The organism is Staphylococcus sp. HMSC063F05, from assembly GCF_001837075.1.
In the GTDB taxonomy this organism is placed as follows: Bacteria; Bacillota; Bacilli; order Staphylococcales; family Staphylococcaceae; genus Staphylococcus; species Staphylococcus epidermidis.
The window spans coordinates 1-57,671 of record NZ_KV831362.1 but is presented as its reverse complement, the minus strand read 5'-3'; the positions used below and the strand labels follow the sequence as shown (position 1 = coordinate 57,671).

At 32.4% G+C, this 57,671-nt stretch carries 43 protein-coding genes and 3 pseudogenes (1 of these 46 running past the window's edge); 4 read left to right on the top strand and 42 right to left on the bottom strand.

The window, feature by feature from the left end; all coding sequences use genetic code 11:
- From lqo to betB, 9 genes are all read right to left on the bottom strand, one after another.
- Positions 1-716: the 5' portion of an L-lactate dehydrogenase (quinone) gene (gene lqo / locus HMPREF2576_RS10160; RefSeq protein ID WP_001830651.1), read on the bottom strand. The gene continues 784 nt to the left of window position 1, outside the view; the window shows 716 of its 1,500 coding nt (coding positions 1-716); the start codon lies at positions 714-716; its stop codon lies off the left edge, out of view.
- A 208-nt stretch (positions 717-924) separates the two neighbouring features.
- Complete coding sequence (locus HMPREF2576_RS10155; protein WP_001830630.1) at positions 925-1,743, bottom strand: pyruvate, water dikinase regulatory protein; 819 nt, start codon at positions 1,741-1,743, stop codon at positions 925-927.
- Between the two features lies 1 nt (position 1,744).
- Positions 1,745-4,372 (bottom strand): pyruvate, phosphate dikinase, encoded by a 2,628-nt coding sequence (gene ppdK / locus HMPREF2576_RS10150; RefSeq protein WP_070856446.1) that lies wholly within the window; start codon positions 4,370-4,372, stop codon positions 1,745-1,747.
- 347 nt (positions 4,373-4,719) lie between these two features.
- Complete coding sequence (mbcS, locus tag HMPREF2576_RS10145) at positions 4,720-6,315, bottom strand: acyl-CoA synthetase MbcS (protein ID WP_001830656.1); 1,596 nt, start codon at positions 6,313-6,315, stop codon at positions 4,720-4,722.
- Between the two features lie 336 nt (positions 6,316-6,651).
- Positions 6,652-7,098, bottom strand: a complete 447-nt coding sequence (locus HMPREF2576_RS10140; protein ID WP_001830617.1) for an antibiotic biosynthesis monooxygenase family protein — start codon at positions 7,096-7,098, stop codon at positions 6,652-6,654.
- A 27-nt stretch (positions 7,099-7,125) separates the two neighbouring features.
- Entirely contained in the window at positions 7,126-7,344 is a 219-nt protein-coding gene (locus HMPREF2576_RS10135) for a sterile alpha motif-like domain-containing protein (RefSeq protein ID WP_001830634.1), read from the bottom strand.
- 446 nt (positions 7,345-7,790) lie between these two features.
- On the bottom strand, positions 7,791-8,966 hold the full coding sequence (locus HMPREF2576_RS10130) for an amidohydrolase (protein WP_001830632.1): 1,176 nt from the start codon (positions 8,964-8,966) through the stop codon (positions 7,791-7,793).
- Between the two features lie 321 nt (positions 8,967-9,287).
- On the bottom strand, positions 9,288-11,006 hold the full coding sequence (gene betA / locus HMPREF2576_RS10125; RefSeq protein ID WP_001830593.1) for a choline dehydrogenase: 1,719 nt from the start codon (positions 11,004-11,006) through the stop codon (positions 9,288-9,290).
- A 159-nt stretch (positions 11,007-11,165) separates the two neighbouring features.
- On the bottom strand, positions 11,166-12,656 hold the full coding sequence (gene betB / locus HMPREF2576_RS10120; protein WP_001830602.1) for a betaine-aldehyde dehydrogenase: 1,491 nt from the start codon (positions 12,654-12,656) through the stop codon (positions 11,166-11,168).
- A gap of 472 nt (positions 12,657-13,128) precedes the next feature.
- Between betB and HMPREF2576_RS10115 the strand changes: the two genes are divergently transcribed.
- Positions 13,129-13,692 carry a choline uptake/conversion transcriptional regulator CudC gene (locus HMPREF2576_RS10115; RefSeq protein ID WP_001830608.1) on the top strand — a complete coding sequence of 188 codons (564 nt, stop codon included), beginning with the start codon at positions 13,129-13,131 and terminating at the stop codon, positions 13,690-13,692.
- Between the two features lie 46 nt (positions 13,693-13,738).
- Here HMPREF2576_RS10115 and HMPREF2576_RS10110 read toward each other — a convergent pair whose 3' ends face one another.
- From HMPREF2576_RS10110 to HMPREF2576_RS09980, 27 genes and pseudogenes are all read right to left on the bottom strand, one after another.
- Positions 13,739-15,361: a BCCT family transporter gene (locus tag HMPREF2576_RS10110; protein WP_001830660.1), complete on the bottom strand. Its 1,623-nt coding sequence runs from the start codon at positions 15,359-15,361 to the stop codon at positions 13,739-13,741.
- Between the two features lie 418 nt (positions 15,362-15,779).
- A complete protein-coding gene (locus tag HMPREF2576_RS10105) occupies positions 15,780-17,078 on the bottom strand; it encodes an anaerobic C4-dicarboxylate transporter (RefSeq protein ID WP_001830664.1) in 1,299 nt (432 codons plus the stop codon).
- 363 nt (positions 17,079-17,441) lie between these two features.
- Entirely contained in the window at positions 17,442-17,978 is a 537-nt protein-coding gene (nrdG, locus tag HMPREF2576_RS10100; protein ID WP_002438021.1) for an anaerobic ribonucleoside-triphosphate reductase activating protein, read from the bottom strand.
- On the bottom strand, positions 17,975-19,825 hold the full coding sequence (gene nrdD, locus HMPREF2576_RS10095; protein WP_070856448.1) for an anaerobic ribonucleoside-triphosphate reductase: 1,851 nt from the start codon (positions 19,823-19,825) through the stop codon (positions 17,975-17,977). Before nrdD ends, nrdG begins: the two co-directional genes overlap by 4 nt.
- 318 nt (positions 19,826-20,143) lie before the next feature.
- Positions 20,144-20,449, bottom strand: coding sequence for a hypothetical protein (locus tag HMPREF2576_RS10090; protein ID WP_002438015.1), 306 nt, complete (start codon positions 20,447-20,449; stop codon positions 20,144-20,146).
- A 323-nt stretch (positions 20,450-20,772) separates the two neighbouring features.
- Positions 20,773-21,372, bottom strand: a complete 600-nt coding sequence (cysC, locus tag HMPREF2576_RS10085; protein ID WP_070856449.1) for an adenylyl-sulfate kinase — start codon at positions 21,370-21,372, stop codon at positions 20,773-20,775.
- 15 nt (positions 21,373-21,387) lie between these two features.
- Entirely contained in the window at positions 21,388-22,566 is a 1,179-nt protein-coding gene (gene sat / locus HMPREF2576_RS10080) for a sulfate adenylyltransferase (RefSeq protein WP_002438012.1), read from the bottom strand.
- Between the two features lie 23 nt (positions 22,567-22,589).
- Positions 22,590-23,489, bottom strand: coding sequence for a sulfite exporter TauE/SafE family protein (locus HMPREF2576_RS10075; protein WP_002438011.1), 900 nt, complete (start codon positions 23,487-23,489; stop codon positions 22,590-22,592).
- A 20-nt stretch (positions 23,490-23,509) separates the two neighbouring features.
- Positions 23,510-24,121: an NAD(P)-binding protein gene (locus tag HMPREF2576_RS10070; RefSeq protein WP_002456704.1), complete on the bottom strand. Its 612-nt coding sequence runs from the start codon at positions 24,119-24,121 to the stop codon at positions 23,510-23,512.
- 74 nt (positions 24,122-24,195) lie between these two features.
- Complete coding sequence (gene cobA, locus HMPREF2576_RS10065) at positions 24,196-24,975, bottom strand: uroporphyrinogen-III C-methyltransferase (RefSeq protein ID WP_002438009.1); 780 nt, start codon at positions 24,973-24,975, stop codon at positions 24,196-24,198.
- Between the two features lie 21 nt (positions 24,976-24,996).
- A pseudogene (gene cysI, locus HMPREF2576_RS10060) lies at positions 24,997-26,715 on the bottom strand (assimilatory sulfite reductase (NADPH) hemoprotein subunit).
- Between the two features lie 19 nt (positions 26,716-26,734).
- Positions 26,735-28,579, bottom strand: coding sequence for an assimilatory sulfite reductase (NADPH) flavoprotein subunit (locus tag HMPREF2576_RS10055; protein ID WP_001830607.1), 1,845 nt, complete (start codon positions 28,577-28,579; stop codon positions 26,735-26,737).
- Between the two features lie 297 nt (positions 28,580-28,876).
- On the bottom strand, positions 28,877-29,608 hold the full coding sequence (locus HMPREF2576_RS10050; RefSeq protein ID WP_001830661.1) for a phosphoadenylyl-sulfate reductase: 732 nt from the start codon (positions 29,606-29,608) through the stop codon (positions 28,877-28,879).
- A gap of 313 nt (positions 29,609-29,921) precedes the next feature.
- Positions 29,922-30,398, bottom strand: a complete 477-nt coding sequence (locus HMPREF2576_RS10045; protein WP_001830637.1) for a glutathione peroxidase — start codon at positions 30,396-30,398, stop codon at positions 29,922-29,924.
- 12 nt (positions 30,399-30,410) lie between these two features.
- A complete protein-coding gene (locus tag HMPREF2576_RS10040; protein WP_002468767.1) occupies positions 30,411-31,754 on the bottom strand; it encodes a dihydrolipoyl dehydrogenase family protein in 1,344 nt (447 codons plus the stop codon).
- Positions 31,755-31,770: 16 nt separating this feature from the next.
- A complete protein-coding gene (locus tag HMPREF2576_RS10035; RefSeq protein WP_002467790.1) occupies positions 31,771-32,211 on the bottom strand; it encodes a MarR family winged helix-turn-helix transcriptional regulator in 441 nt (146 codons plus the stop codon).
- A gap of 219 nt (positions 32,212-32,430) precedes the next feature.
- Entirely contained in the window at positions 32,431-33,180 is a 750-nt protein-coding gene (locus HMPREF2576_RS10030) for a zinc-ribbon domain-containing protein (protein ID WP_038398823.1), read from the bottom strand.
- A 5-nt stretch (positions 33,181-33,185) separates the two neighbouring features.
- The gene (locus HMPREF2576_RS10025; protein WP_002467821.1) at positions 33,186-34,511 is read right to left on the bottom strand and encodes a PrsW family glutamic-type intramembrane protease; all 1,326 of its coding nucleotides are present in this window, start codon (positions 34,509-34,511) and stop codon (positions 33,186-33,188) included.
- Between the two features lie 144 nt (positions 34,512-34,655).
- A complete protein-coding gene (locus HMPREF2576_RS10020) occupies positions 34,656-35,765 on the bottom strand; it encodes a hypothetical protein (RefSeq protein ID WP_001830606.1) in 1,110 nt (369 codons plus the stop codon).
- Entirely contained in the window at positions 35,762-36,946 is a 1,185-nt protein-coding gene (locus tag HMPREF2576_RS10015; RefSeq protein WP_002485476.1) for a hypothetical protein, read from the bottom strand. Before HMPREF2576_RS10015 ends, HMPREF2576_RS10020 begins: the two co-directional genes overlap by 4 nt.
- Before the next feature lie 127 nt (positions 36,947-37,073).
- Positions 37,074-38,666: a solute:sodium symporter family transporter gene (locus HMPREF2576_RS10010; protein ID WP_049386860.1), complete on the bottom strand. Its 1,593-nt coding sequence runs from the start codon at positions 38,664-38,666 to the stop codon at positions 37,074-37,076.
- A 522-nt stretch (positions 38,667-39,188) separates the two neighbouring features.
- Positions 39,189-39,779: a DUF4064 domain-containing protein gene (locus HMPREF2576_RS10005; RefSeq protein ID WP_002485462.1), complete on the bottom strand. Its 591-nt coding sequence runs from the start codon at positions 39,777-39,779 to the stop codon at positions 39,189-39,191.
- A gap of 103 nt (positions 39,780-39,882) precedes the next feature.
- Positions 39,883-41,895, bottom strand: a complete 2,013-nt coding sequence (locus HMPREF2576_RS10000) for an ABC transporter permease (protein WP_002470142.1) — start codon at positions 41,893-41,895, stop codon at positions 39,883-39,885.
- A gap of 1 nt (position 41,896) precedes the next feature.
- The gene (locus HMPREF2576_RS09995) at positions 41,897-42,646 is read right to left on the bottom strand and encodes an ABC transporter ATP-binding protein (RefSeq protein ID WP_001830627.1); all 750 of its coding nucleotides are present in this window, start codon (positions 42,644-42,646) and stop codon (positions 41,897-41,899) included.
- Between the two features lie 110 nt (positions 42,647-42,756).
- Entirely contained in the window at positions 42,757-43,653 is an 897-nt protein-coding gene (locus HMPREF2576_RS09990) for a sensor histidine kinase (RefSeq protein ID WP_002456718.1), read from the bottom strand.
- Positions 43,654-43,658: 5 nt separating this feature from the next.
- Positions 43,659-44,324, bottom strand: a complete 666-nt coding sequence (locus HMPREF2576_RS09985) for a response regulator transcription factor (protein ID WP_001830679.1) — start codon at positions 44,322-44,324, stop codon at positions 43,659-43,661.
- Between the two features lie 30 nt (positions 44,325-44,354).
- Positions 44,355-44,534 carry a hypothetical protein gene (locus HMPREF2576_RS09980; protein WP_002456719.1) on the bottom strand — a complete coding sequence of 60 codons (180 nt, stop codon included), beginning with the start codon at positions 44,532-44,534 and terminating at the stop codon, positions 44,355-44,357.
- Positions 44,535-44,830: 296 nt separating this feature from the next.
- Between HMPREF2576_RS09980 and HMPREF2576_RS09975 the strand changes: the two genes are divergently transcribed.
- Positions 44,831-46,300, top strand: coding sequence for an alkaline phosphatase (locus tag HMPREF2576_RS09975; protein ID WP_002456720.1), 1,470 nt, complete (start codon positions 44,831-44,833; stop codon positions 46,298-46,300).
- Between the two features lie 122 nt (positions 46,301-46,422).
- Here the strand turns inward: HMPREF2576_RS09975 and HMPREF2576_RS09970 are convergent, their stop codons facing one another.
- The 4 genes from HMPREF2576_RS09970 to HMPREF2576_RS09955 form a co-directional block, all read right to left on the bottom strand.
- The gene (locus tag HMPREF2576_RS09970) at positions 46,423-47,967 is read right to left on the bottom strand and encodes an NAD(P)H-binding protein (protein WP_002485467.1); all 1,545 of its coding nucleotides are present in this window, start codon (positions 47,965-47,967) and stop codon (positions 46,423-46,425) included.
- A gap of 190 nt (positions 47,968-48,157) precedes the next feature.
- Positions 48,158-50,491, bottom strand: a complete 2,334-nt coding sequence (locus tag HMPREF2576_RS09965) for a CDP-glycerol glycerophosphotransferase family protein (RefSeq protein WP_002485461.1) — start codon at positions 50,489-50,491, stop codon at positions 48,158-48,160.
- Positions 50,492-50,688: 197 nt separating this feature from the next.
- Positions 50,689-50,790, bottom strand: coding sequence for an SE2200 family small protein (locus HMPREF2576_RS09960; protein WP_002437978.1), 102 nt, complete (start codon positions 50,788-50,790; stop codon positions 50,689-50,691).
- Positions 50,791-51,195: 405 nt separating this feature from the next.
- Complete coding sequence (locus HMPREF2576_RS09955) at positions 51,196-52,533, bottom strand: poly-gamma-glutamate hydrolase family protein (protein WP_002485463.1); 1,338 nt, start codon at positions 52,531-52,533, stop codon at positions 51,196-51,198.
- A gap of 949 nt (positions 52,534-53,482) precedes the next feature.
- Between HMPREF2576_RS09955 and HMPREF2576_RS12225 the strand changes: the two genes are divergently transcribed.
- The gene (locus tag HMPREF2576_RS12225; RefSeq protein WP_107362593.1) at positions 53,483-53,575 is read left to right on the top strand and encodes a type I toxin-antitoxin system Fst family toxin; all 93 of its coding nucleotides are present in this window, start codon (positions 53,483-53,485) and stop codon (positions 53,573-53,575) included.
- Positions 53,576-53,710: 135 nt separating this feature from the next.
- On the opposite strand, the gene HMPREF2576_RS09950 is transcribed toward HMPREF2576_RS12225, so the two are convergent.
- On the bottom strand, positions 53,711-56,332 hold the full coding sequence (locus HMPREF2576_RS09950) for a TrlF family AAA-like ATPase (protein ID WP_002484637.1): 2,622 nt from the start codon (positions 56,330-56,332) through the stop codon (positions 53,711-53,713).
- Between the two features lie 396 nt (positions 56,333-56,728).
- On the opposite strand from HMPREF2576_RS09950, the pseudogene HMPREF2576_RS12565 reads away from it, so the two are divergent.
- Positions 56,729-57,074 (top strand): annotated as a pseudogene (locus tag HMPREF2576_RS12565) (recombinase family protein); the annotation flags it as partial.
- A 28-nt stretch (positions 57,075-57,102) separates the two neighbouring features.
- Here the strand turns inward: HMPREF2576_RS12565 and HMPREF2576_RS09945 are convergent.
- Positions 57,103-57,626, bottom strand: a pseudogene (locus HMPREF2576_RS09945) (DNA/RNA non-specific endonuclease); the annotation flags it as partial.
- Between the last annotated feature and the right edge of the window lie 45 nt (positions 57,627-57,671).

Here is a 57,671-nt window from a genome sequence, read left to right as displayed (position 1 = left end):
ACATAATCAGTTTGATGTTCGAATACTTGTCCATTATTTAGATTTTTAATTTTAACTGACCATTTACCATTAGACAAACGTTCAAAATCAACAACTTCATGTTTGTATTGCACTTCAACGTTTGGTGAGTTTTTAAGATTTTGAGCCATTTTACGAGTTAATTCACCGTAGTTTACGTCAGTTCCTTCGTCTATTTTACTCGCTGCCATGTAGCCCTTATCTTCACGGCCTTTCATCATTAATGGAATCCATTTTCTCATTTCTTCAATATCTTCAGTATATTCGATATTATCGAACATAGGGAATTGCTTCATCGCTTCATAACGATCTTTTAAGAATTTAACGTTATTTTTACCACGAACAAAACTAATATGAGGTAATGGATTAATAAATTCTTTAGGATTTTGAATTTCTCCTGATTTAACTAAATGACCCCAGAATTGTTTAGAAATTTCAAATTGTTCATTAATTTCTTTAGCTTTTTCAATATCAATTGAACCATCAGGTTGTTGTACAGTATAGTTCAATTCACATAAAGCTGCATGTCCTGTTCCTGCATTGTTACGTTCATTTGAACTTTCAATACCAGGACGATCTAGACGTTCATATAAATGAATGTCCCAATCAGGTGCAATCGTTTTCAACATAGAACCAAATGTAGTACTTAGTACACCAGCACCGATTAACACGACGTCTTTTTTGTCAGACATAGCCATAATGTTCACCTCTTGTGTAGTAGTTATCATATTGCTTTCCAGCTAATTAGACGTCATCATTCTTGTTATATTACTTTATAACCTCAAAACCTTAGAAAAGAATCAAATCTAATAGCTTTTACATATCTATGTTAAAGCAAGCACTTTGAAAAGTAAATTGTTAATAGTAAATTTATGACAATTTTATGATATATATTTTTATGAACATTTAACGTTTAGCTAAAAACTTTTCAATATAAAATGCCGATTCCTCTATCGATTTATATTCTGTATTAATTACCGTTGCATTTAATTTTCTAAAAACTTCTTCAGCATAAGATAATTCTTTTTTGATACGCTCTAAACTATTGTAATTAGATTCTGAAGATAGCCCTAATGTTTCTGCACGATTACGTCGTATATTTGCGATATAATTGGGACTTGCTGTTAATCCAAATACCTTTAAATTCTTTTGTTGAAATACATTATCTGGAATAGCCACTTCAGGGACTAAAGGAATATTTGCAATCTTATATCCTTTATTAGCTAAGTACATACTTAATGGCGTTTTAGAGGTACGTGATACACCTACTATTAAAGCATCCGCTTCTCCAATATCTGTAAAATGCTTACCATCATCATATTTCACTGAATACTCAATTGCTTCTATACGCTTAAAATACTCATCATTAAGCTTACGCAACGCACCACTTTCCATTAATGGTTTAGCGTGTGTATGTTGTTTAATTATGCTAATTAACTCAGACATGTAATCTACATAGGGAATTTGATGTTCATTTGCAAACTGATGACCTAATGCATTAAATGACTCACTCACTAATGTTGTTGCAACAATTGCATTCTGTTCTTTAGCTAATTGTAAGACATTTAAAAATTCTTGTTCGTCCTTAATATATGGAAATTTCTTAATTTCTACTTGAGTTAAATCTGGAAACTGTGTCAGCGTCGCATGAATCATCCGTTGCGCTGTTTCTCCAATTGAATCTGAAACTATAAATAACTTTAATACTTCATTATTATCCTTCACCTTATCGCTCGCTTTCCTCCGCTTGACTCTGAGCTGTAGCTAAAATTGCACCCGGAACTCTAAATGGTGAACATGAAACATAATCAATTTCCCATTGGTTAAATTTACGAATTGATTTTGCATCGCCACCAAGCTCACCACATACACCAATTTTTATCTCTGGATTTGTATTTTTAGCTTGTTCAACAGCTAATTGAATTAGTCGTCCTACACCTTCTCTATCTAAAGTTTGGAATGGGTCAAGCTGTAAAATGTTATTTTCAGTATACACATTTATGAATTTTCCTGCATCATCTCTAGAGAAACCAAATGTCAATTGCGTTAAATCATTAGTACCAAAACTGAAGAAATCACAATGTTTCGCAAGGTCATTCGCAATCAAGCATGCTCTAGGCGTTTCAATCATAGTACCTATCATATATTGTATATCTTGTTGTGATTCTTTTTCTAAATGTGTAATTGTATTAACTAATCGTTCTTTTAAAGTTGTAAATTCTTCTACTGTTGACACGAGAGGAATCATAATTTCTGGTAGGCACGTTATGCCCTCTTTTTGAAGCTTAATAACACTTTCAATGATAGCTTCAACTTGCATCTCATATAACTCTGGATAAGTCACAGCCAAACGACAACCACGATGACCAAGCATTGGATTGACCTCATTTAAGTCAACGATTCGCTTGCGTAAGAACTCTGAAGATACATTCAGCTGTTGAGAAACATTGTTTATATCTTCTTCAGATGATGGTAAGAACTCATGTAACGGTGGATCAAGTAAACGAACAATCGTAGGTCTATCTTGAGATAATCTGAAAATTGTTTCAAAATCTTCTACTTGGTATGTTTTAATTTTTTCTAAAGCTTGTACACGTTCGTCATGATTTGAAGCTAAGATAAAACGGCGCATTTCTATTAAACGTTCAGGGCCAAAGAACATGTGCTCAGTACGAACTAAACCTATTCCTTTAGAACCAAAATTATATCCAGCTTTTATATCTTGTGGTGTTTCAGCATTCATTCTAACTTGCAGTCTTGCAATCTCTTCAGACCAAGTCATAAATTGATCGAACTCTTCACTATGTTCAGCATTGACTGTTTCAATTGCTCCTAAATATAAATCACCAGCTGAACCATCTACAGAAACGATATCCCCTTCATGTAATTCACCTTCAGGATAATATACTGTTTTGTTCACTGTATCTATCTCTACATTCGAACATCCTGTCACACAACATTTGCCCATTCCTCTTGCTACAACAGCAGCGTGTGATGTCATACCACCATGAGTTGTTACGATTGCTTCACTTGCTACCATCCCCTCAATATCTTCAGGTGATGTTTCCGGTCGCATTAACACTACTTTATTACCATTTTCAGCTTGAAGTTTTGCTTCTTCAGCAGAGAAGACTACTTTTCCTGTTGCTGCACCGGGACTAGCTGGTAAGCCCATTTTAGAAACCACTGTCGCTTGCTTTAATGATTCTTCATTAAAATTAGGATGTAATAATTGGTCTATTGATTTTACTTCTACTTTTGATACTGCTTCTTCACGTGTAATTAATTGCTCGTGAACTAAATCCACAGCAATTTTTATTGCAGCTTTAGCAGTACGTTTTCCGTTACGTGTTTGTAATAAATAAAGTTTACCATTTTCAATTGTAAATTCTATGTCTTGCATATCTTTGTAATGTTTTTCAAGTTGTTTGGTTACATCAACAAACTCTTGATGTACATCTGGCATTTGTTGTTTTAAAGTGTCAATATCCTTAGGGGTACGAATGCCTGCAACAACATCTTCACCTTGAGCATTAAGTAAGTACTCTCCGAATAAATGATTTTCTCCAGTAATTGGATTTCTTGTAAATGCTACACCCGTACCACTATTTTCACCACTATTACCAAATACCATTTCCTGAATATTTACGGCTGTACCAATATCATGTGGAATATCATTTAAATCTCTATATACACGTGCACGATCATTATCCCAAGATTTAAATACTGCTTCAATTGCTTCTTCTAATTGCTTTAACGGTTCTTGGGGAAAAGGTTTATATGCCTCTTCTACATAGATTTCTTTATATTTTTCACATATAGTTTGTAGTCCTTCTGCCGGAATTTCAGCATCATTTTGATAACGATGCTTTGTTTTAAAATCATTAAAATATGTATCGAAAGCTGTCATTGGAATACCATAAACAACCTCTCCAAACATTTGTAGTAAACGACGGTAACAATCATATGCAAATCGTGCATCATTTGTTTTGTCAACAAGCTTTTTTACATTATCATCATTAAGTCCTAAATTAAGAATTGTATCCATCATTCCTGGCATGGAAATTTTTGCACCACTACGTACTGATACTAATAACAAGTTATCATCAGAGGAAAAGGCTTTTCCTGTTCGTTTAGAAAAAGCTGCTAAATGATCAATTAATTGTGTCTTTACTTCTGTAGGTAGTTCTTCATTTTGTTTTAAATATGTAATACAAGCTTCAGTCGTAATTGTAAAACCATCTGGTACTGGTAGTCCGAGTCTCTTCATCTCTGAAAGATTGGCACCTTTACCACCAAGTAAGTCTTTCATAGCTATATTTCCTTCATTAAATGCATAAACGAATTGTGTCATTCTTGACCACCTCTTATTTTTTATTATGTCATACTATTTATTTACAAGTATGTCATAATAAAAAGAGAATTACAACATTTTTAAGAAAAGGCTTTCATTAAATTTGCTCTAAATATGTCAAAAGTATTAATTTAATGCTTTTTTATTCATGATTTTATTTTTCAATTCATCATTGATTAGGTTATACTCATGCAATCTAAAAAGCAGGGCAAAATTCATACTGAATTCCCTGTCCCATCACATTAACTAAATTAAACTAATGCATATTCTAATATTAGTCTCTGACAGTCAAAATAAAAAAACCTGAGACATTGTATAAGTGTCCCAGGAAATATTTTCATTCATGCTTAATGTGATGAATCTTGTTGTTTATATTTTTTTATTTCTGCGTCACGTAATTCAACACGACGTATCTTACCTGAATTTGTTTTTGGTAGATGTTCAACAAATTCAATTGCTCTTGGATATTTATACGGTGCTACTTCATTTTTACAAAATACTTGTAATTCTTGGATTAACTCATCACTTGCTTCATAATCATCTTGCAAGATGATAAATGCTTTAACAATATTTCCACGAATGTCATGAGGACTTGCAACAACTGCACATTCTTTAACAGCTGCGTGATTTGTTAGTGCATCTTCTACCTCGAAAGGTCCAATGGTATATCCTGAACTAATGATAATATCGTCACGGCGACCTTCGAACCAGAAATAACCATCATTATCAATATGAGCTTGGTCTCCAGTAACATAATAATCACCTGTTGAAGCTGCTTTTGTGCGTGCTTCATCTTTAAAGTAACCTTTAAATAAAGCCGGTAAGTCTAAAGGCACGGCGATATTACCTTTAACATTTGGACCAACCTCTTTACCATCATCGTCAATGACAGTAACAAAACTACCAGGTATACCTTTGCCCATAGAACCCATACGTGGTTCAGTATCTTTTAGAAATCCGATCAACAATGTACTTTCGGTTTGTCCATATCCATCTCGAACAGTAATATTAAAATGACGTTTAAATTGTTCAACAACTTCTCGATTTAAAGGTTCACCCGCAGACACCGCACTGTGTAAATACTCTAAATTGTACTGTTCTAAATGACTAAGTTTAGCCATCATACGATATTCTGTTGGTGTACAACATAGAACATTAATTTGATAATTTTGAAGTAACTCGAGATATGTTTCAGGGTGGAAACGACCGTTATAGACAAATGCTGTTGCTCCCATCCCTAATACAGATAAAAATGGACTCCACACCCACTTTTGCCACCCTGGTGCTGCAGTTGCCCATACAAGATCATTCTCTTGTATACATAACCAATGTTTTGGTGCCATTTGTAAATGGGCATACCCCCATCCATGTGAATGCGTTACTGCTTTTGGATTGCCTGTTGTACCTGATGTATAAGAAAGAATCGCCAAATCATCTCGTGTTGTATCTGCGCCTTTAAGGTCATCACTTACTTTTTCTTTTTCATCTTCTATTGAAACCCAATCTTCTTTGTGACCAGCTACTATAAATTTTTTTAATTGGTCATATTCTTTAACGTTTTCAAATTCTTTAGTTAGAGAATCAAATGAAATAACTGCATCAATCTCACCGTGAGTAATTCGATATTGTAAATCTTTTGTTCGTAACATTTCCGAACTTGGAACAATCGCTATCCCTAGTTTCAATGCTGCAATATATAATTCATATGTAACGATTGCACGTGGCATCATGATGAGAACTTTATCTCCCTTTTTTAGCCCATGATTGAGGAATACATTCCCTACTTTATTAGCATTACTGATAAGTTCTTTATAACTTACAGAAATATTTTCATGCTCGTTATCCTTGTAAATAATGGCTTTTTTATGATCTTCTGAGGCATATTTTTCTATTTCTGTAACAATATTATAATTCTCAGGTGCTAGTAAATTTGATTTATTCATAAGTGTACTTCCTTTCAATTCACTTTCATCTAAACATTACCAAAGGTTTATAATCTATCAAACCTCTTAAAAACATTCATATTATTCATCATCAACTAACAAATTTTCAAATAAGAAAAACCTGAAACATAAATTAATGTACAGGTTTATCATTAACTTTTTGATTGTTGACAATAACTTTTTGCTACATTCATTTATCTTATATTATTTGAACAAGTCAAATATACTTTTACGTGTGTACAATTCATTAAAAGCATCCACAAAATTTTATTCTTAATAAATTCAATGGCATATTATACTTTTTTATATTTTATCATTCATATATTCAACACAAATTTAGTTATTAAGACTTTCTAACTCTATTCTTATATTATAGGATAAATCTCTATTGACTATACGATGATCAACACCTTTTTGAGTTCCACGTTTTTTATGAGTTTGCGCATATGCTTGTGAATTTTGCCAATCATAGAAAGCTTGTCTACTGTTCCATAGCGTGATGATAATGTAATGTCTCCCTTTGACTACCGGTCTAAGAAATCTTAACGCTTTAAAACCAGGCACATCTTGCAAATGTTGATTTCGCTTTAAAAACCGTGACTCAAAAACCTCTTCATTACCTCCATTGACGAATAAGTGATTTAACACACAAAATGAATCATTAGATAAGCTGTTGATTGATTCTAATACTTCGTAGTGCTGCTGATCATTATTCTTTTCAATTGTGAATGAATTACTAGTTTCTTCTATTATATATGTTTTATTTGTATCGCTAATTAACATAAGACATCCCTTCATTTCAATTTAAGATTATAGGGCTACTTTACTTTGTTCATATAGTGATAGTGAGCGTTTTACAGCTTCAATACAATCGTCATCAAAATAATTTAACTGATTAAAATAGTTTAATATATTATGTGCTGTTGTTTCTTCCATAGGTAAATCTTCATCTTGGTTAATACATGTGGCTAGTTTACCTAGAGGTGTTTCATCACCAACGAAATTTTGTATAAAATGATAAAAACTCACCTTATCACCTCTTTAATATGATATAAATACATACTACCATGATTTAATATATAAAACATTAAATCCAAACCGACACTCTATGCACGTCACCTATACATATCAACACTATTTATATATTCTTACTGACATTTCGTGGTAAGAAAAGTCCGGATGATAAGGACTGCTGAAATTACCATTGATAGATTGAAACAAAAAACTTAAATTTTTATTTTGACGTTACCAAAAGTATCTTTTAAGCTTCCCTTAACAACTATAAATAACCCACAAGAAGTGTTGTTAGACTCACCACTATATTTATCGTATCTTTTCAATTTCCAAAAGAAGCTTGTATCGTAAAAACAAAATTTAATTATCAATTAGATAATTAACAAATCGTAATAACTATAAAATCGGTACCTAATTACAATGTATAGATACCTTTATATTCTTGATATTTCATACACCTTTTATTTCAAATAATCTAATACAATTGTACCCACTGCCTCTGCAACTACAAGCATAGATGTTTCATTGATATTAAACTTAGGATGATGGTGAGGGTACATAGGTCCATCTTCTGGTGCTGCACCCGAATAAATAAATGTTGAAGGTCTTTCTAACGCATAAAACGCGAAATCTTCTGAGGGTGGCTGCGGCTCACAAATATCTATTGCTTTTATGTCATCCAGCTTAGCATTTTTTAAAGTTGTTGCTACATAAGAAGTAAATTCAGGATCATTGTAAAGAGCTGGATAATCCTTTTTAAATTCAAAATCACAAATCACTCCGAACATCTCTTCTAATCCTCTGACTAGTCGTGTCATTTCATTCTGAATATTGTCTCTTGTATCATCAGTCAGTGCACGTACATCACCTTCGATTGTTATTGTATCTTTAATCACATTGAATTGTCCTTTCCCGTCGAAGGAACCTATTGTGACTACACCCGTTTCAAACGGATTTAAGCGTCTTGAAACAATGGTCTGTGCGGTCGTTACAAAATGCGCACCTGCTACAATAGCGTCATTCGATGTATGTGGGGATGAGCCGTGACCACCCTGACCTTTCACAACAAGTCTAAAATAAGCGCGTCCCGTTTGAACAAAACCTTCACGATAGTATATTTTACCTGTTTCCATCATACTCATCACATGTGCACCTAAAACATGGTCCACCCCTTCTAATACGCCGTCATCTATCATACCTTTCGCACCGCCCGGTGGCATTTCTTCTGCAGGTTGATGTATAATCACGACATTACCTCTCAATTGATCTTTCATTTCAATTAATGTTTCTCCAAGTATTAGCATGTACGCAGTATGTGCATCATGACCACAAGCATGCATGACTCCCTCATTTTTAGAAGCATAAGGTAATTCTGTTTCTTCTTTTATCGGTAGCGCATCAAAGTCAGCACGAATAGCGATAGTTTTTCCTGGATGTTTACCTGCGATGGTAACTTTAATTCCATTAGGACCCACATTCGTCTCAACTAAACAATCCTTATCTTTATAAAAGTTTGCAATATATTTAGATGTTTCATTTTCTTCGAATGATAATTCAGGATTTTCATGTAAGTAACGTCTTATTTCTTTCATTCTTTGCTCTTTTTCACGTAGATGTTGAACTAAAGTTTGATTCATCTTAATCCTCTCCTCAAGATTATTATAAACTTTAATTTATAAATATTGTTACACAACGTTTTAGAGATACATATCTTAATTTTTATATTTAAACAATCATCGTACAAATCTATCACAGTAATGTTACACACTAAAAAACCTGAGACAACAAGTTGTCTCAGGCTTCTATATGAGTAACCAATGAATAAGTTACAATTGTGTACACAACAATTTTTTAAAGTTAAGTCTTTATATACCGTAACAGATGATTGAATTCAATATGATTGCTATTATAATCTATTTCTGGTTAGAATTTAAGATTATATTTTGAATCAAACTATTTTAATATTGGTAGAATGGATCATCTTCCATTGCACCTGCTTTTTCATCATCAATACCATGTTTATAATAGTCAACATATTGAGGTTCAAGCGGTTTTCTACCACGAATAATGTCCGCTGCTTTCTCAGCTAACATCAATACAGGTGCATGAATATTACCATTTGTTGTTCTAGGCATTGCTGAAGCATCAACGACACGTAAATTTTCCATACCATGTACTTTCATAGTTAATGGATCGACTACTGCCATTGGGTCAGATGCAGGTCCCATTTTCGCGCTACAAGATGGATGTAATGCAGTTTCTCCATCTTTACGTACCCAATCTAGAATTTCTTCATCCGTTTGAACTTGTGGTCCTGGTGAAATTTCGCCACCATTAAATGGGTCCATAGCTTTTTGTTTTAGGATATTTCTTGCTACTCTAATTGCTTCAACCCATTCTCTTTCGTCTTCTTTCGTAGATAAGTAATTAAACACGATACTTGGTTTTTCAAATGGATCCTTAGATTTGATTTTCAAACTACCTCTTGAGTTGGAGTACATTGGTCCAACATGTACTTGGTAACCATGTGCTACTGGTGCTTTTTGACCATCATATCTTACAGCAATTGGTAAGAAATGGAACATGAGGTTTGGATAATCAACATCATCATTTGATCTTACAAAGCCACCACCTTCAAAGTGGTTAGACGCCGCTGCACCTTTACGTGCAAAAATCCATTGTAAACCGATGAACGGCATACGTTTGACATCAAGGCTAGGTTGTAGTGAAACCGGTTGTTTACATTTATGTTGAATATATACTTCTAAGTGATCTTCGAAGTTCTCACCAACACCTGGTAAATGCATACGTGGCTCTATACCTTTTGATTTTAAGAATTCTGAGTCACCAATACCTGATAATTGTAATAGTTGTGGTGTATTGAAAGCACCGCCAGATAAAATAACTTCGTTTGCATGAACAGTATGTTCTTTACCATTTTTCTTGAAAGTCACGCCTGTTACTTTTTTACTATTATTTTCATCAAAAATTAATTTTGTAACGAATGCACGTGTTTCAACATCTAAGTTTCTACGTCTTAATGCTGGGCGTAGATACGCTCTTGAAGCAGACATACGACGTCCATGATGTACTTGGCTATCAAATGGTCCAAAACCTTCTTGTCTGTATCCATTAACGTCTGCAGTTTTATGATAGCCCGCTTCAACACCTGCATTAAAGAATGATTTAAATAATGGATTAGTAGCTGGTCCACGTTTTAATTTGATTGGACCATCATGGCCTCTAACTTTATCGTATGGCGCTGCACCATATGTTGTTTCTAACTTTTTGAAGTATGGTAGACAATGTGCAAAGTCCCATGTGTCCATTCCTTCAGGTTCTGCCCATCCTTCATAGTCCATTGGGTTACCTCGTTGATAAATCATACCGTTAATAGAACTTGAGCCACCTAATACTTTACCTCTCGCATGATCTACTCTACGTCCCATATGTGGTTCTTCGTCAGTTTGATATTCCCAGTCATAAAAACGATTACCTGATGGGAACATCAATGCTGCTGGCATTTGAATAAATAAATCCCAGAAATAGTCACTACGTCCAGCTTCTAATACCAAAACATTTTTATCTTTATCCTCTGAAAGGCGTGCACCAAGAACTGAACCTGCACTACCGCCACCAATGATGACATAATCGTATGAATCGCGTTTTCTTCTCATCGTTAAAGACCTCCAAAAATTGATTTGTTTTCTTTGTTTGTTAACATCTCTTTCTTAAAAGGTTTCATTTATTGAAGTGAGCACTATACCTTAGTTAGTACTCACTTCATGTAGCATTTTGTATTTATAAGTCATTTACTGTATATAAGCAATGTATTATTATTTACTGAACCAATCCACTGGTTCTGGATTAGTATTTGTAAGAATGTGTTTACTTACTAAATATTCCTCTAATCCTTCTTTACCTAATTCTCTACCGATACCTGATTGTTTGTAACCGCCCCATGGCGCTTGTGCAAAGTATGGATGGAAATCGTTAATCCAAACCGTACCAAGTTTCAATTTATTTGCAACACGTTGTGCTTTACCAATATCTTTAGTAAATATAGCACCTGCTAAACCGTAAATTGAATCATTTGCTAAGCGAATAGCTTCTTCTTCGTCAGCAAATCCTTCTACAGTCACAACTGGTCCAAAGACTTCCTCTTGAACAATACGCATTGATGTATCACAATCTGTAATTACAGTAGGTTCAAAGAATAATCCGGCTTGTAAGTCTTCACGTTCAGGGCGTTTACCACCAATTGCAATTGTTGCTCCATCTTTTTTCGCAACTTCCATATAACCTTCAATTTTATCGCGGTGTGCTGTTGAGATAACTGGTCCCATTTCAGTATCTTGATCAAAACCGTTACCTAATTTGATTTTGCTTACACGATCGATAAGAGCTTTTTCGAATTTATCTTTAATATCATTGTGAACTAAGATTCTTGAACCAGCAGAGCACACTTGACCAGCGTGGAAATATCCACCATTAAGTGCTTGGTCTACAGCTAATTCAAAATCAGCGTCATCAAAAATAATATTAGGATTTTTGCCGCCTAATTCTAATGCAACGTCAGTCACGTGATTAGCTGCTTGTTTCATGATGTGTTTTCCTGTTTCAATACCACCTGTAAATGAAACTAAATCGACTTCTTCATGACCTGACATCACGTCGCCCACTTCTGATCCAGCACCAAGTACTAAATTAATTGTTCCTTTAGGGAAACCAACTTCCTCCATCAATTCAAATACACGAATTGTTGTTAACGGAGTAATTTCACTTGGTTTCATAACTAATGAGCAACCTGTTGCTAAAGCTGGCGCAATTTTCCAAGATGCTTGAAGTAATGGATAGTTCCAAGGTGTAATTTGAGTAACAACACCTACAGGTTCTTTAACTACTTTACTTTCAGCATTAGGAATAGGTGAATTGATAATTTCACCGCCATCTTTATCAGCTAAACCAGCAAAATACATAAACACATTATGAATATCATCCATATCAGCATAGGATTCTTCTAAAGTTTTACCAGTGTCTAATGTTTCTAATTTAGCTAACTCTTCTCTATTTTCTTTAATTTTATCAGCAACGGCTCTCACTTTTTTACCTCTGACTTCACTTGTTTCAAGTGACCATTCACCGTCTTCGAAAGATCTTCTAGCAGCTAAAATTGCTCTTTCAACATCTTCTTTAGTTCCTTCAGCTACAGTGAAGATTGTTTCTTGATTGTAAGGATTTATAATATCTCTTGTGTTTTTATTTGAACTTTCAACCCATTCTCCATCAATATATTGACGATTTGATAATTTATCTACAAGTTCCATCAAACGACCTCCGTTAAGTTTGTTAAATTTTTATTTAACGAATTTTACAGAGTTATGTTATCATAATTGATGAAAAAGTGTCAATTTCTTTAAAAATGTTTGTATTTTACAATCGAACTTATCTATGTTTAAGAAATAATTTTTGTTCAGAAAATTACTTTTCTTTTTTTTCATAAAAGGCTTTATAATGATTCTCGTGTGTATTTATTAGAAATGGGACATATAGCATAGGTTTTTATAGCCATTTATAGATTGCAGCATTGAATTTAGTCAAAAGTAGTATAGACATTAACAATTCAAATCGATAACTAACATTTGATTATGAAATTTCAATGTAATTATGCTTTATATTCATGAACGAGTTACAACTCAAAGTAATAGATGTATCCTTTACAGGCAAATCATCATAAAAATCATAGTATCTGGTGCGTCCCACCTAAGCTAAATAATGGATTAAAATGGAGGTGCAATGATGGATTATAATAACAATGACAGTCAATATATCGAAGAAGCTAAAGATTTAGTTATCAACTCAATCGGTGAAACCATGGATTTGTATGGTATCAACCGTAGTGTAGGTAACTTGTATGGCATTATGGTTTTTGAAGGAAGTATGACACTTGATGAAATGCGACAACAACTGCAAATGAGTAAACCTAGTATGAGTACAGGTGTAAAAAAACTACAAGAATACGATATCGTCAAACAACAATTCACGCGTGGTAGCCGAAAGCAACATTTTATTGCAGAAAAAGATTTCTTCACTTTCTTCCGCAACTTTTTTACTAAAAAATGGGAACGTGAAATTGACACTAATATGGAAGCAATTGAAGATGCAGAAAATATCATTCACCCACTTCTTGAAAAGAATGATATAGATGAGGAAGTTAAAAAACAAGCAATAAATGTAAAAGCGCAGTTAGACCACTCTAAAATATATTACAAGTGGCTCGCTCAATTAAGTGAAGCTCTAGAGTCAGGAGAAATTTTTAACTATTTCCCAATTCCAGATGAACAACATCATCATGATCAATAAGAAAAAGCCAAGCGATAATGATTTAACATTCGCTTGGCTTTTTTTGTTATAAGTTATCGTCTTCAGGTTTGTCTTTGACCTGAACTATTCTTAGAGAACGTCTTTCAATTTCTTTATGCTTATCTGCACGTCTTTCTAACTTGATACGATCTCGTCCGAGTATAATTAAGAACGAAATCATCATTAGCGTAAATATAACAATTAAAGGTACACTAGCAAGTAATGATGCTGTTTTCAATACTTCTAATGCACGTTCTCCTCCAACTAGCATTAAAGAGAACGGTAGTAAACATAACGCAAACGCCCAGAACAAACGATTAGCACGTAACGGTTCTCCTATCACTTTTTTCTGTGACGCTGCTGCTAAAATATATGAACCAGAATCGAATGTTGTTGCTAAGAATAAGAAAGCTGATATTAAGAATAAGATAATAGTAATTGTCGAGAATGGTAGTTGATGCATTATTTCTATGATTGTTGCCTCTGTACCATAATTGTTTAAATAGCTTATTACATTAAATTGCTCAGTAATTTGTAGATATACAGCATAGTTACCAAAAATACCGAAAAATAACACACAACCTAATGTTCCATAGCATATTGTTCCTAATACAACTTCTTTAAGTGTGCGTCCTTTTGAGATACGCGCGATAAACAATCCAATAAACGGTGCATAAACGAGCCACCATGACCAGTAGAATATTGTCCAATCTTGAGGGAAATTCGTTTCTTTACGACCTTTTATGCCACCAAATGGTTCCATCCATGTCGCCATATGGAAGAAATCTTTTATCATATTACCGAACCCTGTAACTGTAGTTTCCATAATAAACACAGTTGGACCTACGATGAATACAAATGCTAATAATAAAAATGATAACCAAACGTTAACATCACTTAATTTTTGAATACCTTTTTTCAAACCTGTGTAAGAACTGATTGCGAAAATAACTGTAATAGTTAGTAAGATGATTGAACGTAAAATCATATTAGATCCATCTAAACCAGTCAATCGTTCAATACCAGCTGAGATCATCGGCACGCCTAGAGCGAGTGATGTTGCAGCACCACCGAGCAAACCGAAAATAAATAAAATATCTACGATTTTTCCTAATAATTTATCCGTATGTCCTTTTAAAATTGGTCGACAAGCTTGACTAATTTTATAGACGGGTTTCTTCTTAACGAAAACTAAATAACCGATTGGCAAAGCTGGTAGCACATATATTGCCCAGGCTATAGGTCCCCAGTGAAACATACCATATTGAGTTGCATATTGAAGTGCTTGATCGGACATTGATTTTGCACCGTTAGGAGGTACTTGATAATAAAATGCCCACTCAATAACACCCCAATATAAAATATCTGAACCAATACCGGCACAGAATAACATGGCTGCCCATGTGAAATTATTAAATTCAGGTTTGTCAGTCGCTTTTCCTAACGTGACATTCCCATACTTACCAAATGCTATGTATAAAACAAAACAAAATATAGCCAGTCCCATAAAGAGATATACCGATCCAATTGAATTAGAAATGGCACTATTGATATCGGTAATGATTATTTCACTTGCTTTCGGAAAAACCATCATAGGTATAACAGCAAAAAGTAACACAATGACTACGCCTATGAAGGTCGTCCAGTCCATAACTTTTTCCTTTTTCAAATGTGATCCCCCTAATATTAATTTATGAATCTTTACTTTAAATTACGTTCAATGGATAGTGATTCACAAAAAAGACAATAACGAACTTTTAATAATAATGCAAATTACATACATGTATCATCAAAATCTAATTTGAATAATTATATAATTTAAGCCTCTCAAATATTCATCTTAAATTGCTATGACAACAGTGTTAAGTTAAAATTTAACAAAATGAACGAACTTTACAATATTTCATATCGTATTTTTATACACTTTTAACGTATATATATTTATTTTATTTTTTTCTCCACTGATACTCACTCTTAATCTATAAATAAAAAATCGCCAATATTTAGTCATTCAAATACCTTACTCGATGAGATGAAGTATTTAAAACACTATATATGGCGATTAAATTCCAACTTATAAAAATTGATTAATATCCTAAAATGGTTTTAATAACAAATCCTGTAATGACGGATACTGTTATAACAAAAAATCCTGGTATCATAAAGCTCGTAGGTCTTGTTCTACCTGTTTCATCTAGTTCTACAGCAAATAATAGTGTCGGTTGAGCTGGAATAACGAAATTCACATTTAATGTTTGTACCATCGCAACAAAATAGATGGGAGGTATACCTAAACTCATAACTATCGGCACCATAATTGATGCTGTAGCTGTTTGAGAAATGACAATCATTGCAACTACAGAAACAAGTATGATAACAAGCCAAGGTACTTCACTAATAATTGACCCAATATCATTTTTCAATATTTTTAAGTTATGTGGAGCATTAAATATTGTTGCACCTAACCAACCTGGGCCAAGAACTGCAAAAAGTGCTCCCATTGCAGATTGTGTAATATTCGATGACAGAATATCAGAAGTATTGATTTTTATTAATAATAAATTGATTGTAGCGCTGAGATACATAAAGAACTGAACAATTTCAGTCATCTCAACTTTAACTACATCTCCATTCACATTGAATTGCGGCATGAGATTAGGAAATATGCCAAACGTTAAAATACCCATGACACATAATAGGAATGAGATAACACCTATTTTTACTTTTAATGAAAAGTCATTTTTGATTTCGACTTCTGGCATCTGAACTAAACGTTCTGACTCATCACGCACGTGTTCTTTTCGTCCTACAAATGTACAAAATGTACTAAGCATTAACATACTAATTAAAGCTGTAGGTAAAACAATACTTAAATACTTGCCCATCGATATTTCATACCCTGCTAATACAGAAATAATATAAGCTGTAGCAGAAGCTGCCGGGCTACAAAGTAAGGCTAAATTGGCTGTAAGTACCGAAGCAGTTAATGCGCGTTTAGGCTGAATTCGTGCTTTTTGTGCAGTTTTCGCTATGATAGGTTCAAGTGAAAGAGCTATATTTGCAGTACCAATTCCAAAAACAAAGACAAAGACAATCATTGGCGCTATAAATATAATTGATTTTGGAAAGCGTTCAATCACACGTGATGCAATGTATACTAAATAGTCAATACCACCAGTGGCTTGTAACGTACCACCTGCTATACCAATAGATAATATGATTAACACTGCCGTCACTGGTGCTGAACCTGGAGGTAACTGGAATCCAAATATCATGATAAGCTGCGCTACTATAGCAAAGATGCCACATCCCAGTGCACCAGCAGTTCTTAATCCTAATAATATCGCTAGAATCATGATTATGATTTCTATGATAAACAATAACATGGAAGAATCTCCTAACTTATGCCGAACAATTTTCACTTCAATATTTTATCACTTTAATATGTAATTAGTATATATATAAGTATAAGATTATTTCTTTTACTTTTTAGATGTTTAATGTTTGTCACTTTTCAGTCTATAAATTGCAACAAATCACATCTACCTACTAAAAAGTGATATAAATTTACTTTAAAAATAAAATTAACTATACTCTTTAAAACTGTCGTTATACATGTGGATAACTTTCATGTTCATCCCATTGAAAACTTATAACAAAGATTGCCCAAAACAAATGAACCATAACATTTATTTTGGGCTATTTTTCCAAGAGATATCTTAAAAATTAATTCCAATTATCATCATAAACTATTTAGTTAGATATTCAATGACCTGTTCTTTTTGTAAGGAAGATTGAACATCAATCACACGTTGATTAAGTGATCCTTTATATGGAAGATTCGGACGATATAAATGTTGAATAAACATACCATCAACTAATACATCAATATGTTCGAGTAATGACTTGCGCGCATCGTCTTGCTGTTTCAAATATTCAAATAAAAAGCCAGTCCATACCCAAATTGTTTTTGTATGACCGAATCGTTGTCTAAAAGCTTCAACAAGTTGGAGTGTGATAAACAAATTACAAAATGGTTCTCCACCAAGTATGCTTAAGCCTTCGATATAAGAAGGCGCACAATAATCTAAAATCTCTTCAAGCATTTCAAGTTCGAAAGGTTCTCCGTATTTAAAATTTTGGGCTTTAACGTTATAACAACCTTTACATTGAAAAGGACATCCGGAAACATATACACTGCATCGAACACCTTCACCATCTACAAAGCTATGACTTTCTATTTTAGCTATATAGTGTTGACCTTCTTTAATGTTTAAAATATTCATGAACGAGGTTCCTTCATGTGTTTCACTCTTGCACATATCTCTTTTTGTCGACCTTCAATAACAGGTCTTTGAACTGGATTTCCTAAATAACCACATGTTCTTTTTACAACGTCAACCGTTTTAGGATCAGTGTTACCACAATGTGGGCATCTATATCCGTTAGCAGTAGTTTCAAAATCTCCATCATAGCCACAACGATAACAGTGATCAATAGGAATATTCGTACCTAAATAACCTACCTTATCATAAGCATAATCCCATACTGTTTCTAAAGCTTTCAGATTATGATTTAACTTTGGATATTCACAATAATGAATGAATCCACCACTTGCATAGTAAGGATAGTCTTTTTCAAAATCTAATTTTTCAAACGGCGTTACATCTTTACGCACATCATAGTGGAATGAATTTTGGTAATATCCTTTATCAGTAACATCTGGAATAAATCCAAATTTTTCTTTGTCCAATCGGCAAAATCTATCTGTTAGTGATTCACTAGGTGTACTGTATATACTGAACCAAATATCATATTGTTTCGTCCACTCTACTTGATAACGTTTCATTTCTCTTAATATGTCTAGTGTGAATGTTTTAGCTTCAGGATTGTGTTCCCAATTCGGTCCATAAAATAATGTTGCCGCTTCGTATAAACCGATATACCCCATTGAAATCGTTGCGCGTTGTTTTGTAAATAATGAATCGACAGTATCTTCTGAAGTGAGTTTATTTTTAAATGCACCACTTTTATATAAAATAGGCGCGTTATCTGGAATAGCATCTTGTAGTCTTTGAATTCGATACACAAGTGCATCATGTAATAATTGCATGCGTTTTTCAAAGATATCCCAAAACTGCTGCATGTCACCATCTGCTTCGATTGCAATTCTCGGTACGTTCAACGTCACTACACCTAAGTTACATCGTCCATTATTTTCCAATTGACCTTCATCATTCTTCCAACTTGGTAAAAATGAACGACATCCCATCGGTGCTTTAAAATCACCAAGCAGTTCCACAAGTTTATCGTAATTTAAAATATCGGGATACATGCGCTTTGTTGAACATTCCAATGCAAGTTGTTTAATATCATAGTTAGGATCTTCTGGACTAAAGTTAACCCCCTTTTTTATCGAAAATACAAGTTTAGGGAAAATTGCAGTAACCCTATCTTTACCGAGACCTTTAATACGGGTATGTAAAATTGCTTGTTGAATTTTTCGACTTAATTGATCTGTTCCTAAACCAAATCCCAAAGTAACGAATGGCGTTTGTCCATTGGAAGTATAGAGTGTGTTAATCTCATACTCTAAACTTTCAATTGCATCACCAATATCCTTAGTTACTTGTGTATCCACATAATTCTCAATTTTGTCAGGTTGAACGAAATCATTCGCTACTTCCCTGTGATGTTGTGCATTCATTTGTGCATATTTACTTAGTAATTCGTCAACACGATCGACAGTACAACCTCCATATTGACTGCTTGAAACGTTTGCAATGATTTGTACAAGTTGTGCTGAAGCGGTTTGTATTGATTGAGGTGTTGTAACATTAGCATTGCCTATCTCAAAGCCATTCTCTAACATATCTTTTGCATCTATGAGACAACAATTGGTTAATGGTTGAAATGGATGGTAATCTAAGTCGTGAAAATGAATATCTCCCGATTGATGTGCATGAGCAACATGCTTTGGAAGTAAATGATCGAGTGCATAAGACTTTGATACCGTTCCAGCTGTTAAATCTCGCATTGTTGAGAATGTATTACTATCTTTATTTGCATTTTCATTTAATATAGTTGGATCTTTTGTGATTAATCGAGTTAATGATGTTTCTAGAGTAGTCATTTCGTCACCCTTCGCTATATATAGTGTATATCAATAAAATAAAATACTATATATAGTATTACAATCGATTACTAAGTCGTTAACTAAAATGTCATAAAGATTATTAACGTTTAGTGAACTCTATGTGAGATAAAGATAGTTTTGTAATCAATATAAAAACCTGAGACGTCAATGTTCTCAGGCTTCTATAACATATAGTTAGTTTTTAATTCAGTTAAAATTTATAATATCTTCATTTTTGGTAATTCTAGTAATTATCTTCGTATAAATTGGGAATAAATAACCGAAATAAGCATTTACCTTTTCCCTTTCACCTATCTAATTATTTCTATTATCTTGTGTTGATTGATTTATATTTTGATGTGTTTGTTGATGATCTTGAACGACATGTTGAGAATGCTCTTGTGTTACTTGTTCTTCCCCATTGCTCGACTCTTGCGATACATCTGTATGTCCCTTTGACATCTCAAGATTTTTTTCTAAATTTTTGCGCTTTTCATCTTCTGATCGACGGTCATATGAGCGCTCTTCTAACACTGAGCCAACTGTTAAAATGAGAATTACAGCTATTGTCCCCACAATAAATAATACAAGTAAAATCCACATCCAAATATTAAATGACATGTTATATCACCATCCTCTTATTTTTTTGATAAATCACACAATATCTCTTTAAAAATATTTTCCCTTTTTATTTCACTTTAATCACACATCAATAATTAGCTTTTTAGAAATTTAAATTATAGTTGTCACAAACTAAGCATAAATCATGACTCATAAGTATACTATTGATGACATTTAAAAATTAACATCTTCTTACTTAATTAAAAGTAAGTATATCTGACCAAATGCTTTTCTTTAAAAACTTTCCATTATACTTTTAAAATTAAAAAGAGTAGGATTAAGAATCTTTAATTCTCTCCTACTCTATATAATGAAATATCAATTTAAATATATTCGTGTTCTTTAAGATAACGTATAATTTGTACCACTGATTGTTCAATAGTGTCGTGTTCAGTATCTATAGTAATTTCAGGGTTTTCAGGTGCTTGATAAGGTGCACTTATACCTGTAAATTCAGGTATTTCCCCAGATCGTGCTTTTTTATACAATCCTTTAGGATCTCTCTTTTCACATTCCTCAACACTACATTTTGTATATACTTCTATAAACTCATTATCCTCTAGTAATGCTCTAACACCTTCTCTGTCTTCTTTATATGGGGAGATAAAAGCAGTAACTGTTAAGGCTCCAGCGTCTACCATTAATTTTGCTACTTCTCCAATGCGTCGAATATTTTCTGAACGATCTTCAGGACTAAACCCTAAATTTTTATTAAGACCATGACGCACATTATCACCATCTAAACGGTATGCTTGTTTTCCTTCATTAAATAATTCTTTTTCTAAGGCAACAGAGACCGTTGATTTCCCTGACCCAGATAGCCCTGTAAACCATATAACAGCACTTTTGTGTCCATTTTTATGCTGTCTTTGTTTCTTCGTAACTTCTGAGTCATGCCATGTAATATGATTTGATTCACTCATTTTAACACTCCTGATTTATTTTTCTCGCAAACCTTTAATTAGAACTTCGGCAACTTCTGGTCTTGAAAATTTAGTTGGCAATGATTCGCCATTACGCAGTTTTTCTCTTACTTTAGTACCACTTAAATGTAAATGTTGAGAAGCGTCATGCGGACATGTTTTAGCAGTTGCCATATTACCACAAGCTTCGCAATAAAAGGCATGTTCAAATTTTAAAATTTGAATACCTAACTCATCTTCAAATTGAGTAATCAGCTCTTGTGCTTCATAAGTACCATAATAATCGCCTACCCCAGCGTGATCTCTTCCCACAATAAAATGTGTACAACCATAATTTTTACGGACAGTTGCATGAAGTATCGCTTCACGTGGTCCGGCATAGCGCATTGCAGCAGGATAAATGACTAGACGTGCTCTATCTTCAGGATAATAGTTTTTTAATATCACTTCATAACTTTCCATACGTACATCCGCTGGAATATCGTCTGACTTTGTTTCACCAACTAGTGGATTTAAAAGTAGACCATCAACAATTTCTAGTGCTGATTTTTGAATATATTCATGTGCTCGATGCACTGGATTTCTCGTTTGAAAACCTACGACAGTTTTCCAACCTAAATCATGAAATAATTGTCTCGTCTCTGAAGGATCCAGATGATAATTTGAAAACGCGTCATGTTTTGGACGATTTAATAGTTTAATAGGACCACCTAAATATATATTACCTTTTTCATAAACCTTTTTAACTCCAGGATGAGCTTCTTCAGTAGTTCCGTACACCAAACGCGCTTCTTTTTCTTTATCATATGTGTACTTTTCTTCTAATTTAAGCGTTCCATATAACTGACCATCTTCACCATATAAAGCAATATCATCACCTATTTCAAGTTTATCTGCTTCGGATTCTGTTACAGGTAAAGTGATAGGAATACTCCAAACTAAGCCATTGCTTAAATGTGTTTCCTCTATAACCTTAGTGTAGTCTTCCTTGTTCATAAATCCTGTAAGGGGACTAAATCCGCCAATACCTATGAGCTCTAGATCCGATATTCCCCAAGGATTTAAAGTAATCGGTTTAAATTTTAATGCTTCCTCAATCAAACGTTCACGTTCGTTTCCTTCAACAACACGATTGATGAGTTCTCCTCCATGAGGTTTAATTGTATAATTGGTTATTGTTTCATTGTTAGACATTATAATCAAATCTCCTTTTCCAATTAATTATATTTGTTTACTCGGCTTTTCTTATAAGAAAAAGACAATTTCTTGTTTCGAACGACTTGAAAAACAAGCAAAATAATAATTGCAAGAATAATAATGAATCGAACTGTATTTGAAATAGTGTTATCTTTTACAAAATAGCTTAATAATGCATTACTATTTGTAAAAATAATTAAACCACCGACACAAATTGCAAGAATGTTAATGGGTAACACTTTAACTAAATACGCTGAAATAGGTGCTGCTACCATTCCACCGAGACTTAAAGCAATTACAGCAAACCAATTAATTTGAGTGACTCCTAAAAAGATAATGAAACTTAAAGCGGCAGATGACGTAACAAAAAATTCACTTGCTGAGACTGTTCCAATCGCATATCGTGGTTGAATTTTTTTACTTGAAAGCAGGAGCGGCGTATTAACCGGTCCCCAACCACCACCACCGATTGCGTCTAAAAATCCTGCCACAAAACCTTGTGGAATTACTTTAAAACTACTCAAATTTCCCACATGATGATGATGTTCATGTGCACGTTTAAATAGAAATTGATACAAAATATAAAATCCCATACTTAACAAGAATAAAGCAATGAATGGTTTAATATAATCACCATGAATAAATGTCAAAACACCTGCACCGATAAAGGCGCTTATTGACCCAGGTATAGCTAACTTCAACATTGTTGGTTTATGAACATTATCAAATCTCCAATGTGATGTCCCAGATGCAGCTGTTGTTGCAATTTCAGAAAAATGAACGGTTGCTGACACTACTGCCGGTGCTATACCGTAAGTTAATAATATTGATGACGATGAAGCGCCAAATCCCATGCCTAATGACCCATCAACAAGTTGTGCTAAAAATCCCGCAATTGCGAAAATTAATACTTTGCGCATATATCATATGCCCCCATTCTTCATTTGACTTGTGATTTTAGCCATCGGATGAAATCTTGTTGCTTCTTCTCATCTAAATATTTGTCTGACAAAATTTGCTCGAGTAACGCTTGTTTATCAGATGGCTCAATTTTAAGTGATTTAATATATTGTCTACTTTCATATAAAAACTGAATATACATTGAATAGTCTTCATTGTATGTATCTTTTAAATCTTTAATAATTCGTTGACCTAATTTAGGACTTGCACCATCAGTTGATACACTTATTGTTAATTTATCTCTTTTTAAGAAATTAGGGAACGTTACATTACCTAGGTCTGCTTGTCCTGCATGATTAAATAATACGTTCTTAGACAAAGCTGCCCCCACATCGTTGTTAACATCAGATTGATTAGTAGCCGCGATGACCACATCAGCATTCTCAACATCTTGTGGTTCGAAGTGTTTCTTTTCATAAGTGATTTGCTTCGTTTCTAGATATTTTTGTAATGTATCGGTAATTGTTGGACTTACAACATGAATATGTTTTGTATAAGCTAATAAAGTTTTAGCACGACGTGTTGCCACTTTACCTCCACCTACAATGACGACTTTCTTGTTACTTAAATCAATCATTAAGGGCATATTCATGATGATTTCCTCCTATACACTTTAATTAATACTCATTATAAACGTGATTTTTACTGTTTTTTTAAATGTATGCGCTAAGTTGATGACATTTCCGTTAACGTTTCATTTTGAACAGTTGCCTGTTCTACAAACCAATTAATTTTTTCTCTCATCTTAACCACTTCGCCTACAATAATCATTGCTGGATTCTGAATATGATGTGCTCGTTCTTGAATTGTATCGAGTGTCCCAGTCACTGTCATTTGCTGTTTTGACGTTCCCATATGCACGAGAGCTACTGGTGTTTCTGACGAACGACCATATTGTATTAACAACTCACAAATTTCACTGAGTCTCTTAACCCCCATATAAATACATAAAGTTTCAGGACCATTGGCCAAATGTTGCCAGTATTTGCCTTTATCCATACCAGGTTTATTCACTGCAGTTACAAATGCTACAGAAGAACTATAATCACGATGTGTTACTGGAATTCCAGCATATGCTGGTGCTGCAATTCCCGATGTAATTCCAGGTATAATTTCAAAGTGGATATTATGACATGCTAATTCCTCTGCTTCTTCTCCGCCACGTCCAAAAACAAATGGATCGCCACCCTTTAAACGTGTAACTATGTGCCCTTTTTTGGCTAAGGTTACCATCATTTTATTTGTTTCTTCCTGCGGTAAGGAGTGCCTGTGAGGATCCTTACCGCAATAGAAGAACTTAGTAGAAGGAGAAGCATAATTAAGTATTTCTTTATTTACAAGTCGGTCATAAAGGATGACATCGGCTTCTTTAATGGCTTTTAAACCTTTTAACGTTATTAATTCTGGATCACCAGGTCCAGCTCCAACTAAATATACTTTCCCCATATGAACCACTCCCCCTCTCGTTTAACTATGAAAATCGCGACCATCATGAACTTTGGCTATCACACCGTCACGAATTACAAAGTCCCCAAAGTGTTCTCCGTCAAGACGCTCTTTACTATAACGCAACAACAATGGACGTAGACTTTCTAATATCTCATTTTCGTCGATATTCTCTTTATATATTTTATTTAGACGTTCGCCTTTAAAACTACCACCTAAGTACATATTATATTTACCAGGTGCTTTACCGATAAAGGCTATTTCTGCTAGCGCTGGTCTCGCACATCCATTGGGACAACCTGTCATACGAATCGTTATTTCTTCCTCTTTTAAACCAGACTCATCTAATAAATCTTCAATTTTTGTAATTAGTGAAGGAAGATATCTTTCAGATTCTGCCATAGCTAAACCACACGTTGGGAAAGCAACACAAGCCATAGAATTTCTTCTAAGTCCTGTATAATTTTTGCCATCTGTTAATTTATATTTATCAATAATAGCTTGTATTTCTTCCTTTTTCTCAGGAGAAACATTTGCAATAACTAAGTTCTGATTAGGTGATAATCTGAAATCTCCAGTATGGATTTCTGCGATTTCTCTTAAGGCTGTTTTTAACAAATAGTCTTCAGTATCTTTCACACGCCCATTTTGTATAAATAAAGTGAAATTCCAATTATTAATACCTTCAATCCAACCTAATCAATCACCATTATGTTCAAATTCGAAATCACGTGGCGCTTTAATTTCCCAACCTAATCGTCGGTTTAATTCTTCAGTCACCCAAGTTTCTCCTAGACGGTCCACTGTATATTTAAAACGTGCATTTTTTCGATTTTCACGATTACCATAATCACGTTGTATTGTAAGTATTTTCTCACATACATCTACAACCTTTTCCTTAGGTATAAAACCTATGAGACGTCCAAGTTGAGGATATGTTTCAGTAATACCATGAGTCATACCCATACCGCCACCGATAGTCACATTAAACCCAATTAACTCATCTTGTTCAACGATAGCGATTAAACCAATATCTTGAGAATAGACGTCAATATCATTAGATGGAGGTACTGCAATACCTATTTTGAATTTACGTGGTAAATACGTATTCCCATAAATAGGTTCCTTTTCCTCACTCGAATCTAAAACCTTTTCACCATCAAGCCAAATTTCATGATATGCATTTGTTCTTGGAAGTAAGTGATTACTTATACGCGTTGCATAATCATTAATCTCCTTATGTACTTGAGATTGATAAGGATTAGGATTGCACATCGTATTACGATTAACATCTCCACATGCAGCAATAGAATCAAGTACTGCATGATTAATATTGTTCATTGATTGTTTCAAATTACGTTTAAGAATTCCATGAAATTGAAATGCTTGGCGTGTTGTTAATTTAATCGTATGATTTGCATATTGATTAGAAATATCATCCATAGCAATCCACTGTTCAGGAGTCGCTTTCCCCCCAGGTACACGAACTCGAATCATAAAACTATATGCAGGCTCAAGTTTTTGTTTACGACGCTCATCTCTTAAATCCCTGTCATCTTGCATATAACTTCCGTGAAACTTTAGCAGTTTTGCATCATCTTGTGTAATGGATCCAGTGATTGGATTAGCTAAACTTTGTTCAATAGTTCCACGCAAAAAGTCACTATTTGCTTTTAAAAATTCCATTTCATCAAGATTTTTATCTAATTCTTCCGAAATATGATTATTTGTATTAACCATGTATCCCCCGTCCCTTCTATTAATACACGTCTCTTTGATATCTTTTATCTCTTTTCATTTGTTTTAAGTATTCTTCTGCATCTGTTTCAGATAGGTTTTGCTCTTTGATTAACACATTTTTAATCGCTTGATGAACATCCTTTGCCATTTTACTTTCATCACCACATACATAAATAGTAGCGCCATTTTCAATCCATCGATTAAATTGTTCACTATTTTCTGCAATTTTATGTTGCACATACACTTTTTTATCAGTATCTCTAGAAAAAGCAACATCTAATTTTGATAAAGTTCCATCTTCAAGCCATTCTTGCCATTCCGTTTGATACAGAAAATCTGTAGTGAAGTGTTGATCTCCAAAGAATAACCATGTATTTCCTTCAAAACCTAGCTCCTCTCGTTCTTGCATATAGGATCTAAACGGTGCAACACCTGTCCCAGGACCTATCATAATCACAGGTGTTGATTCATCTTGCGGAAACTTAAAATTCGGATTTCGTTTTAAATAGATAGGAATTGTATCGCCCTCTTGTATTCTCTCTGCAAATTGTACTGAACAAACACCTGAACGTTCCCGACCGTGTGCTTGATATCTAACTGCTCCAACAGTAATGTGAACTTCATCTGGTGTTGCTTTATAACTACTAGATATTGAGTACTCTCTAGGTGGTAACTTTCTTAATAATTGATGTAAATTTTCAGGTTGTAGTTCTGTCGTTGCGAAGTCATTTAATAAGTCAATCAAATCCCTTCCCTCAACGTAGTTTTGAATCCATTCTTTATCTTGAATTTTTTCAGAAAGCTCTTCATTATCAAAAAATATCGCAGCATTTTCTATTAACGGTTTTGTTAATTTAGTAATTTCAAAATGCGATGTTAATGCCTCTTCAAGATTTAAAGTATCTCCATCCTCGTTAATTAAAACTTGTGTTTCTGGACTCCAACCTAATGTGCTAATAAGTAAGTCTACGATAGCTGGATCATTTTGAGGCAAGACAACTACGCAATCTCCCGGTTCATATTCCTCACCAAAATTATCAAGTAATAACTCAATATGTCTCGTCTCTTTGTCTGAACCTCTACCATTCAAATTAATATTGGTCAATACTTCAGCATCGTAAGGATTAGACTTACTATATTTCTTTTCTTTTGCTGATTTTATAGATTCGCTAACAACTTGTTCACTTTCAGTACCAGCTGGTGTTGAATCAATCGTATTAATAACATTGGCCATCCACTTTTCAGCGTCTTCTTCATAATCAACATCGCAATCAGTACGATGATAAAGTCTTTCTGCCCCTAATTCAGCCAAACGGTTATCAAAATCTTTACCAGTTTGACAGAAGAATTCATAGGTTTGATCTCCTAATGCTAATACTGAAAATCTCACCCCATCCAATTTTGGCGCTTTACGTCCGTGGATGTATTCATGTAATTCAACAGCGTTATCTGGTGGATCTCCTTCGCCATGTGTAGATGTGATAATAAATAAATCTTCTACTTTCTTCAAATTCTTAGGTTTAAAGTCATCCATTGATTTGAGCGTAACGTCATTTCCAATATCAGATAAACGTTGTTCAAATATTTCTGCAAGTCCCTGCGCATTACCAGACTCAGATCCATATAAAATCGTTATCGATCTAGCTTCCGGCTCAACTGAAGGTTCCTTTTCATGTAGCATCGCTTCTGTATTGTCATCTAAGTTATGTTGTTCTACAGAATCTGTAGATGTATTTGATTGTTGATTTGCCATCAGATAGCCACTTAACCATACTTGTTGGTTAGGTGATAAAGTGTGAAGCAATTCATTGATTTGTTTAGCTTGCCCTTCCGTAAAAGGACTATTGGTAACACTTAAGTTCAATCTTATCCACCTCTTATACTTTGTTATTCCGATATTTGTCATTGTTTATATATGTCTATTTTTGAAAGTTATTAATTATATCTTCAATTCTAGTATGTACCATTTGTTATTTTCAGTAAATGTAATACTCAATTGATAACTAAAATCGAAAAGACAATTCATAATATCAAAGTGCAATACAAACATTGATTACTCAAAATAATCGCTACTAAATAAAGCTATATTAACTTTTAACAAACAACCCCTTATTTCTTATCGGAATACTATGTTTTGAAATTAAAATTTTTTGACTATCTCTTATGGTTTATCAGCTACATGTAACCCGCATTCAGTCTTACTAGAATTTGACCAACGACCAGCACGTGAATCATTAGAATCAAATACGGGTGATGTACATGGAATGCAACCAATACTTGGATAATTTTGATCATGTAATTCATTATAAGGTAAGTCCTTATCACGTATATAAGACCATACTTCTTCTTCTGTCCAATAGATTAAGGGACACACTTTAATTGACTTAAATCTTTCATCTTTGTTAATGAAATTTGTATGTGCTCGTGTTGGTGATTGTGCTCGTCTAAGACCTGATATCCAAGCTACAGCACCAGATAATACGTCTTCTAGTGGTTTAATCTTGCGTATGTAGCAACATTGGTTAGGATCATTCTTCCATAAAGCAGGATTATATTTCTCACCTTGTTCCTCTAACGTAAGTTCCGGTTTTTTCATTTTAATGCGTAATTGCGGATATTTATCTTTCACCCTATCTATTAAGTCATATGTTTCTTGAAAATGTAAATCAGTGTCTAAAAATACAATTTGTGCGTCGGGTTTAATTTGAGAAATCAAGTCAATCAAAACCATACTCTCAGCACCAAAACTGCAAGAATAAACAATATCATTTTCATAAGTTTGATATGCCCATTTTAAAATCTCATAAGCGCCTTTTGTCTCATCATTAATATCTAATTCATTTATAAATGGATCGTTTTGAAAATTGTCATAAGTAATTCTTTCTATAGACATTAGCGGAGCCCCCTCTCACCTTATCAATCCATCCAAATCAACAAAACATATCAGAATTGTCAGAATAATTATGTTTAATACTTTAACTACTTTTATAACGAAAGTCAAGGTAACTCGAGAAATTATCGAAATAAAGATAAGATTAATTTAAATTTTTTGTCCTATATGCTCATAAAAAATTTAAAGAGCCTACACATATGATATGGCAGACTCTTTAATAATTTCTTTTACATTCGTTTATAGTGACTTCATTCAAAATATTACAAATGAAACAAGATTATTTTATTCTTTAATCCAAGAAGAATATAGGCATTTATTTTAATAATTGTCTTATTAATTTTTCCATTTGGTTAGGATTATCACAAGGTAAAAATCGTTTAACAATATTTCCCTGTTGATCTACTACAAATTTAGTAAAATTCCATTTAATTTGCGAACCAAATAATCCTGGTTGTTTACATTTTAATAATGTGTACAAAGGGTGTTCATGCTCTCCATTAACATTAATCTTAGCATGGATGGGGAAAGTAATACCAAACTTATATTTATATACTCGATAAATATCTTTGATTAATTCTGGCTCCTGATTATTAAAATCATTGCAAGGGAAGCTCAAAATTTCAAGACCATACTTATGATATTTTTTATAAAGCATTTCTAATTTATTAAATTGATCATTCAGAGTACAATTCGTTGCAGTATTTACGATAATGAGCACTTTCCCTTTATATCTTTTTAGTAAATAGGTAGAGCCATCATAATTCTCTACCGCAATATCATAAATACTCATTTAGATACACCTCTACATCATCGCCAATTTCAATAAATCTATAACGCCACTAGAAGCTCCAGGAAATGCAAAAATATTTTTATTTAAGTCTTGTGCAGTAAGTTTTTGATTAATGATAAAGACTAGGAGATTAACCAAATCACCAGCGTCATTACCATAAATCTCTGCTCCTACTAAACGTTTGTGACTATCTAATACAATTGACATTTCAGCCTCTGTTTCGTTTTGATACTCAAATACCATTTGTCTTCCGAATGGTATATCTTTAATCATATACGTATCATCTTTCTTAGCCTCGCTAACTGTGACACCTATTTGAGATAAACGAGGCAATGAATAAAGCACTGAAGGTATTGGTGGATACTGAATGGCATCTGTATTCAATCCAAGGATATGGGCAGCGATATAATTAGACTCAAATGTAGCTGTAGGAGTAAGTTTAGGAATCATTTTATTGATAACGTCCCCACTTGCGTATATATTTTTCACATTTGTTCTTAAATAATCGTCAACCTCAATACCTCTATCACTAAATAGTATACCCACTTTTTCCAAACCTATTTGCTGAACATTAGGCTTTCTACCGGTTGCATCCAGTACATAATCTGTTTCAATCATCTTTCCAGACTCAGTTTCTACTATAAAACGTTGTGCATTCGGTTTAACTGACTTGGTATTCTCACTAAAGTAAAATTTAACACCTTCATCTTTTAACTTTTGAATTAATTTATTGACGTGTGATTCGTTAAACCCTTCAAGTGCCTGATTTGTATGATGAACCACATTAACCTCTACACCAGATTTGATCATGATAGAAGCGAATTCAATACTGATAATACCTGCTCCAATAAAAGTGATACTATCCGGTAAAGATTGCATTGATAAAAATTCCCGACTATCATGCGTATATTCTTTACCCTCAATATCTAATTGATGACTATGTTGTCCAGTTGCTATAACAATATAATCTGATTGTAAAGTTGTATTATTTACCTCTATTGTATGAGCATCTACAAGTTTACCTTTCCCCATGATTACATCAATTCCCTGTTGTTCAAACATCGATGTGAGGGTTTCAGACATAGGATTAATGACTTGTTCTTTGTAATGCATTAAATTCTTCCAATTCACTTCTAAATTGTGACTATCAATAATATTAGGATATTGTTTGGCTTCTTCAAGCACTTCATAAGGTCCCTCTAAAAAAATTTTCGCATTACAACCATAGTTAGTACATGTACCGGCGATAGTATCTTTTTCAACTATAGCTACTTGCTTACCACTTTGCTTTAATGTTAACGCAGCATGCCAAGCTGCATGACCACTTCCTAAAAATACTACATCATATTGTTTCATTAACACTCATCCTTTCTTATTTTTCTATGAGATGTTTTAATGTTTGCTCTAGTTCTTCAAACACATATTTCGTTTCATCATACTCAGTCGTATCAAATTCTTGTGGTAAGCAACTTGAAATTGCTTCAAAAACAGCTTCTTGTTGTTGTTGCCCATTGTCAGTTAACGTAATTATCAACTGTCGTTTATCAGATTGTTGACGTTCTCTTTTAACCCAGCCAGATTGCTCAAGTCTTTTTAGTAAGGGGGTTAAAGTATTACTAGATAAATCCAAATGTCTACCAATTGAATTTAATGTTTGAGGATTCTCTTCCCATAACGTCAGTAATACTAAATACTGAGAATAAGTTATACCAAACTGTTTTAACTTTTTCTCATAAAATTGAGCAAATAAACGACTTACATTATATGCTGAAAAACAAAGCTGATTCGCTAACCTCATTTGTTCTTGTTTCACATATCCACCTCTTTTCAATCGCGCGCGATTGATTATAGTATAAAATGACTCGCATATATTCACAATATATATGCTCACAATTAAAATTTTCTCATTAAACCATCAACTATAAAGTTAAAGCGACTTGGAATAATACTATATCCAATCTACCCTGACCACTAATCATAGAAAAAGCCCAAGACACTCTGTGAGGTCTTAGGCTTTCCATAAGCGTTATATTTAAATTTGATTTACATTTTCAATGACAGTAACATCTCCATTTTTAACATTAGCTAACACAGAGAAGTCATTATCTTTGTTACTATCATAAATGAGTTGGCTTGAATTTCTATCATCCGGTTCATTATACATACTTAAAAATTGATCTTCTGAAATATGATTAGGTGCTACACCTACGCTAACAACTTCATTATCATCGTAGGCTACAGCTAAATCACCATATTTTTCGTAACTCCACTTCAAACTTTCTACAGAACCATTGGATGTTCCAAATTTATCTTCAACTTCTTCACGTGTCATTCCATTATAAACACCTCTATATCCACTTGTTGAAGCTGACTTCATATAACCTTGATCAAAGTCATCACTAAAAACATCAATGCTTGGACCAGTGGATTGATCCCTATTTTGACCACTTTCATTTGATTGCTGAGACTGTGTTGTTTGATGACTTTGCTCATCACTAATATAATGATTGTAAGTATAGTACGCACCATACAATAGCGCTGCTATCAACAAGACAAATATAATTGATAATACAATTAGCCAACCAGTATGTTTTTGTTCTTTATAAAATGTTGAATCATGATGTTGTCTTTCCTCACGAGAAATATACGATTGCTGTTCACGCATATGTTCAATTTGATTTTCACTTTTTCTTTGTGTCGATGTCTTTAAATGTTTTCCACATTTATTACAAAATGACTGTTTCTTTTTTATCGGATTTCCACAATGAGGGCAGAATTTCATTTATATCACCTTTCCTCTAAACGATTGTATTCATCACGCAACTGATTCACCTGAGTTAGCCCTGCTTTCATAAGTATAAATATAAATAGCCATGCAATCATAATTAATAAGATATATTTTAAATAACCACTACTTAAAAGTGTTATTTCCGTATCCCATATTCCGTGTAATGTCACTGCCACAAAAAAGAAAAATATAAAACGTTTATCGATGATATTCGCCCATTCGAAATGCTTTGTTTCTTTCACTATTACTGCCGCAGCACCAACAATAGCTGCCCAAACGAGGTGACTACCTAAAGCTGTCCAACCTCTTTGTATAGTGATTTCAGTAATATTATTAACTCCATCAAATAAATTAAATCCAAACCTAAAGATATAACCAGCTGATTCAAACACCGCGAACCCTGCACCAACAGCAGCACCGATAAGTAATCCATTGAGTATTTTATTTGTTTTTAAATAATTAATAAATAAAATAACAACAGTTGCTTTTCCAAGCTCTTCAACAAATCCTACTATGAACGCATCTGTTATAGTCATAATTCCATAGTATTGCGATTCAGTACTAAATGTAACAAATTGATATAAAATCATTGTACTAATGAGTGATAATACACCACCAATAAAGAACATCCTCATTACATCAAAGATACTAATGTTTTTAAATGCATTAGATTCGAAGAAGAAGATTAATCCTGAAATAGGAACTAATAGTGCGCCAATAAATATCATACCTGGTATGGCATTGGCATTACCAAATATATTTGTTAATATCCATAACGCTAGGAAAGTGATACCTAAAGCTAAAAATACACGCGAGAACACCCAAGGTCTTCCCCACTCCTCGGAAACTTCATTAATATGTGGCGTCGTACGCTTTGTTCCAGCAATAAATACATCATCCGCTTCATCTTTGGTGTGAGATTTAAACACCTCAGAAAACATGTCACGCAAATTTAATTTTAAACTTTCATCATTCCCTGCTAGCCTACCTATTGATTTCGTTGTGTTATTAAATAGATGCTTGGCTTCTTCTGTCAATCGAATATGATCTGCAGTTTCATTTTCAATTTCAGGTTTTGTATTTGAATATGTATGTGATGCTATATTGTCATTTGAATTTGATAATGTTTGCTGAAGAGAATGACCACAATTGATACAAAACTTATCATCGACATTTACTACTTTGTGACACTTTGGACATTGTCTATCTTGACTATTAAAATTATGTTCAGTTTTTGTCTTTGGATTATCGAACACACTTTGCCCACAATTAACACAAAATTTATCATCCTTCTCTAAATGTGCCCCACAATTAGAACAAATCAATTCAATCCCTACTTTCAAGTTATCTCTATAAAAAAGTTGTTATCAATATTTTAAATTAATTCTCATAAAATCGCTATATTCTATGACAGATAAACTGTTAAATTTCGTTTTGCAAAAATAAAATGTCGATAAAAGCGACTGCTTTTATCGACGTTGTTCTTCGTATCTTACACGCTGACGATATCCATATGTGCTTTCTTTAATGAGTTCATCATTAAGTAAACCAGCACCTATTGCACCTGCAACTGTCGAAATTGAAGCTGCAAACCATGGAATACTTAAATATAAATCAATGCCTGCAGGACCTTTTAATCCAACTTGCTGACCTAAAAATCCTGATGGCAATAATACGATTTCAGCAATTAAGAATAGTAAATAAAGAATAATATAATAAATTATAATGGCAAAAATCAATGTCATTATTGTTGTAAGATTGTATAACCAAGTAATACGCTTATGGTTGCTTTTATTAACTGGTTCCCATAAATCATGTGACATCATTATCCATATTAGCATTCCAATAATCGCAATAATTGAAATTCCAAATAAACGCCACATTGAAAAGTTATAAGCCATTTGCCACATCGTTGTAAATACAAGTCCAAATGCACCTGTAGTAAATGCAATAGCTACTATATTACTTAAACTTGCCATCATATTTAATGGATTATTCGCAAATGTCATTCCACTAACAAGGCGAAACATGCCTCTAGAACGTGAACTTGATAAATATCTTAAGTGATAAGAGTCTGTTTCTTTCATATATATTGTTTCTTTGTCTATTTTAGAGAGCGGAAATTGTTTTTTCACTGAATTTTCTATTTGATTATTATTATCATAATTACGACTTTCTTGTTCAGCTTCATTTAATTCTTGAATAATATTATAAATCGCATGCTTGAAACGTTTTTTTACTGGACGCCAGCCAAATGCCGGATATGAGAATATAGCTGCACCATTTTCCATATTAATATCTAATGCCATCACTTGTTTGTCAGCAAACATCGGTAAATCTGTAATTGCTATCACATAATCCCATTGTCTCTTATCGTGATAATCGGCTACTTTCTCAAAAATTTCATCTACAGATTCAGCAAAACCAGTAAGCGGATCAGTAACTAAATCAAAAATCCATTCTTGTTGATGATCATAATGCGTAGATAACATTTTAGGCATTTCTTGTATGAGATTTTCTGCAAGGCGTTCAGTAACACCTGGAGCGACGACTAGACCCACAGTTTTTTGATTTGTCATGCGTCATCCTCCTCTCTATGTCCTTGTTTTTTACCTTCATATTGTTCATTATTTTCATCTTTACTTGAAGTTTGTTGTTCGACATTCTGTTGTGATACATCACGAGAAGTTTCTTGTTCTTTTTGTTCTTGCTCAGCTTCTTTATAACGATGATATTGTCTATAAGAATAAGTAATACGACGTATTTTCTCTTCATTTTCAACAGTTGATCCCATAGCTCCAGCTAAAAGCCCTAATGATGATACAAACCAAATCAATCTCATATAATTTGAGAACGTAAATTGTGCTTGGGCACTCGTCCAACTATTAAATAATTCCACAGGGACAAAGAGTGTAATACTGATGATTAACAATAAATATAAAATGACATAATTTATGAGTGTAATCAAACTTAGTGTAACAAGTGTGGTTGAATTATAAATATATCGATATACACGCTGAGATTTAGCAGTTTTCTTTTCAATCAATTGATGCGCATAGAATAGCCATCCAGCCATCCCAAGTATAGCAATCACCATCAATATGATAAGTCGAAGCGGTGAATAAATCACGCTTAATTCCCATGGCATTGAAAATATGGAGACATAAGTTCCTGTTGCAAAGGCAACTGAAATGATTTTCTTAAAATTAAAGATGTTTTTCCAAGGCTGATTTGCTCGTGTCAGTCCACCAATTAACTGAATCCAACTTATGATAAATAAAATATTAATATATCGTTGCTTTGATGTGGCGTCTTCGTCAGGTTCTACAGCCTTCACGCGTACAAAAGGATGTGGCGCATTTTTGTCTTTCGGTTGATTATAATATAATTGTTCAATCAATGAAGTCATCGTTTTAACTAGCTTGCGCTTCAAATCAATAAAACCTAGTGACGGTAATGATAGCATTGCAACATGTTTGTCACTATTAAAGTCGCTGACAACCACTTTATTATCTGAAATACTAGGCAAATCTGTCAGACAAACAACGTAATCCCACTGATGTTCCTCTTTAATTTGTGCTGCTTTTTCAACACTTTCATGTACATCCTCTGCAGATCCTATCATGAGATCGACTTTAATGTCGAAATTCCATTGACTATGTTTAGTTCGCTTTGACAATAACTGTTTAACATTTGGAATTATTTTTTTTGCATGTTGATGCGCTATACCTGGCGAAGGTATAATTCCGACTGTTTGCATCGTCGTTGTTCCTCCTTTCTAATTTTTAAATCAACTTTATTCATAGTTAAAGTGCACGTGATCACGCTGATAAACGTCCTTAACGTACACTTTTATTTTCTTACTCATTAAGTTTTAATTGTAACATTTATTTTGCCAACACGAGTGGTGAGAAGATAATATAACTTACTACTACTAAAGCAAGAACAATAATACCTGCAACGTAACGATATTTCCATGGCGTCATATCTACTTTCGGTTGGTGCGTGCTTAAATCAAACTCACTAGATGGTTTAACTTTGTTAAAAATCAAAATAATAATTAAATCTACAAAGAATAATACACTAAATGTGTATAGATAATTAATTTCTGTAAATACAAAGCTGATTATAGCGTATAAAATTATATGTGTGAAGAGTGTCACTTTAGCGCCCAATTTAGATGTGCGTTTAGAAAAGAAAGCGATTAAAATTAAAGCTAGCACTGGCATACTATACACACCATTAAACTGTTGAACTACTGCATAAAGACCACTAGGGAATAATGAGATGACTGGTGCAAGTGCTACAACAATAACTCCAATGATTACAGTAGCAATATGGCCTACTCGAGCAATATGTTTATCTGATTTATTTTTTCCAAAAATAGGTTTATAGAAATCGAGTGTTAATAGTGTAGTTGTACTATTCAATGAGCCAACAAATGAGCTCAATATTGCACCAAAAATAACCGCACCAAATAAGCCGAATGCCCATTCTGGTAATACTGAAGTTACAAGTGCAGGGTAAGCGTTATCTGATTTATCAAGACTACCATTAAAATAGTTAAATGCTACTACGCCTGGTAAGACTGTAAATAAAGGTCCGAACACTTTAAATAAGCTTAAATATATTGCACCTTTTTGAGATTCTTTTAAATTTTTAGCTGCGAGTGCTTTTTGAACTATCATCTGGTTTGCGCACCAGAAGAATAAATTGTTAAAGAACATACCGAAGAATAGGGTTGGCCAAGGTACAACATCCGAGTCCACCTTACCAAAACCATTCAATTTCTCAGGCGTGTCTTGCACGATTTTGTCGAAGCCATGTAGGAAGTTGCCATCTCCTAATTGACCCAGACCTAATATTGTAATCGCAAGTCCAGCTATAATTAAAGCCATGCCATAAATCGAATCACTAAAAGCACTTAACGATAAACCACCTATAAATAAGTAAATAATGCCAATTATACCAATAATAGATGAAATAATAATGACAGCAGTTGAACTACTTACACCTAAGTATTCATCAACTTTAAACATTTTATTGAACACTAGGGAACCAGAATACAATACTACAGGCAAGAAAGATACGACATAGGTAAAGATAAATAAAATGGAGACAAAACGTTTAGTAAATGTATCATAACGTAATTCCAAAAACTCAGAAATTGTATTAACACCGTATTTTAGATATTTAGGAAGAAAGACCCAGGCCAACAATACAACTGCTACGGCAGCCGTAACCTCCCAAGCCATTACTTCCATTCCTTGTGCATAGCTTTGACCATTTTGCCCAACAATTTGTTCTGTCGACAAATTGGTCATGATAATTGTAGAGGCAACTGTAAATCCAGTAAGGCTATTTCCTCCCATAAAATAACCATCTGAACTATTCGTTTTAATTTTTCTTGATTGCAAATAGGCATAAAAAGAAATGCCACCTACGACCATAATAAATAAAATAATCGATATCCAATTCATTTAATATGTTCCTCCTTTTCACTTTAGTCGATTGGATATAATTAAAATGAATCCTAAAAAACAATGATAGTGACTTATACGTAAAACAATGAATTTATCTACATCAACTTAACAACATATTATTGTAAAGTGATAAATATTTCATATGTGAATTGCGTTTGTCATTTCGTGCACAACTCATATATAGACAGAAATATAAATTTTAAAACTTCTTTTTTGTTTTTAAATTGAATTGTGCGCTTTAGAACATTTTGTAATAGCGACATTTTTTCCATATAATTTTTTAAAGTATCCTCGCACTAAATTAAACTATAGAAATCACTTTATCATTTTAAAATAATAATTAAATTTTTATACTAAAAAAGCGAGACCGATTCTTTTCAGATTCGTCGTCTCGCTCCCTTATAACTGACTATGATACGAAACAGTCAGCAACAAGCATTTTTCAATTCATTTATTTATAAAAAAAGTTTCAAACATTAAAACATATGATATAAGTATCCAACCTTTAATACGTTTGTACTATTTGTATGGTTGATTATCATGATTATGGTTTTCTCGTTTATTTTGATCATTCAATGCGTGATCATGATGAGATGTTGATGGTTGACCAATATGTGGTTCATTCATATTATATTGTTGTTGTTCACGTTTCTTTTCTTCTGGCACAACATGTGAATGTATGTCATTACTATATTGAGAATTGATTTGGTCATTTTGTGTTTGTGGTTTACGTACTAAAAGCATGATACCTGCTATTAACCATAAGGCACCAGCAATAAAACTTAAAAAGAGACCAATGATTCCTGTAATAACAAGTAATATTCCTGATACTTTTGCATTTTTGCCAATTAAAATAGCGGCAACTATTGATACAATTAATAAAATGAGAAGTATAATAATTAAGACAACACCTAAACCTAACATCAAGTTATAAGTTTGGTATGCTAAATCATATTCCCCCGGATTTTCTTCTATAAATCCTTGAATCATCCCATTTTTAAAATCACTTGTTTGTGTCATTATGAAAAATATGCCTATTAAAAATACATACAACAGATGTAATCCATTGCCAATCCATGAAAGTATTAATTCACCTTTACGTTGTATCATTCTTGTTTCTCCTTTTCACCTATTCATTTAATTCCCTAATTTTTTTAAACATATGCATTAAATTAGATATATTGTAATTTATCTTTCTTAAAATATATAAATATTAATGCTTATCATTTATCATCGTATAATAAATTCTAGAAGTAATCCAGTACATCATTGAATAAAAAATAATAAATACAACTATCACACCTACGTAACTAGTAGCATACAGTCCCAAATCATATTGACCAACGATTCCTAATACAGAGTATATGATACGAAAAGCAGCTAGCGTATGTATAATTGCAACAATTACAGGAATAAGAAATACCCATATTACTTGTTTATTAATTGTTTTTTTGATTAAAATTTCATCTAATCCTAGTTGTTTCATCGTTATATATGCATCTCTATCTTCATGTCCTTCTGAAACTTGTTTATAATACATCATAAGAAATATACCTATTAATAAAACTAGAGATACAACACTTCCTACAAAAATTAAACTTGAGTTGACTTGTTTCCACATCAATAGGTTTTGTTTTTTCACTTGAAATTCAATATCGTGTTGAACACCTATTTTCTTAATACGATGATTCAACTTATCCTTTTCTTTTAATACATTAAATTCAACCGCAGTTTGGACTTGATTAGGAGTGATGATTAAATTTTCATCATTGTGATTACGATATTCATTAACAATACGATCCATCAGTTGTTGTTGATTCACAATTAAAGTTATACCATCTGCATAGAGTAAGTTATCTATATTTGTCGACTCAATATATTTAACTCTGTATGTTTTCCCGAATATATTGAGCGTTTTCATTTTTTTAAATAATGACACACTTGTACTTATTGCAATTTCATCATCATCTAATTTTATTTTTTTATTGTTTTTATTATAATCACTTTTATTATATATAGAAATAAAAGAGTTGAATTTTTGCTTATTTCCAAAATTAAATAAACCACTCGATACAGTTTGTCTTTTTAGCTTTTTATGTTTTAAGCCTCCCTGCAATTCCGCTCCAACCATACCTCGTGCATAGATTTTAAATTGACCAGTTGGAACTTCTTGGCGAATATCTTTTTTTAAATTTTCTATCTTACGTTGAATTTTGCTATCTTTATGAAAATCACCAATATAATAACCTGCGTAATCATTTTTAAATGCAAATTCAAACCTATGATCCATATTTCTATAAGTTGAGACTGTCATACTTAACGTAACAATCAGAAATGTACACATAAATGAAATCGTAGCTAAACCAATCGCACTAGATTTTACGCGTGATTTGAGTCCTGCAATAAAGAAAAAATGATTGGGTTTATAATAATAATGATCTAATTTTTGTAACATTTCTAAAACTATTGATCCTAAGCTAACAAAGAGCAAATAGGTACCGATAAGCGTTGACAAAATCGCAAAAAATATAATCCCCAAGGAACCGATAGCCGTGTTAGGTTTTATAGCTAAATAATAGCCAATCCCTATAAAAATTAATCCTAAAATTAAAAATATTATTAACCGTACACGTGACTTTTCATGCGTCTTACTTTTATTTTTAATCAATAACTGTAAGGAGTTTTTAAATGATATTTTAAAATTGTTAATAACAAACAATATGATCATCAAACTAAGTAGCATGGTTAATGTGATTTTCATTGACAAAACATCAAATGGATAATCTGACAACTGAGGTTGATGCGTATTAACTATTTTATTAAATAACATAAAAAAGAGCTCACCAAATAAGTAACCTCCAACAATGCTCAAGATTGCAGATATAATAAATTGAATGAAAAGTTCAATCAAGATGATGAGTCTTAGATGTTTTTTCTCCATACCAAGAGCCATATTTAAGGCAAATTCCTTTTTCCTATGATTCATAACAAAGTGATTTGCATAAATTAAAAATATGAATAATAACATCGTCATAAACACTATTCCAATAATCGCAGATATTTTTAATTCAGGATGATGCTCATTAAAGTAAATGTTGGTTGTTAACGATAACAATATGTATTCAATACCGAATAAAATACTTATTACGCTAATAAATGGAACAATGATATGACGTTGATTAACAAAATTTTGTTTAATCATTTTCCACAAAATCTTGAAAGTCATATTAGTCACCTACTCCATTCAATATGGCCAAACTATCGGCAATACGCTTTTGATAATCTGTTTGCGATTCTTCACCACGATAAATCTCATGATACAAACGACCATCTTTGATGAAGATGACACGGTTCGCATATGACGCGTCAATATTTGAATGTGTCACCATTAATATAGTTTGATGCTTTTGATTAATTTTTCGAAATAAACACATAAGGTTTTTAGAGGTTTTTGAATCAAGTGCACCAGTGGGTTCATCAGCTAATAATAATTTAGGTCGTGCTATCAACGCACGGGCTATAGCTATCCGTTGTTTTTGTCCCCCAGATATTTCAGACGGATATTTTTCAAGCAAGTCTTCAATTCCTAATTGTTCACTTATTTCCATTAAGCGTTTTTGCATTATTTTCGGACGTTCATTTGCAAGTACAAGAGGCATCAAAATATTATCTTTGTTCGACATCGTATTCAACACATTAAAATCTTGAAACACAAATCCCATCATTTCTCTGCGAAAGCGTGCAATGTCTTTATTCTTCAATTGATTAAGCGGCAACCCGTCTAACTTTATTAATCCTTCAGTTGTACGATCAAAAGTAGCAATTAAATTGAGTAATGTAGATTTACCTGAACCTGACTCGCCCATGATTGCTACAAATTCATTTTCATCAATTTCAAGGTTCATTTGATTTAAAGCCATTGTCGTGTTCATACCTCTGCCATAGACTTTTTTTACATTTTTAACCTCTAATAACACTATGCAAACTCCTTTCTACCCTTCTACTACATCATAAAATAAAAAGAATGCCAATAACATTCATGAAATCTTACAAATATCATTGGCAAACTTACAATTTTGAAAGTTTATTATTTTTCTTTAGTAAAATGTATAAAAAATACTGTCCCATGATTCAACTCTGATTGTACAGTTACTTGTATATTTAAATGATTTGCAATGTGTTGCACTATAAATAGACCTATACCAGTTGATTGTTCATTCAATCTACCGTTAAATCCTGAGTATCCTTTATCAAAAATTTTAGGAATATCTGCTTTACTAATCCCAATACCATTATCTTTAATCTGTAGAGTTTGATTGGCAACATCAAAATCTATCCAAATATCTTTACCTTTAGCATATTTTAAAGCATTATTTAAAAGTTGCTCTATCATTATAGAAGCCCATTGTGCATCGGTTAAAATAATGTCCTCACTTTTTTCATAATGGATTTGCGTCTTTTGTTCAATAAACTGAATTCTATATTTTAAAATCAACGGGCGAATCAAATCATCAACTGTCACTTTGGTAATTGTCATATCTGACTCTTCATTTAATAATTTTAAATAACTTAATGCGAGACTTGTATAATTATCAATGTGCACAATTTCTTGTCGAACACGATTAACTACATTCTCCTCGTTTCTCTCCAAAAGTAATTGTGAGGCAGTGATAGGTGTTTTAATTTGATGTACCCATGTTAAAAAATAACTTTCAACATCGTTACGATATTCAATTTGCTGATTCTTAACATGTGCTAACTCATGTTCTAAATATGCTACTTTATCTTTAAGATGTTCATTCTTTTTAAAACTTAAATACTTTATCCACCAACGTACACACATCAATAGTAATATTATACTGATTGCTAGTACGTATGCATCAAAAGGTAAAGAAAACACATAAAATATAAGTGCAAAAAATAATAGAATTATTAAAATAATTGAAATCTCATTACGAATCGATTGAATATATGCAAACTTCATATGTCTCAAACCCTGTATCCTACATTTTTCTTTGTCTCAATTAAATCATCGACACCGATAGAAAGTAATTTTTTTCGTAATCGTGTCATATTTACTGCGAGCGTATTATCATCAATAAAATTCTCAGACTCCCAACACTTCTCAATTAAAGCTGTACGACTTACATATTTATTTTCATTTTGAAATAACAATTTTAATATCTGTAGCTCTGTTAAGGAAAGTTGAACATGTTCATTATCCTTGCTAAGCTTGGCCTCATCAACAATTAGTTTACAACCTTTAACAGCTATTTCATCACGAGCTATTGATAAATCATAAGTGCGACGCAATAGTGCCTGAATTTTAGCTACTGTTAAAGACAAGTTAAATGGTTTCTCGATAAAATCATCGCCACCCATTTGGATAGCCAGAATTTGATCCATATTATCTGTTCTTGAACTAATAAACATAATAGGCACATGAGATACTTTTCGCATTTCTTGGCACCAATGGAAGCCATTAAGTGTTGGTAGATTGATATCTAATAATACGAGTTGTGGTTCTACTCGGCGAAAATCTTCCATTATCTTTTCAAAATTATCAACCACATGCACCTCATAATTCCATTTAGATAGCTCATTAGCTAAACTTTCAGCAATCACTAAATCGTCTTCTACAATGAAAATCTTCATATATGTTCACCTTTCACTATCTTTTCACTCTTATTTATCATCATTTGAATTTTTATTTTGTTGTTGTTCTTTGTCGATATAATCATGTTGTTGCTGATCTACATGATTCGAATTTTGTTCTTTTGAATTTTTCTTTCTACGTTTTTCTTCTAATACGCTTAGTACAATAAACAAAATAATTAATATTGGAGATAACATTACAAATATCATTGTCTCACCTTCTCTTAGGGTCTCTAGCTCCCAATAATTATGATACCTATTATAGATTATTTTACATGTTTATTAATAGGAAATACATTGTCATGATGCTATTATTTTAACAATATTATAACTTTGAGAGATATAAACGAACATCGAATATAGAGTCATACATTTTATTTAAGTGATAAAATTTTATAATATGTAAAAATAATATTACTTTACATTATATTTACTAAAAACTAACTCTCAGTCAAAGTTTGTCTTCTATACTTAAATTATCATACATATTGGGAGGCAATTTATTTATGAAATTTATGAACAAAATGGGTAAGACGACGCTTGCTTCATCAATCGTAGCAGCATCCGTTTTAAGTACGGTAAACGTATCATATGCTTCAGGTAGCTCAGAACAAAGTGCTCAAACTAAGCAAACACAAAACGATGCCATTGCTTTCGGCAACACAAAAAATCCAAAAAATGTCATCTTCATGGTTGGCGATGGTATGGGACCTTCTTTTAACACTGCATATCGTTATTATAAAAATAAGCCTGGTGCTAAGAAAATGACTCCAACTGCATTCGATAAATATCTAAAAGGAACAAATCGTACTTATTCTAATGATCCTAAAGAAAATGTTACAGACTCTGCTGCTGGAGGAACAGCTTTTAGTACCGGTCACAAAACATATAACGGTGCGATTAGTGTTGATACAAATAAAAAACCAATTAAATCTGTGCTAGAACAAGCTAAAGAACAAGGAAAATCAACTGGTTTAGTAACTACTGCTGAACTTACTGATGCAACACCTGCTGTATATGCTGCTCATGTAGATTCACGCGACAAAAAAGATGAAATTGCACAGCAATTTTATAATGATAAAATAAATGGTAAACATAAAGTCGATGTGATGTTAGGTGGCGGTGCAAAATACTTCGGTAAAGAAAATAAAAATTTAGCGAAAAAATTCAAAAAAGATGGTTATGATATCGTTTCTAATAAAGATGAATTAAATCAATCACAAAGCAAGCAAGTTTTAGGTACTTTCTCAGAAAAAGATATGCCATTACAAATAGATGCACCTCAATCTAATCCGTTGCTAGTAGACATGCAAAACAGTGCACTAAATAAATTAAGTAAAAATAATAAAGGATTCTTTTTAATGGTTGAGGGTGCTTCAATTGATAAAGCTGCCCACCCTAATGATATCACTGGTGTGATGTCTGAAATGTCTGGTTTCGAAACTGCTTTTGATAATGCTATTAATTATGCAAAGACACATAAAGATACACTTGTTGTAGCAACTGCAGACCACTCAACTGGCGGTCTATCAACCGCAAAAGGTAAAGATTATAAATGGAATCCAGAGGCTATTCACAAGATGAAACATTCTGGAATGTATATGACAAAACAAATCGCTGATGGAAAAGATCCTGAAAAAGTAATTAAAGATGGATACGGCATTGATTTCCCAAATAAACAACTCGATAAAGTCAAAAAAGCAGCAGACGAGCTTCACAAATTACAAAAAGAAGGTAAAGATGACAAAGACGAAAAAGTTGTAGAACAAACAACAAAATTACAAAATGCAATTCAAAAACCAATTAACGATGCTTCACACACAGGTTGGACAACCAATGGCCATACAGGTGTAGATGTTAACACATATGCATATGGGCCAGGTTCTAACAAATTCAAAGGGAATATGGAAAATACCCAAAGCGCTAAAAACTTATTTGACTTTTTCGGAAACAATGTAACATCAAATCAAAATTAATTATAAAGTTTAAATTTAATATAATAAGAAAGGGACAGTCGTCGTCATGACCACTGTCCCTTTATCATGTAAATGATATATTTTATACACATAAGATGTAATAACAATTAAATATAAAATGCTTATAATTCTGCATTCGACATTGTGTTCTTTTTGATTTGATGCTTTTTAAAAAGTTGGAACCCTACTGCGCTTCCAATAACGAACGCTGATGCTACTGTTACTCCAATAGTTACACGATTAGACATATATGTTTCATCTTTCACATTTTTTTGTTGCGCTAAACGTGCCATTTTATTTTTAAAAATATTCATAACAGTCTTGTGTGCTTTAGCTTGAGTTAGTTTATATACTACCCAAGGTAATGTAGGTTCATATTCTTGTAAAGCAATAATACCCTCATTGGTGTTTCTTATTCTTCGGAATTCAAAGCGTGCATTTCCACCATCATTTGAATGTGCTAAATCGCCACCCACAATATTATATACCACCATATCTTCTGTAGAGTCAGCTTCATCACGTTCCATTTTTAAAATAAATTTATTAATGAAGGGCAAATTCATATTAAATTCTCGTTCATTTATCGTACCTTTAACGAGATGTAGTGTGATATTATTGATGAATTTTGCATATTCTTTAGTCACATCTTTAATCGAATAACCTTCCGGAATTTTAAACCGTGTAATGGCTCGTACATCTTTAATTTCTTGATGCATACGCCCAAATGATTGAGAATTTTTCGAATCCGACTTTTTCTTAGAAGTCTTTTGTTCTTCTCTTAGTGCTCTTTTCACACTATCTTCAAAGGTGATATTTCCTACGGACAAGTTAGACACAACGCGTTTTCGATGTGGTACCATATCGTGAGTTAAACTATTCATTAATGGATATACCATTTCTTTCGGTACATTTGAAATCAGTTGTACCCAATACCGACTTACGATAATGGGTATAATAGGTAAATCAAGCATAGGCAGTCGCTTATCAAGTACGTTAGCTGTGCGCTGTATCAGCGTTTTATAATTCATCACTTCAGGACCTGTGATATCAATTGCTTCGTTATCTTTGGGTGTTCGATTCACCAATGCTGCTAAACCATCTATCACATCGTCAATGGCAACAGGTGCAATTTTATTGTAAGCCCAACTAGGCAAAACCATTGCTGGCAATCTCTTAACTAGTCGTTTAAGAATTGGATAAGAACTTCCTTTTGCACCAATAATTAAACCTGCACGTAATGTGCTAACTGGTATACCGTAATCACCAAGAATTTTTTCACATTCAAGTCGACTTCTTAAATGTGCAGATAGCTCATCATTTTCTGGTATTAAACCACTCATGTAGACAATATGCTTAACACCCTGCTTTTGCGCCGCACGCGCAAAATTATCTGCTAACAATGCATCCATATCTTCAAAGCTAGCCTGCGTTAATTTTGCTGATGGCATCATAGAGTGTACTAAATATATCGCTGTATCTACATCTTTCATTACTTTTGTAATTTCGTCCAAATCAAATAAGTCTGCTGACTTCCACGTGACATTTTCTTCATCCGTTTTATTATGAGTATTTCTGGATATAGCTATCACTTCATGATCTTTTTTTAATTTATTCTTGAGATGGCTACCAATATAACCTGATGCACCAGTTAGTAAAATTTTAGACATGCACTCCCCCCTAGAATGTGTTTTAATGTTCTATAAAAATAGTTAGATTGTATACTTATTAAATTTGTATTGGTTATCATTGCTATATGTTAAATGTTTACCCAAAAATATGAAACTGAGACAAGAGTCACATGATTCTTGTCTCAAAGTACCCATAATTATATTATTTCCCGGTAAATAACAACTTTCTTTAAGAAATCTGTTGTTTGCAGTTTGATGAACTTGGATATTCTGGTTCCCCAAGAATTTCGGCCATTAACTTTTCACTGCTTTTCGAACTATCTTGTTTCATCAAACGATGAACCACTTTTGAATAATTTATATAATCAGTGCTACAAATTTGTTTAGCTAACATGCGTTCATTTAAAGAGGCTTTAAGAAAATCACCCACTTCAAACAAATCAAAATAAAAACCAACACTTTGTTTATATTGTTGCTCGTCTTCTTGAAGAATAAAGACTGGCTTGTTTAAATGTATATAGTCAAAAATGGTCGACGAGTAATCTGTAATCATACATTCACTCAGAATATACAGTTCTTGAATATCAACAAGTTCATTGAAATAACAGTGAATTCGATTATCTATTTGATTATATCTGGTTCTTAAATGACTTTCATTAGGATGAAGTTTCACAATAATCTCGTAATTCTCTGGTAAATATTTAAGTAAATCTTTTAAATTAATCTGAGTGACTTCTTTTCTTTGATTTCCCCTCCAAGTGGGACAATATAATATATATTTTTTATCATCATCTATCTTATACATATATTTAAGCTGTAACTGCTGGCGCTCTTGTAAATTATTATTATTTATTAAATATTCATTCTTAGGTGCGCCGTATTCTAGAACTTTAAGATTGGGATTTTTATTTAGCATAAAAGCAGATTTCAACAACGTCGTATTAATATCTGATGATGTCAAAATGTAATCCCATTTTTTCATGCGTGGTATGAATGCCTCTAGTTGTTGTTGTCTTTCATGTTGTTCATTTAAATCATTAACCATTTTCTTTAATGGAAAACCGTGCCATGTTTGAATAAATATCTGTTCTGAAGACTTGTACACTTTATCCCACGAGTTACCATTGATAAAAACATACTTACACTTTCTAAACGTTTTAATATATTTCTCGCTTCCAAATCGAACAGGTGTAAAACCGTAACGTTTGATTTCCATATCAACAAGTGAATTGGTTGAACTCACATATAATTTTTTATGAGCATACTGTCTCTTAATAGCTAGAGCAATATATTTAGGATCTCCACTAAAATTCTTGCCATGGAAAGACTCTATAAATATTGAATCGTCGTCTACAGGTATTTGATTTAAATTTTTGATATAGTTCATATGCGTTCTTTTTTCATAGTACGTTTTACATTTATTAAATAAATATTTATTTTTTCTAATTAAATTCATCCAACGACTCTCTTTTAAACGACTTGCTATATCTATTTGTTTTTCACTACCGAGATGTCGATGAATTTTCTTCACTTTTACATGTTGAGATGAAGAGAAAGTCTCAACATTATTTAAAAATTCCTGTCCATAATTAATGCATTTAAACGTACTTTCCAACTGTCGATAATCTTTTTGTCGATCACAGTGACTATATTTATAGTTTAGAAAGTCTTTAATTATTTTACTATCTTTAATCATATCTTTGGTTAAAAAACGTATCGCTTCATATGGTGCGTAGATATCCTTTAACACGTTATCATCACCATAGTAAACTAGAGCTTTATTACCCTGTGCAATCGTTTCTAATATAGAATAGCCGAGCGTTTCATATGGCGAACTAGATACATAAATATAACTCTGTGGTTCTTTTTCATTAATATGAATATAATCATTAAGATGATAGTAATTTATCAAATTTTTGTAAAGCATCTCTGAAGGACCATATCCTATTAAATAAAGTTGAGCATCATCAACAATTTGGTTTTTAATGATGTAATTAAACAATTTAATAATATATGAAATATCTTTAACTTCATCCTCAAAACGTGCTTTAATTAAAAAATTTCGTTTAGTATTTATCGGCTCTGATTTTAAATCGATATGTTGTGCATTTACGTATTGATTAAAAACCCGATGATAGTCATATTTAGCTATAAATTCATTTTTAATTCTAGCTGTACTCACTCGAACACAATCAATACAGTCTAATGCTAAATCTATATTCTCATTAATATATTCCAATGGACCATGTATTTCACCAACAATCTTAATCTTGCTATTTAATTTTTTAACTAGATATGCATGATTAAAGAAGGTTTCTCTAGTAATTATAAGTAGGTCTCCATGAGCAAGTTCTTTTCCACTATTAAATTGATGAATATGAAGATGCTTTGTGCTCAAACCTTCGTAAATAATTAGTTTTGTGATATCACTTTTATTATAGTCCTGATAATTAAAGTAGTGTACCTCATGTCCAATTTCTAATAAGCTTTTCACTAAGTTAATATTACTTCTTGATGTTCCGCCCTTGGCGAAGATATTATATCCAAATATGTTAATCTTCATTTAATATCTCACTTCCCAAATACATTAAATTATTTCATCTTTAATATGTAGAACTCGCGAAAGATATTATACTTAATATTTGGAATTTTATCTACTTTGTATATAATTAAAATAATTTTGAATTTCAAAATTAAAAAAGACACGACATGGTCGCAACCGACCTAGTCGTGTCATCATATAATTATCATCAGTGAATCTTAATATTCAATGTTTGGAGCTTGGTTTACATGATTTTGGTATTTTTTGAAACCATAGAACGCTGCACCAGCTAATGCTAAAATAACTGCTAATTTTTTCATATTAATAACACTCCTTTCAAAGATGCGGTTCTTGAACAAACAAAATGTTCAACAGTTAGTTACTATTATACACGTTTTATAGTTGTTTTTAAAAACTTGAATTTCAAATTATCGTAATTTTTTCCTTATTTTCTAAAATTCATTATTAATTTTGAAACTACATAGATTTATTTTACAACTTAAATTACGATTTATTCTTATACTATTTCACCACAAAATATATATATCGTAAATTCATACCGCATATTCATTTAAATGTAGTCAACATAGAAACACTATTTTAAGTCAAATTGTTACTTTCACCATAAATTAAGAACTATAAAATATAACATAATCTTAAAACATCTCGTCCTTATCAAGATTTTTTAAGTAAGATATTGTTGTTTATCATTTATTAAAAATGTTTTATGAATACGTTTGATTGATACCTTCATATAATGCATTAATAAATTCTTCCATTGTTGGTGTCCAATTTTCTTTATTGGTACGATTTTTTGTACTAGTATCTCCATTTTTAAAGAATGCTTTTCTTAAAGCAGTCGTTAATTCTAACTGAACGCCAGTGTTATTGTCTTCTCTATTAATGAAGTTTTTATTATTTTGACCACCAAGATACTCTGGTGGAACTTTAACTGTAAATCCACGTGCAACAAGTTGCTTCTCTATAGCATTTCTTAAATCTGAACGGGGCCCACCAAGATAGATAATCTCCTCACTACCTGATGCGCCATGAATCGAAATAGTTGCAGTACGGTTTTTAATCATTTGATTTAATGTCGGATCATCATAATGTGTAGACGTCACATGTAATTCAGAGTTATTTTTAGGTCGAATGCCTTCAAATGAATAATAATCATAATTACCTTTATCCGCTAATGCTTTAGTTAATTCTGTTGTACCTTGTTCAATACTTCCACCATGTGGAGCCACAATGAGTACTTGATTCCCTGTATTTTTTGTGTCTTTTCTCCAATCTACACCTTCAGTTGTTTCTTTTTCTAACTGAGTCATCGATTGGTATTTATCTATTTTACGTTCTGTAGATGCTAAACTTACTAAAGATTTACTGCTATCAGTTTTAGAAGTAGTTGGCGTTGAAAATTGCTTTGCTTTAGTAGTTGTACTAACTTGAGTCGATAAAGTAGGTTGTGCCTTTGTCGTAGAGGATTGAACTGTTTTAGATTTTGTTGACGTTGACGGAGATTTTGTTTTACTTAGTTGTGTAGTGTTTTTCTTAACTGAAGTTGTATGACTTTTAGTTGATTGTTGTGTCTTTGTTGATATTTTAGCTTTAGAAGTTGGCGACACAGTAGTTGCTTTATGAGAAGTTGTGCGTTTCACAGAAGTAGGCATTGTTTTTGAACGTGTTGAAGTTGTTGAACTCTTACGAATGGTAGGCTGAGTCTTGGTTGTTGTGCGCGTTTTATTTACTGTGGTAGATTTTTTTGCTATTGTAGTTTTTTTAGTTGATGACGTTTTGGGTGATATAGCTTGTTTGGTTGATGTAGCTCTTTTTATTGATGTAGCTCTAGATTTAACAGACGTATCTTTAACTGAACGTTTAAAATTGGACGTCGTCTTTTGAGTTGGAGATGACTTAGTTACATGTGTTTGTTGCGTTTTCATACTTGCATCAGCATACTGATTGTATGAACCTATTGTCCCTACTCCAATAAATAAAGTAACGAAACTTAGCGTCACTTTCTTCATTGAAAAGAACCGTGAAATACTTTTGACTTTCATATCAATTCTCCTTATGAATTATTAATATAAAAATTATACTAACTTATTTTTGCAAAAAACAATATTTTTATTAAGTCGCGGGATGTTTTTTATATTATATCAATATTTTTAAAACATTGATATTACTAAATATTTTCACTAAAAAAATTTTTTAAACAATAACAAAGAGTTTAAGATATAAATCCTTAAAAAATAAGACACCTTCATATATTTTAATAAACACCACCAAATTAAATTAACAGAGGGCTTACATATAAAAATTATAACAAGCCTCAACTTAAAAGCTTATGCTATCAATGGGAAGTTATGTTAGAACTGCTCAAAAATATATCGCGATATGTTAATAAAATTTTTGGAACGAAACCCAATGGTGATTTTAACTAATCTCTATGTCTTAATAGTAAAAGAATAGATTTTAATCATATGTATATCGAAATGGTGGAAATGGCTTTAAATGTGATTTTAATATAAATAAATGTGATGATTGTTCAGCATGTTCTTTGAAACGGCTATACATAAAACCGTGTTCATAATAAATAAGAAAATCATGAAAAATGATAATTAGAAATACTTTAAAATTCAAACTAATTAAAACCTTTCTTAACTAGAAATGAAAAACTATAGTCATAGAAAATTGGCTGTAGAACCTATTTGGGGATTTATGAAGGTTATTTTGGGTTTCACTCAAGTGTCAGCTCGATCTATAAATAAAGTCAAAGGGAAAAAATTTTTATTAATGGTGCTTAATATTAAGAAAAATAGCGACTCAGAGATTTGAATACTTATAAAGTATCTCTTTTGTCTCTGAATATCAAAGAAATAAACCTCACTATCATTACATAAAATAACTTATCGGAAGTTACCTATTATCGAATATTCTGAGATGATATAATATACAGGTCGCCTATCTCTCAGGCGTCAATTTCGACGCAGAGAGGAGGTGTATAAAGTGATGCTTATTTTCGTTCACATCATAGCGCCAGTCATCAGTGGCTGTGCCATTGCGTTTTTTACTCATTGGCTTAATAAACGCAACAAATAATTAATAGGTGACATATAGCCACACCAACAAAAATCCCCTCACTACTCGCAATAGTGGGGGGATTGGTGTATAAGTGAATACTTATTTTCGTTATCTAAAGTATAACACTGATTAGTAAGGGAATGCAAAAGCATATCAAAGACCATACTTATTTTTTCTCATTTTAAAAGCAACATCTCCACCTTCTAAAATTTGGATGACAGAATTTCTTACTAAAGTATTATCAATGGATCCTAAGTTTTCATTGTTTACACTTCCTTGACCGTTTTCATTTTCCATTGTCACTATTAATTCTGCGTCGCCAAATACAGGTATGTTAGCGTTATGTGTAGCAAAAATAAATTGTCTATTAATTTTTAATTTACGAATATTTTCAACTAAATTGTTTGTTATAAAAGAATTATCTAAATTATCTTCTGGTTGATCTACTAAAAGAGGATCATTATTACTTAAAGTTAATAGATTCAAAATAGCAGTGCACTGTTGTCCTTTGGATAAATGATTTAGAGATCGGAATTTCGTATCTTTGTCACTTCCAACATTCAATCGTATATCTATAATATTTTCTAGCTCTATTGATTCCAACTTTAGAATTCTCTCATAGAGCATATTTGAAAGAATATCTGCTGTGTGTTTTTTTAAACCGCTATCTTTATATTCCTCGTATATAGCTTCACTGTCTCTATCCTTAATTAATTTAATAAACTTAGGAAAATTAAAGCTTTGATGATTTTTTATCCATTTTAATGTTGAATCTCCTAATCCGTTTTCCTCTTTGAGGAACTCTATTAAATTATTAACATTTGCATATGGTTGAATTTTAATGTTTACTTGTTTTTTTAAATATCTATTATTTATTTTTTTTACGCATCTGTTAAGATTTTTTAGTTGTTCATCAAATATTTCTTTTAAATCTTCTTTAAGTTGTATCCTTTCATTTTCTAATGTTTCAATAGATGTTTTAACTCGAGATAATTGTGTTTCTAATGGTTCAATAGAAGTTATTTGTTTTTGAGTCTCAGTGTATTCATGTGCTATATCTTCTTTAGTTTTACCTTCTATATCATCTAGGGATTTAATAGCTCTATTGATTTCCTTCTCAATATTTTTTTTCTTTTCTTTCCAAACATTATAAATTTTTTCTATTTCGTTTTGTGTAGTATCTTTTAGGTCAGTAAACATAGATTTTATTTCTTTTAATTTTTTATTATGATTGTCTGTAATATTTTTAATACTATCAAAAATCTCAACATGTTTAATTTGTTGATTATAATTTTCGTTAAAAGGTAAAATGATATTTGTTATAGAAATATCATTGTCTTCAATAATTTGTTTAGTATTCTGTATGTATTGTTCTTCTCTAGATATTTTACCCTGTACTTCTAATTTCTTTCCAATACCTAGTTCATTGAAATGTTTTAACTTTTCTTTTAATTTAGGTAATTGATTGATCTTTTCTTGTAAATTTTCAAGATCTTCTTTAGCTTTAATTAAAGATTTTGAATTTGAATGTAAATTAGTTTTTATTTCTTCTTTTTTATCATTACTTCTATCATCTTTATCTAAAAATCGATTCAAAATGTTTAGTTTTGCGTTTTCATTTGTAGTTAAATCGATAATTTCATTTTGGCTATAGACCTCTATATTAGGGAGAATATCTTTAACTGTGTAATTTGACACATTGTTGTCTATATCTTTAATTATAGGATCTTCATTATATCTTTTTATTATCTTAAATTGTTTACCATATTGTGCATGTGATGTGACAATTAATTCTACTTTTCCACCGATTCCTAAATTAGACTTACAGATGTTTTCAAAAGATGTGTTTGTATTTTGACTCGTAGGAGCTATATCTAATGCATAACGAATTAATTCGATAAGTGTTGATTTTCCAGTTCCTCTACCACCAATAATAGTATTAAGATTTGAAGATAAATCTAACGAGAGGTTATCCAAGTATCCCATAGAAATTTTAATTTTATCAATAGAAGAATGTGGAAATTTGTTATTAATGTCAGAGTTTAATTTAACTCTAGCATCAGGATCTCTAAAAGCTAATTTAAAGCTTTCAAAATTAAGCTTTGACATTTTAATTAAACAACTTGAAGTATCTAACGCTAGATCTTCCGGTTTACTAATATCTTTAGCATTAATAAGAGCAAAAGGAGTTTGTTTTTGATAATTAGGATCTTTATTTTTAAGTATACTAGTATACTTAGGGTCTACTTCGTTTTTTTTTGAAGGTATTTGTGCTGCTATTAATTTATCTGATTGCCAGAGATTGTTATGTTTTCCTTTCAAGATGCCATTATCACTGGTAACATGTGCTGCGTACCAAAATCCTCCTCTATCTAATACTTTTTGTGTGATTTCATGAAAACTTAGAGTACTTGGAGAATTACCTTCTTCAAGATTTGATAATCCTAGTTCTCCTAAGTATCTCTCTAATTCTCGTTCTTCGGTATTTTCTGAAAATAAACATACAATGTGAACTTTTTCTGATGTGGAAATTTCAAAACCTGGAAATACAAGGATACCTTTAGATACTAAATATTGTCTGAGTTTACTCGAGTTATCAACGTTACCATGATCTGCTAGACCAATAATTGATATATTATTGGTCTTACAATATTGGTATATAGACTCATTATATTGTTCCTCTGTCATTTCATGTTCTAGGCCTCTATATTTAATGTAACTATATGGGTTAACTTGCAAAGCACATTTGTAAAATTTAGCGTAGCTTTTAGACATACTGTTATCTCCTTTTCAATAAAAATATAGCGTTATATTAAGTATATAGAAAATTCTATTATTTAAGTAATTTTATCAAAGTTTCATAATGTAATCATCAATATAAAAGTAATTATTTCTTTTAATTTAGTTATATTCAAAAATTCATCACAACAGCAGTAGTGAGAAGGTCTAGTATATTACTTGTTAATCACAAGCTATATTGAACTTATTTAGATATTTTTCTTTTTGAAGACAAATACAACAAGAACTAAGTTAAATTTGCATAAAATATTATCAATATAAAGTTGATAGTATGTTGTAAGTTATAGGCACACCCTAATCATACTGATATAGTAGTTGAATTTATAATGACTCAAACGTATGATTTGGGTGTATATTAATTATGGAGTGAAAATAAATGTCGGCTATGCGAGGGTATTATCCATGGATCAAAATTTAAAAAGACAACTGGATAATTTGAAAACGTTTGGTGTGAAAAACATTTACAGAAAAACAGTCTGGGGAATCTATTAAAAATAGATTGTTATTTCAATAATTTCTTAGTTTTGTGAGGGTGGAAGATGAGGTTGTAGTGTAGTCATTTGATCGTTTAGGCCTTAATTACGATGAAGTGATCAAGACAGTTAATTATTTAAAAGACAAATAAGTTTAATTAATGATTACTAGCATACCTATGATGAATGATGAGATTGGCAATTCATTATTAGATAAATTTATGAAAAATCTATTCATTCATATATGAGCAATGGTTTCAGATTTTCTCACTCCTAAATATTTTCTATTGAATACAAACGCTCTTCTCCATTAATTTCACAACTAACGTCAAATTTATTAGGCCTTTGACTATTCTCGCTATATTTCACTTCAATTTTAATATTTTTTACTTCTCTCCCTTTTTAATTGCTTTTTGCCATTCTTTCTTCATGTTATACCATTCTCCGTTCTCTTTAAATGAGCGGTTGATGTATTTACTTTGGGGGACGAGATTATCTATATCTTTAGAACCTCCGAATCCGCGCGCAATTAAATGACCGCCGTCATCATCTGGTAATCGGTCTTCTCTTCCTACTGTTCGTTGCGCATATGAATTACGTCCGCCATCTAGAAGTGATAGGTCATCCGCATATACTTCTTTAATACGGCCTTTGTGATCCGTTCGATACACGTGTCCATGCGGTGTTGTATATTCGATGTTGGCCTTCAATTTCTTAGGCTTCATAAATCTGCGTTCATAATGGTCACCATATTCAACCTTTGTAAGATTTGGGGCTTCTTGATAATGAATATGATTTTATAGTTTTCAATCAAAACCACCCGTATGAACGGGTGGTTTGTT

Excerpts from the sequence above, each read along its gene's own strand:
- ppdK (WP_070856446.1), bottom strand. The coding sequence starts at position 4,372 with ATGACACAATTCGTTTATGCATTTAATGAAGGAAATATAGCTATGAAA.
- mbcS (WP_001830656.1), bottom strand. The coding sequence starts at position 6,315 with ATGAATAAATCAAATTTACTAGCACCTGAGAATTATAATATTGTTACA.
- HMPREF2576_RS10140 (WP_001830617.1), bottom strand. The coding sequence starts at position 7,098 with ATGTTAATTAGCGATACAAATAAAACATATATAATAGAAGAAACTAGT.
- HMPREF2576_RS10130 (WP_001830632.1), bottom strand. The coding sequence starts at position 8,966 with ATGAATCAAACTTTAGTTCAACATCTACGTGAAAAAGAGCAAAGAATG.
- betA (WP_001830593.1), bottom strand. The coding sequence starts at position 11,006 with ATGAGAAGAAAACGCGATTCATACGATTATGTCATCATTGGTGGCGGT.
- betB (WP_001830602.1), bottom strand. The coding sequence starts at position 12,656 with ATGGAACTTGTAGATAAATTATCAAATCGTCAATATATTGATGGAGAA.
- HMPREF2576_RS10115 (WP_001830608.1), top strand. The coding sequence starts at position 13,129 with ATGGATTATAATAACAATGACAGTCAATATATCGAAGAAGCTAAAGAT.
- HMPREF2576_RS10105 (WP_001830664.1), bottom strand. The coding sequence starts at position 17,078 with ATGTTATTGTTTATCATAGAAATCATAATCATGATTCTAGCGATATTA.
- nrdG (WP_002438021.1), bottom strand. The coding sequence starts at position 17,978 with ATGAATATTTTAAACATTAAAGAAGGTCAACACTATATAGCTAAAATA.
- nrdD (WP_070856448.1), bottom strand. The coding sequence starts at position 19,825 with ATGACTACTCTAGAAACATCATTAACTCGATTAATCACAAAAGATCCA.
- HMPREF2576_RS10090 (WP_002438015.1), bottom strand. The coding sequence starts at position 20,449 with ATGTCATTTAATATTTGGATGTGGATTTTACTTGTATTATTTATTGTG.
- cysC (WP_070856449.1), bottom strand. The coding sequence starts at position 21,372 with ATGAGTGAATCAAATCATATTACATGGCATGACTCAGAAGTTACGAAG.
- sat (WP_002438012.1), bottom strand. The coding sequence starts at position 22,566 with ATGTCTAACAATGAAACAATAACCAATTATACAATTAAACCTCATGGA.
- HMPREF2576_RS10075 (WP_002438011.1), bottom strand. The coding sequence starts at position 23,489 with ATGCGCAAAGTATTAATTTTCGCAATTGCGGGATTTTTAGCACAACTT.
- HMPREF2576_RS10070 (WP_002456704.1), bottom strand. The coding sequence starts at position 24,121 with ATGAATATGCCCTTAATGATTGATTTAAGTAACAAGAAAGTCGTCATT.
- cobA (WP_002438009.1), bottom strand. The coding sequence starts at position 24,975 with ATGGGGAAAGTATATTTAGTTGGAGCTGGACCTGGTGATCCAGAATTA.
- HMPREF2576_RS10050 (WP_001830661.1), bottom strand. The coding sequence starts at position 29,608 with ATGTCTATAGAAAGAATTACTTATGACAATTTTCAAAACGATCCATTT.
- HMPREF2576_RS10045 (WP_001830637.1), bottom strand. The coding sequence starts at position 30,398 with ATGAGTATTTATGATATTGCGGTAGAGAATTATGATGGCTCTACCTAT.
- HMPREF2576_RS10040 (WP_002468767.1), bottom strand. The coding sequence starts at position 31,754 with ATGAAACAATATGATGTAGTATTTTTAGGAAGTGGTCATGCAGCTTGG.
- HMPREF2576_RS10030 (WP_038398823.1), bottom strand. The coding sequence starts at position 33,180 with ATGAAATTCTGCCCTCATTGTGGAAATCCGATAAAAAAGAAACAGTCA.
- HMPREF2576_RS10020 (WP_001830606.1), bottom strand. The coding sequence starts at position 35,765 with ATGACAAATCAAAAAACTGTGGGTCTAGTCGTCGCTCCAGGTGTTACT.
- HMPREF2576_RS10015 (WP_002485476.1), bottom strand. The coding sequence starts at position 36,946 with ATGCAAACAGTCGGAATTATACCTTCGCCAGGTATAGCGCATCAACAT.
- HMPREF2576_RS10010 (WP_049386860.1), bottom strand. The coding sequence starts at position 38,666 with ATGAATTGGATATCGATTATTTTATTTATTATGGTCGTAGGTGGCATT.
- HMPREF2576_RS10005 (WP_002485462.1), bottom strand. The coding sequence starts at position 39,779 with ATGATACAACGTAAAGGTGAATTAATACTTTCATGGATTGGCAATGGA.
- HMPREF2576_RS10000 (WP_002470142.1), bottom strand. The coding sequence starts at position 41,895 with ATGACTTTCAAGATTTTGTGGAAAATGATTAAACAAAATTTTGTTAAT.
- HMPREF2576_RS09990 (WP_002456718.1), bottom strand. The coding sequence starts at position 43,653 with ATGAAGTTTGCATATATTCAATCGATTCGTAATGAGATTTCAATTATT.
- HMPREF2576_RS09985 (WP_001830679.1), bottom strand. The coding sequence starts at position 44,324 with ATGAAGATTTTCATTGTAGAAGACGATTTAGTGATTGCTGAAAGTTTA.
- HMPREF2576_RS09980 (WP_002456719.1), bottom strand. The coding sequence starts at position 44,534 with ATGATATTTGTAATGTTATCTCCAATATTAATTATTTTGTTTATTGTA.
- HMPREF2576_RS09975 (WP_002456720.1), top strand. The coding sequence starts at position 44,831 with ATGAAATTTATGAACAAAATGGGTAAGACGACGCTTGCTTCATCAATC.
- HMPREF2576_RS09970 (WP_002485467.1), bottom strand. The coding sequence starts at position 47,967 with ATGTCTAAAATTTTACTAACTGGTGCATCAGGTTATATTGGTAGCCAT.
- HMPREF2576_RS09965 (WP_002485461.1), bottom strand. The coding sequence starts at position 50,491 with ATGAAGATTAACATATTTGGATATAATATCTTCGCCAAGGGCGGAACA.
- HMPREF2576_RS09960 (WP_002437978.1), bottom strand. The coding sequence starts at position 50,790 with ATGAAAAAATTAGCAGTTATTTTAGCATTAGCTGGTGCAGCGTTCTAT.
- HMPREF2576_RS09955 (WP_002485463.1), bottom strand. The coding sequence starts at position 52,533 with ATGAAAGTCAAAAGTATTTCACGGTTCTTTTCAATGAAGAAAGTGACG.
- HMPREF2576_RS09950 (WP_002484637.1), bottom strand. The coding sequence starts at position 56,332 with ATGTCTAAAAGCTACGCTAAATTTTACAAATGTGCTTTGCAAGTTAAC.